51 protein-coding genes and 1 pseudogene (2 of these 52 running past the window's edge) are annotated in these 57,362 nt (G+C 72.2%); 26 read left to right on the top strand and 26 right to left on the bottom strand.

All coding sequences use genetic code 11. The features are described from left to right. The 9 genes from IF23_RS0112020 to IF23_RS32570 form a co-directional block, all read left to right on the top strand. On the top strand, positions 1-226 hold the 3' portion of the coding sequence (locus IF23_RS0112020; protein WP_030282740.1) for a hypothetical protein. The gene continues 131 nt to the left of window position 1, outside the view; only the last 226 of its 357 coding nucleotides appear in the window; its start codon lies beyond the left edge, outside the window; the stop codon is at positions 224-226. Next, positions 219-641, top strand: a complete 423-nt coding sequence (locus IF23_RS0112025; RefSeq protein WP_030282741.1) for a minor capsid protein — start codon at positions 219-221, stop codon at positions 639-641. Before IF23_RS0112020 ends, IF23_RS0112025 begins: the two co-directional genes overlap by 8 nt. A gap of 9 nt (positions 642-650) precedes the next feature. Then, positions 651-1,367 carry a phage tail tube protein gene (locus IF23_RS35585; RefSeq protein ID WP_425423831.1) on the top strand — a complete coding sequence of 239 codons (717 nt, stop codon included), beginning with the start codon at positions 651-653 and terminating at the stop codon, positions 1,365-1,367. Next, positions 1,364-1,600: a hypothetical protein gene (locus IF23_RS0112040; protein WP_030282743.1), complete on the top strand. Its 237-nt coding sequence runs from the start codon at positions 1,364-1,366 to the stop codon at positions 1,598-1,600. Before IF23_RS35585 ends, IF23_RS0112040 begins: the two co-directional genes overlap by 4 nt. Beyond that, positions 1,597-1,938 (top strand): hypothetical protein, encoded by a 342-nt coding sequence (locus IF23_RS0112045; protein WP_030282745.1) that lies wholly within the window; start codon positions 1,597-1,599, stop codon positions 1,936-1,938. The genes IF23_RS0112040 and IF23_RS0112045 overlap by 4 nt, the downstream gene beginning before the upstream one ends. A 316-nt stretch (positions 1,939-2,254) precedes the next feature. Next, complete coding sequence (locus tag IF23_RS0112050) at positions 2,255-2,596, top strand: hypothetical protein (protein WP_030282747.1); 342 nt, start codon at positions 2,255-2,257, stop codon at positions 2,594-2,596. A 140-nt stretch (positions 2,597-2,736) separates the two neighbouring features. Continuing rightward, positions 2,737-2,898: a hypothetical protein gene (locus tag IF23_RS34015; protein WP_157848007.1), complete on the top strand. Its 162-nt coding sequence runs from the start codon at positions 2,737-2,739 to the stop codon at positions 2,896-2,898. 113 nt (positions 2,899-3,011) lie between these two features. Continuing rightward, positions 3,012-3,548, top strand: coding sequence for a glycine-rich domain-containing protein (locus tag IF23_RS0112060; protein WP_245654962.1), 537 nt, complete (start codon positions 3,012-3,014; stop codon positions 3,546-3,548). 368 nt (positions 3,549-3,916) lie between these two features. Then, on the top strand, positions 3,917-4,336 hold the full coding sequence (locus tag IF23_RS32570) for a GNAT family N-acetyltransferase (protein WP_281179964.1): 420 nt from the start codon (positions 3,917-3,919) through the stop codon (positions 4,334-4,336). A 56-nt stretch (positions 4,337-4,392) separates the two neighbouring features. On the opposite strand, the gene IF23_RS0112070 is transcribed toward IF23_RS32570, so the two are convergent. Together IF23_RS0112070 and IF23_RS0112075 are read right to left on the bottom strand one after the other, a co-directional pair. Further along, the gene (locus IF23_RS0112070; protein WP_078653926.1) at positions 4,393-4,851 is read right to left on the bottom strand and encodes a glutathione peroxidase; all 459 of its coding nucleotides are present in this window, start codon (positions 4,849-4,851) and stop codon (positions 4,393-4,395) included. A gap of 56 nt (positions 4,852-4,907) precedes the next feature. Then, positions 4,908-5,291 carry an STAS domain-containing protein gene (locus tag IF23_RS0112075; RefSeq protein ID WP_037677965.1) on the bottom strand — a complete coding sequence of 128 codons (384 nt, stop codon included), beginning with the start codon at positions 5,289-5,291 and terminating at the stop codon, positions 4,908-4,910. Between the two features lie 402 nt (positions 5,292-5,693). Between IF23_RS0112075 and IF23_RS0112080 the strand changes: the two genes are divergently transcribed. Continuing rightward, positions 5,694-7,607 carry an ABC transporter ATP-binding protein gene (locus IF23_RS0112080; RefSeq protein WP_030282760.1) on the top strand — a complete coding sequence of 638 codons (1,914 nt, stop codon included), beginning with the start codon at positions 5,694-5,696 and terminating at the stop codon, positions 7,605-7,607. A gap of 190 nt (positions 7,608-7,797) precedes the next feature. Beyond that, positions 7,798-9,357, top strand: coding sequence for an apolipoprotein N-acyltransferase (lnt, locus tag IF23_RS0112085; RefSeq protein WP_051739519.1), 1,560 nt, complete (start codon positions 7,798-7,800; stop codon positions 9,355-9,357). Here lnt and IF23_RS0112090 read toward each other — a convergent pair. Beyond that, positions 9,323-10,234: a Gfo/Idh/MocA family protein gene (locus tag IF23_RS0112090; protein WP_030282763.1), complete on the bottom strand. Its 912-nt coding sequence runs from the start codon at positions 10,232-10,234 to the stop codon at positions 9,323-9,325. The genes lnt and IF23_RS0112090 overlap by 35 nt on opposite strands. Positions 10,235-10,477: 243 nt before the next feature. Here IF23_RS0112090 and IF23_RS0112095 point away from each other — a divergent pair, with 243 nt between their 5' ends. Together IF23_RS0112095 and IF23_RS0112100 are read left to right on the top strand one after the other, a co-directional pair. Further along, positions 10,478-10,663 (top strand): hypothetical protein, encoded by a 186-nt coding sequence (locus IF23_RS0112095; protein ID WP_030282766.1) that lies wholly within the window; start codon positions 10,478-10,480, stop codon positions 10,661-10,663. A gap of 277 nt (positions 10,664-10,940) precedes the next feature. Beyond that, positions 10,941-11,399, top strand: a complete 459-nt coding sequence (locus IF23_RS0112100; RefSeq protein ID WP_157848008.1) for a hypothetical protein — start codon at positions 10,941-10,943, stop codon at positions 11,397-11,399. 83 nt (positions 11,400-11,482) lie between these two features. Here IF23_RS0112100 and IF23_RS35590 read toward each other — a convergent pair whose 3' ends face one another. The 14 genes and pseudogenes from IF23_RS35590 to IF23_RS0112170 all read right to left on the bottom strand — a co-directional run bounded on the left by IF23_RS35590 (position 11,483) and on the right by IF23_RS0112170 (position 32,122). After that, positions 11,483-12,004, bottom strand: coding sequence for a hypothetical protein (locus IF23_RS35590; RefSeq protein WP_425423834.1), 522 nt, complete (start codon positions 12,002-12,004; stop codon positions 11,483-11,485). After that, positions 11,987-12,169: pseudogene (locus tag IF23_RS32020) on the bottom strand (hypothetical protein); the annotation flags it as partial. The gene IF23_RS35590 and the pseudogene IF23_RS32020, both read right to left, overlap by 18 nt. A gap of 243 nt (positions 12,170-12,412) precedes the next feature. Beyond that, positions 12,413-13,093: a uracil-DNA glycosylase gene (locus IF23_RS0112110; protein ID WP_030282772.1), complete on the bottom strand. Its 681-nt coding sequence runs from the start codon at positions 13,091-13,093 to the stop codon at positions 12,413-12,415. Between the two features lie 212 nt (positions 13,094-13,305). After that, positions 13,306-14,076 carry an SDR family oxidoreductase gene (locus IF23_RS0112115; RefSeq protein WP_030282773.1) on the bottom strand — a complete coding sequence of 257 codons (771 nt, stop codon included), beginning with the start codon at positions 14,074-14,076 and terminating at the stop codon, positions 13,306-13,308. A gap of 29 nt (positions 14,077-14,105) precedes the next feature. Continuing rightward, on the bottom strand, positions 14,106-14,867 hold the full coding sequence (fabG, locus tag IF23_RS0112120) for a 3-oxoacyl-ACP reductase FabG (protein ID WP_030282775.1): 762 nt from the start codon (positions 14,865-14,867) through the stop codon (positions 14,106-14,108). Positions 14,868-15,102: 235 nt separating this feature from the next. Continuing rightward, positions 15,103-15,498, bottom strand: a complete 396-nt coding sequence (locus IF23_RS0112125) for a DUF3037 domain-containing protein (protein WP_030282777.1) — start codon at positions 15,496-15,498, stop codon at positions 15,103-15,105. Further along, positions 15,495-16,325, bottom strand: a complete 831-nt coding sequence (locus IF23_RS0112130; protein ID WP_030282779.1) for a HipA family kinase — start codon at positions 16,323-16,325, stop codon at positions 15,495-15,497. The genes IF23_RS0112125 and IF23_RS0112130 overlap by 4 nt, the downstream gene beginning before the upstream one ends. Positions 16,326-16,828: 503 nt before the next feature. Beyond that, positions 16,829-18,283, bottom strand: a complete 1,455-nt coding sequence (locus IF23_RS0112140; protein WP_030282782.1) for an NAD(P)/FAD-dependent oxidoreductase — start codon at positions 18,281-18,283, stop codon at positions 16,829-16,831. Beyond that, positions 18,280-19,665: an APC family permease gene (locus tag IF23_RS0112145; RefSeq protein WP_051739520.1), complete on the bottom strand. Its 1,386-nt coding sequence runs from the start codon at positions 19,663-19,665 to the stop codon at positions 18,280-18,282. The genes IF23_RS0112140 and IF23_RS0112145 overlap by 4 nt, the downstream gene beginning before the upstream one ends. Then, positions 19,662-20,726, bottom strand: coding sequence for a helix-turn-helix transcriptional regulator (locus IF23_RS32580; RefSeq protein ID WP_037677968.1), 1,065 nt, complete (start codon positions 20,724-20,726; stop codon positions 19,662-19,664). Before IF23_RS32580 ends, IF23_RS0112145 begins: the two co-directional genes overlap by 4 nt. A 227-nt stretch (positions 20,727-20,953) precedes the next feature. Then, a complete protein-coding gene (gene paaN / locus IF23_RS0112155) occupies positions 20,954-22,693 on the bottom strand; it encodes a phenylacetic acid degradation protein PaaN (RefSeq protein ID WP_030282786.1) in 1,740 nt (579 codons plus the stop codon). 126 nt (positions 22,694-22,819) lie between these two features. Beyond that, positions 22,820-23,701 (bottom strand): SDR family oxidoreductase, encoded by an 882-nt coding sequence (locus IF23_RS0112160; protein WP_030282788.1) that lies wholly within the window; start codon positions 23,699-23,701, stop codon positions 22,820-22,822. A 19-nt stretch (positions 23,702-23,720) separates the two neighbouring features. Then, a complete protein-coding gene (locus IF23_RS0112165) occupies positions 23,721-24,911 on the bottom strand; it encodes an FAD-dependent monooxygenase (RefSeq protein WP_051739533.1) in 1,191 nt (396 codons plus the stop codon). Positions 24,912-24,916: 5 nt separating this feature from the next. After that, positions 24,917-32,122, bottom strand: a complete 7,206-nt coding sequence (locus IF23_RS0112170) for an amino acid adenylation domain-containing protein (RefSeq protein ID WP_030282790.1) — start codon at positions 32,120-32,122, stop codon at positions 24,917-24,919. A gap of 191 nt (positions 32,123-32,313) precedes the next feature. Here IF23_RS0112170 and IF23_RS0112175 point away from each other — a divergent pair, with 191 nt between their 5' ends. Continuing rightward, the gene (locus IF23_RS0112175) at positions 32,314-33,105 is read left to right on the top strand and encodes an alpha/beta fold hydrolase (protein WP_030282791.1); all 792 of its coding nucleotides are present in this window, start codon (positions 32,314-32,316) and stop codon (positions 33,103-33,105) included. A gap of 82 nt (positions 33,106-33,187) precedes the next feature. Here IF23_RS0112175 and IF23_RS0112180 read toward each other — a convergent pair whose 3' ends face one another. Beyond that, a complete protein-coding gene (locus IF23_RS0112180) occupies positions 33,188-34,393 on the bottom strand; it encodes an MFS transporter (RefSeq protein WP_211266153.1) in 1,206 nt (401 codons plus the stop codon). Positions 34,394-34,512: 119 nt separating this feature from the next. Between IF23_RS0112180 and IF23_RS0112185 the strand changes: the two genes are divergently transcribed. The 8 genes from IF23_RS0112185 (at position 34,513) to IF23_RS0112220 (ending at position 44,683) form a co-directional block, all read left to right on the top strand. Next, positions 34,513-35,424, top strand: coding sequence for a LysR family transcriptional regulator (locus tag IF23_RS0112185; RefSeq protein WP_030282793.1), 912 nt, complete (start codon positions 34,513-34,515; stop codon positions 35,422-35,424). 1,067 nt (positions 35,425-36,491) lie between these two features. After that, complete coding sequence (locus IF23_RS0112190) at positions 36,492-37,694, top strand: NAD(P)/FAD-dependent oxidoreductase (RefSeq protein ID WP_245654963.1); 1,203 nt, start codon at positions 36,492-36,494, stop codon at positions 37,692-37,694. 28 nt (positions 37,695-37,722) lie between these two features. Beyond that, positions 37,723-38,070 carry a (2Fe-2S)-binding protein gene (locus IF23_RS0112195; RefSeq protein ID WP_051739523.1) on the top strand — a complete coding sequence of 116 codons (348 nt, stop codon included), beginning with the start codon at positions 37,723-37,725 and terminating at the stop codon, positions 38,068-38,070. After that, positions 38,051-39,565, top strand: coding sequence for an NAD(P)/FAD-dependent oxidoreductase (locus IF23_RS0112200; RefSeq protein WP_078653936.1), 1,515 nt, complete (start codon positions 38,051-38,053; stop codon positions 39,563-39,565). Before IF23_RS0112195 ends, IF23_RS0112200 begins: the two co-directional genes overlap by 20 nt. Positions 39,566-39,638: 73 nt before the next feature. Further along, entirely contained in the window at positions 39,639-40,550 is a 912-nt protein-coding gene (locus IF23_RS0112205) for a dihydrodipicolinate synthase family protein (RefSeq protein ID WP_030282798.1), read from the top strand. Positions 40,551-40,586: 36 nt separating this feature from the next. Further along, positions 40,587-41,591 carry a proline racemase family protein gene (locus IF23_RS0112210; protein ID WP_030282800.1) on the top strand — a complete coding sequence of 335 codons (1,005 nt, stop codon included), beginning with the start codon at positions 40,587-40,589 and terminating at the stop codon, positions 41,589-41,591. Between the two features lie 100 nt (positions 41,592-41,691). Beyond that, positions 41,692-42,411, top strand: a complete 720-nt coding sequence (locus tag IF23_RS0112215) for a GntR family transcriptional regulator (RefSeq protein ID WP_037677971.1) — start codon at positions 41,692-41,694, stop codon at positions 42,409-42,411. A gap of 364 nt (positions 42,412-42,775) precedes the next feature. Then, positions 42,776-44,683 (top strand): collagenase, encoded by a 1,908-nt coding sequence (locus tag IF23_RS0112220; RefSeq protein WP_030282804.1) that lies wholly within the window; start codon positions 42,776-42,778, stop codon positions 44,681-44,683. A gap of 112 nt (positions 44,684-44,795) precedes the next feature. Here IF23_RS0112220 and IF23_RS0112225 read toward each other — a convergent pair whose 3' ends face one another. The 4 genes from IF23_RS0112225 to IF23_RS0112240 all read right to left on the bottom strand — a co-directional run bounded on the left by IF23_RS0112225 (position 44,796) and on the right by IF23_RS0112240 (position 48,263). Then, positions 44,796-45,122: a peptidase inhibitor family I36 protein gene (locus tag IF23_RS0112225; RefSeq protein WP_030282806.1), complete on the bottom strand. Its 327-nt coding sequence runs from the start codon at positions 45,120-45,122 to the stop codon at positions 44,796-44,798. A 275-nt stretch (positions 45,123-45,397) separates the two neighbouring features. After that, positions 45,398-46,099 carry a DUF4232 domain-containing protein gene (locus IF23_RS0112230; protein ID WP_030282807.1) on the bottom strand — a complete coding sequence of 234 codons (702 nt, stop codon included), beginning with the start codon at positions 46,097-46,099 and terminating at the stop codon, positions 45,398-45,400. 169 nt (positions 46,100-46,268) lie between these two features. Then, a complete protein-coding gene (locus tag IF23_RS0112235; protein WP_030282810.1) occupies positions 46,269-47,171 on the bottom strand; it encodes a serine hydrolase in 903 nt (300 codons plus the stop codon). Between the two features lie 186 nt (positions 47,172-47,357). Then, positions 47,358-48,263: a LysR family transcriptional regulator gene (locus tag IF23_RS0112240; RefSeq protein ID WP_051739524.1), complete on the bottom strand. Its 906-nt coding sequence runs from the start codon at positions 48,261-48,263 to the stop codon at positions 47,358-47,360. Between the two features lie 157 nt (positions 48,264-48,420). Between IF23_RS0112240 and bla the strand changes: the two genes are divergently transcribed. After that, positions 48,421-49,344 (top strand): class A beta-lactamase, encoded by a 924-nt coding sequence (gene bla / locus IF23_RS0112245; RefSeq protein WP_030282814.1) that lies wholly within the window; start codon positions 48,421-48,423, stop codon positions 49,342-49,344. A 137-nt stretch (positions 49,345-49,481) separates the two neighbouring features. Here the strand turns inward: bla and IF23_RS0112250 are convergent, their stop codons facing one another. Beyond that, on the bottom strand, positions 49,482-50,078 hold the full coding sequence (locus tag IF23_RS0112250; protein WP_245654964.1) for a restriction endonuclease: 597 nt from the start codon (positions 50,076-50,078) through the stop codon (positions 49,482-49,484). 461 nt (positions 50,079-50,539) lie between these two features. Continuing rightward, positions 50,540-51,193 (bottom strand): isochorismatase family protein, encoded by a 654-nt coding sequence (locus IF23_RS0112255; RefSeq protein WP_030282818.1) that lies wholly within the window; start codon positions 51,191-51,193, stop codon positions 50,540-50,542. A 242-nt stretch (positions 51,194-51,435) separates the two neighbouring features. On the opposite strand from IF23_RS0112255, the gene IF23_RS0112260 reads away from it, so the two are divergent. Continuing rightward, entirely contained in the window at positions 51,436-51,927 is a 492-nt protein-coding gene (locus IF23_RS0112260) for a pyridoxamine 5'-phosphate oxidase family protein (RefSeq protein ID WP_030282820.1), read from the top strand. 370 nt (positions 51,928-52,297) lie between these two features. Next, positions 52,298-53,836, top strand: a complete 1,539-nt coding sequence (locus IF23_RS0112265; protein WP_030282822.1) for an acyl-CoA synthetase — start codon at positions 52,298-52,300, stop codon at positions 53,834-53,836. An 84-nt stretch (positions 53,837-53,920) separates the two neighbouring features. Here IF23_RS0112265 and IF23_RS0112270 read toward each other — a convergent pair whose 3' ends face one another. Continuing rightward, entirely contained in the window at positions 53,921-54,871 is a 951-nt protein-coding gene (locus tag IF23_RS0112270; protein ID WP_051739525.1) for a LysR family transcriptional regulator, read from the bottom strand. 74 nt (positions 54,872-54,945) lie between these two features. Between IF23_RS0112270 and IF23_RS0112275 the strand changes: the two genes are divergently transcribed. Beyond that, positions 54,946-56,067, top strand: coding sequence for an EamA family transporter (locus IF23_RS0112275; RefSeq protein WP_211266154.1), 1,122 nt, complete (start codon positions 54,946-54,948; stop codon positions 56,065-56,067). Between the two features lie 79 nt (positions 56,068-56,146). Here IF23_RS0112275 and IF23_RS0112280 read toward each other — a convergent pair whose 3' ends face one another. Continuing rightward, on the bottom strand, positions 56,147-57,362 hold the 3' portion of the coding sequence (locus tag IF23_RS0112280; protein WP_078653928.1) for an aminotransferase class I/II-fold pyridoxal phosphate-dependent enzyme. The gene runs 116 nt beyond the window's last position; 1,216 of the gene's 1,332 nt are visible here — the last part of the coding sequence; its start codon lies off the right edge, out of view; the stop codon is at positions 56,147-56,149.

The raw sequence follows: 57,362 nt of genomic DNA on the forward strand, positions 1-57,362 counted from the left end.
CGACGAGGGCACCCTCGAACGCTCCGGCACCGCGTCCGTGGACGAGGGCAACCTCGTGGCTGCCGTCTCCTACGACACCCCGTACGCCGTCCGCGTGCACGAGGACATGAGCGCCCGGCACTCCCCGGGCCGCAAGGCGAAGTACCTCGAAGAACCGGCCCGCCGGGAGTCCGGGCAGGTCGCCGCGATCATCGCCGCGCAGGTCCGGAGGGCGCTGCGTGGCTGATCTCCTCGACGGCCTCGCCCGCTACCTCGACGGGCTCGGCCTGGCCGACTACGACCCGACCGGCACCCGCGGCGACACCTTCGCCGAGACGCTGCCGCCCGGCCCCGACAGGGCGGTTGGCCTGTGGTTGTACGGCGGGGCCGAGCAGGACGCCCGCAACGGCTATGACGAGCGGGCGCTTCAAATCCGTGTGCGTGGCACCGCCGACCCGCGGGTTTCCCGCCGTCGCGCCGAGGCCCTGTACGCCGCCTTGCACGGCCTCGCCGGTATCGAACTGCCCGACGGCACATGGCTTGTGCTCTGCGTCGCGCAGCAGACTCCCGCCCCGCTCGACACTGACGAGCGCGGTCGGCATGAGCACGTCGTGAACCTCCGCCTCGACGTCGCCAACCCCACCACCCACCGACCCGACTAGGAGGTTCCCATGGCCGCGAACAGTCGGCCCATTGACGCCCGCCGCTGGCACTTTGAGGTGCAGGACGCCGACGCCAGCCCCGAGACGTGGCTGCCCATCGCCGGACTCACCAGCTTCACCCACAACCCCGGGGAGAACGGGGAGACCGCGGAGACGACCGCGTTCGACTCCGAGGGGTATTACGAGCAGGACGTCATGCAGCGCGGCGCCACGATCGAGATCGAGGGCCAGTACCGCATCGACCCCAAGAGCGGCGCCCAGGACCCCGGGCAGGCGTACATCGACACCGTGTGGTCGAACCGCCTCGGCATCGACTCCCGGAACACGGTGCGGTGGCGGCACGCGTCACAGCAGGCATGGGTCGTGTGGGAGGCGACCGTCACGCCGGGCGAGCAGGGCGGCGAGACCAACGACAAGACGAGTTGGTCGGCCACCATCACCCGGTGCGGCAAGCCCACCACGGCCCCGGTCACGGGCGGGGGACGTCGGCCAGTTCGCCGACCGGGCCGCGCTGCGGAAGTGGGCGGCCGGCATTTCCACAGCGCCGAGCAAGCCGACCCCGAAGCCGACCGGCACGTACACCGTGCGGGCGGGCGACACCCTGTCGGACATCGCGGCCCGGTACGGCACGACCGTGGCCAAGCTCGCCAAGGCGAACGGCATCTCGAACCCGAACCTGATCAAGGCCGGGCAGACCATCAAGATCGTGAAGTGAGCACTCCATGACCCCCGCCGCCAAGCACACCGCCCGCACCATCGTGCAGACCGCCCTCGGCATCGCCGTGATGCTCCCGGCGATCGTTGACGCCTCCGGCATCCCCGCCTCCCTGCCGTGGGTCGCGGGATCGCTCGCCGTCGCCGGTGGCCTCGCGCGCGTGATGGCGCTGCCCGGCATCCAGGCGCTCATGCCCTCATGGCTGCGCACGGACCCGCCCGGCGCCGAGGGCCCCGCCGAGTGACGACCAGCCCCTCGCCGAGCGACCCGGCCGCCGTCACCCTCGAACTCGAACGCATCCGTCGGACGATCGAGGTCGGGCACGCCCGCATCGACGGCGCCCTCGCGCTCCTGGTCCAGCGGCACGACCAGACCGAGCAGCACCTCGCCGAGCAGGGGATCCGCCTCGACGACCACGCCGCCCGGCTCGACGCCCTCGAACGAGGGGAAACCGAACGGCAGCGACGTACCGAGCAACGCCTCGACGCCCTCGAAAGCGCCCGCTGGCCGCTCCCCTCCCTCGCCGCCCTCACTGCCGTGTGCGGCCTCGCCCTGTCCGTCTGGCAGCTCGCCGCCCGATGAAGCAACGCGCCCCCGCCTGCGGCATGGTGCCGCGGGCGGGGGCGCATTCTGCATTCTCTGTCCGCCCTCTATTTCGAGCAGACGAGCAGCCCTCCGAGCGCGTTGATCTCGAACGCCCCGTGCCGCTCGATATGGCGTTCGACGAGCGTCTTCGCGCGACTTAGCGTGGCGTCGAACGGAACATCGTGCTGAGCGGCCCACGCCCGGTACGAAGCCAGCGTGATGCCCTCGCCTCTCCTCGCCTGCCTGCCTGCCCCACCTGCGCCAAGGAAGCTCCCCGATGGTCCCCCAACTCCTTGAAGCCCTGGCTCGTGCCGTGACCGAACCCGGCCTCCCCGACGAACCGCGATGCGGACGCACGCCCGTCGTACCGCCGGAGATGGCCGAAACCGTCAGGACCATCCTCGGCAGCGAAGGCGGCACCGCCTCCTCCGACACCTCGTGCCTGCGCCACCCCGACCACCCCGACCACGCCGACAACCCGCACTACTCCCTCCTCGCCGACCTCGGCGCCAAGGACGGAGGCGCCTGGACCCTGTGGAGGGGACCCAACCTCCTGCTGGTCCTGCTCCCCTGGTGCACCACCCTGGAAGACGAGCCGTGCCTCCTCTTCCACGGGCACCCCGGACCCTGCCCTTCCTCCCAGCCCTCCGGCTGACCGCACACCTCCGCCGCGCGACACCCCATGACGCGGCGGGCCCCGCGGGCCGCACCCTCCTCCGCAGCCCGCACGCCGTCCCGGTCGGCAAGGGAAACCGACCGGGACGGCGCTCCCTCACACCCACCAAGGAGCAGCGCATGTCCGTCTTCTACAACGACCGTAGTAGTGACCTCGACGGATGGTGGATGCACGGCAGCGGCGACCACTACGTGACCAACCCCGCTGAGCCGACCGCCCAGCCCGAAGAATCCGCCAAATCCACTGACTTCAGCGAGGCCGAAAGGCCCGCTGGTACCTGATTCCGCCCCCACGGCTCCTGTCCGTCCAAGACCAGCCGTGGGAGCGGGCCACCAGCACACCCGTGAAGAAGGGAAATGCAGTGACCGTCGCACAGGACCACGCGCGCCTGTAGGTGTCCAGCGCCAGGGCCCTCCTCACCGCCGAGGAGTTCGCCGCCGTCGCCGGGACTGTCCAGCGCAACAACCCCGGCATGGCGTTCGATGTCGCGGAGGCCATCACCGAGGAGGCGCTGAAGTTCGAGGCCGCTTGTGCCCACCGCCCGCAGGCACGGCTGAAGCCGTCCCGTGTGGTCGATGAGGGGTGGCACGCCCTGATCCTCCACACCAAGGTGAAGGCTCGGCTGGCAGAACGACTCGGCGTCTTCGTCCACCACGTTCCGGAGCCGCCCTACACCTCCCGCCACGACGCCGACGCGCTGCTGCGCACGCAGAACGCAATCAAGCAGGCAGGGTTCCCCGTCGACCCGCTGATGTGGACCGGGCCGTCGGACAACACCATCCCGGTCGCCGCGGACTGTGAGCACTCCCCGCCCGGCCCGTTCGGATCGGGCAACGGCGAATGCTCGAGCACGGGGGCCGAACTAGCACTCACGAACTGGGCACGCCCCGCACCCAGCGGGGCGTGCCCGTACGGTAAGGAACATGCCTGAGTGGATCAACCCGAAGTACCAGGAAGCGGTGGACACTTACCGGCGCTCTGCGCAGGCAGCCCCACCGCGACGGCGGCAAGGCCGGAGCCAGCGACCCTACGGGCTGCCCTTCGTGGTCACGGTCGACCCGACGACCAAAGCCCCCTTGGTGGTACCGGCAGGAAGCCCCGGAACCACGCACACAACTGGGCTCCGACGGGCCATTCGCCGACTCAAATTCGGAGGTGAGCTGGACGGGATGTTGGATACGATCCCCCGATGAGCGATGACCGTGAGCCGTACCTGGTATTGACCGAGCGCCTGGAACTGCGAGTCATCGGCCCCGAGGACCAAGACGCCCTGTACACCCTCAATTCCTACCCAGCTGTCTGGCGCCACCACCCCGAGGGCCGCCACGCTGGCCCGACGTCACCGAGGCATGGATCGGACGTTGCACCGACCGCTGGGAGTCGGACGGCGTCAGCTACTGGATGGCCCGACACCGGGATACCGGCGAGCTGATCGGTGTGGGTGGCGCCCAGCGTCAGCACCCGGGCTTCTGGAACCTCTACTACCGCCTGGTCCCCACCCATTTGGGCAAGGGTTACGCCACGGAGATCTCCCGCGCCGCCATCCGCACAGCGGGACAGCACGACCCCGAACTGCCGGTGATCGCCTGGATCCACGCGCGCAACACCGGCTCCCGAGCAGTTGCCGAACGGCTCGGCCTCCACGACTACGGCCTCCGGCCGGAGCCAGGGAAGCGCGAGCCGATGCACGCCTACGCAGACCGCGAACTGACATTCTGACAACCGTCTAAGTGTCAACTCCTCAGAGTGCCGTTACTCTGTCCGGTCGGACACCTTCAGGCAGACGGCCTGCGCCAATCGTGTTCCCCCGCGGGACGGCGCGGCTTCCGCAACGCACAGCGCCCCCGGCCTGAACCGGGGGCGCTGCACTTCCCTCCAAGGCCGCCAGGCTCCTTGCCCCGGCTGGCCCCGCGGGTGTACAGGGCGTGCCGGGCGGCGCCGTTGACGTCGATCTTCTCGGTCATCGGGAAGGTGACGCCGTACGTCGCGGAGCGGAACTGCGCGATCTCGTCGGCGGTGCCGGGCTCCTGGCCCATGAACTGGTTGCAGGGCACGCCGAGGACGGTGAAGCCGCGCGGCGCGTACTGCGCGTGCAGCCGCTCCAGCGCGGCGTACTGCGGGGTGAGGCCGCACCGGGAGGCGACGTTGACGAGGAGGACGGCCTTGCCGCGGTACTGGGCCAGATCGGCGGGACCGCCCTGGAGGGCATCGATTTCCACTGTGTGAACGGACATGGCAAGGGAGCGTAGCCCGCCGCGCCCCGGTGGCGGCGGCCCGGCGCGGACCGCGCTCACCGTCGGCCCACCGGCGTGTCGTGTCCGGGTGCCGCGTCCGGCTCCAGGCGCTCGAAGGCGTCGGCGAGCCGGGTCAGTTCGAGGAGTCGGCTCACCGCGTCGCCGGGGGTGATCCCGGCCAGCCGCAGCCGGCCGGAGGCGGCGCGTACCCGGTGGCGGGCGCGGCACAGCAGGGACAGCCCGGAGCAGTCGATGAAGGTCACCGCCCGCAGGTTCAGCACCAGGTCGGGGCGGCGGGTGCCGGTCAGGTCGTCCAGGGTGGCGGCGAGGGCGCGGGCCGCGAGGAGGTCCAGTTCGCCGTGGAGCGCGACGACGGTGACGCCGTCGGTGGTGTCGGTCCGGCCGAGGTACGGCCGGACGGGGGTGTGGTCGTCTCTCATCGCCCGTCCCTCTTCCGTGCCGGGGCGCGCGTTTTCGCCACCCGCAGGCGGCGAAGGCGTGCGGAGGATGTGGGGGTGTCACCGCGGACCGGACGCTTCCGGCCGCCGGTGGCGTTCGCCGTTCGCCGCGGCGCCGGGCGCCGGAGTGAACCGTGCGCCGCGTGTGCCGGGTGTACGGATGTGCCGCGGGTGTCTACGGACTACCCGTTGGACGCGGTGTCAAGTCCCGGCCCGAGCCTTGGCGGACGAGGTTGGCGCGATCCGGGCGCACCGGGGAGGACGGGCCGCCGGACGGCGTGTCCCGCCCCACCCCTTGACCTCAACAACGCTTGAGGTTCTAGGTTTCCGTTCTGCCACCGCCATGCCGCGGCGGCCTTGACGTACCGATGACGGGAGACCGCGATGGACATGGAAGTGACCGCCTGGCACGCGCTGCACGGCACGGTCTACGCACAGCAGGGCACCCGGCGGCTGTCGCGCGCCACGCTGCGCCGGATCGCCGCGTTCGCCCGACCGCACCGCCGCCGTCTGGTGTGGTTCCTCGTGCTGAGCACCGTCACCGCGGCGGGGGCGGTGGTGACGCCGCTGCTCGCCGGGCGGGTCGTCGACGCGATCGTCCACCGCGGGTCCACCGGCCTCGTCCTCGGCATCGCGGCGGTCATCGCGGTGATCGCGCTCGCCGAGGCGGGGCTGGGGCTGCTCACCCGGTGGCTGTCGGCGGGCATCGGCGAGGGGCTGATCCTGGACCTGCGCACCACCGTGTACGACCACGTCCAGCGGATGCCGGTCGCCTTCTTCACCCGGACCCGCACCGGCGCCCTCGTCAGCCGCCTCAACAACGATGTGATCGGCGCGCAGCGGGCGTTCAGCGACACCCTCTCCGGCGTGGTGAGCAATCTGGTGACGCTGCTGCTGACGCTCGTGGTGATGCTCGGCCTGTCCTGGCAGATCACGCTGATCGCGCTGGTGCTGCTGCCGTTGTTCGTGCTGCCCGCCCGCCGGGTGGGGCGGCGGCTGGCCGCGCTGCGGCGGGAGGGCGCCGACCACAACGCCGCGATGGGCACCCGGATGACGGAGCGGTTCTCCGCGCCCGGCGCCACCCTCGTCAAACTGCTGGGGCGGCCGTCCCGGGAGTCCGCGGAGTTCGCCGCGCGGGCCGCCCGGGTCCGGGACATCGGTGTGCGCACCGCGATGGTGCAGACGTCCTTCGTCACCGCCCTCACCCTCGTCTCCGCGCTGGCGCTGGCCGTCGTCTACGGGCTCGGCGGCTACCTGGCGCTGCACGGCAGCCTGGAGCCCGGTGCGGTCGTCTCCCTCGCGCTGCTGCTGACCCGCCTCTACGCGCCGCTGACCGCGCTCTCCGGTGCGCACATCGAGGTGATGAGCGCGCTGGTCAGCTTCGAGCGGGTCTTCGAGGTGCTCGACCTGAAGCCGCTGATCACCCAGCACCCGGACGCCCGCGCGGTCCCCGAGGGCCCGGTCTCCGTCGAGTTCGACGCCGTACGCTTCGCCTACCCGGCCGCCGACAAGGTGTCGCTGGCCTCCCTGGAGGAGGTCGCCACCCTCGACACCCGCGGCGGCGAACGCGTTCTGCACGACATCTCCTTCCGCGCCGAACCGGGCCGCATGGTCGCCCTCGTCGGCTCCTCGGGCGCCGGGAAGTCGACCATCGCGCAGCTCCTGCCGCGGCTGTACGACACGGACGCCGGGACGGTACGGATCGGCGGGGTCGACGTGCGGGAGCTGACCGCGGACTCGCTGCGCGACACGCTCGGCATGGTCACCCAGGACGGCCACCTCTTCCACGACACGATCCGGGAGAACCTGCTGCTGGCCCGGGACGGCGCCACCGAGGACGATCTGTGGGACGCGCTGGGCCGGGCCCGGCTGGCGGAGCTGGTCCGGTCGCTGCCGGACGGTCTGGACACCGTCGTCGGCGAACGCGGCTACCGCCTCTCCGGCGGCGAACGCCAGCGTCTGACCATCGCCCGGCTGCTGCTCGCCCGGCCCCGGGTGGTGATCCTGGACGAGGCCACCGCCCATCTGGACAACAGCTCGGAGGCGGCGGTGCAGGAAGCCCTCACCGAGGCGCTGGCCGGACGTACCTCCGTGGTCATCGCGCACCGCCTCTCCACGGTCCGCGCCGCCGACGAGATCCTGGTGGTCGAGGGCGGCCGCATCGTCGAGCGGGGCACGCACGAGACGCTGCTCGCCGCGGACGGGCGGTACGCCGAGCTGTACCGCACCCAGTTCGCGGACGGCGCCGACGGGCCGCAGGCCACCGGCGCCGCCGGGGCGTCCTCCCTGGTCGGCTGAGCGGACCGGCCGGACCGGAACGCCGCGCTCCCGCCCGCGGGGTGCGGCGTTCGGCCGCTCAGCCGTCCCCGGGCCCCCGGAACGGTGGGGATCGCCGCCGCCCCCTGTCCGTGCCGGGCCGGAGCGCGCAGACTGGCCGCGTCGCCCGCGAGCGGAACGGGCCCGGACGGCACCGCCGGAGGGGAAACGCATGGCCACACCGAGTGCCACCACCACCGCGCCGGCCGACGCGGCCACCGCGCGCCGCCCCCGGTCCCGGTGGCTGCGGGCCGCCGCCGCGCTGCTGTGCGGCGCGCTCCCGGCGCTCGCCTTCCCCGCCCCGTCCCTGTGGTGGACCGCGTACGTCTCCCTCGTCCCGTGGCTGTTGCTGCTGCGGACGGCGCCGACGAACCGGCGGGCGGCGCTGGAGGGGTGGCTGGGCGGCATCGGGTTCATGGTGGCGGTGCACCACTGGCTGCTGCCGAGCCTCCATGTGTTCCTGGTGGTGCTGGCGGCGCTGCTGGGGGCGTTGTGGGCGCCGTGGGGACCGCTGGTACGGACGCTGCTGGGCGGCTCCCCCGGGACGCGGCGGTCCCTGGCCGCCCTGGCGCTGGTGCCGTCCGGCTGGCTGATGGTCGAGGTGATCCGGTCCTGGGAGCAGTTGGGCGGCCCGTGGGGGCTGCTCGGCGCCGGGCAGTGGCAGGTGCCGCCCGCCCTGCGGCTCGCCTCCCTGGGCGGGGTCTGGCTGGTCAGCCTGGTGATCGTCGGGGTGAACACCGCACTGGCCCAGCTGATCGCACTCCGCCCGGCCCGCCCGGTCGCCGTCGCCGCGCTGCTGGTCTCCGCGCTGACCGTGACCGCCGTCTGGTACGCCGCGCCGGTGCCACGGCCCGGCGGCAGCGCGCGGATCGCGATCGTCCAGCCCGGTACGGACGGCGGCCCCGGCGCGCGGCTGGCCCGCAGCGAGACGCTGACCCGGCAGCTGGCGGGCCGGGGCGTACGCCTGGTCGTCTGGGGCGAGAGCAGTCTGACCCGCGATCCGGCGGACGATCCGGCGCTGGCCGGGCGGCTCGCCGCGCTGTCGCGGAGCACCGGCGCCGATCTGCTGGTCGGGGTGGACGCGCCGCGCGCCGGACGGCCCGGCGTCTACAAGAGCGCGGTGCTGGTGGGGCCGGACGGGCCGACCGGTGACCGGTACGCCAAGATGCGGCTGGTGCCGTTCGGCGAGGCGGTCCCGGCCCGGCCGCTGCTGGGCTGGGTCACCCATGTGGGCAAGGCGGCGGCCACCGACCGGATGCGCGGCACCCACCAGGTGGTGATGGACCTGCCCGCCGCACACGGGCTGCCGATCGGCCCGCTGGTCTGCTTCGAGACGGCGTTCCCGGACATGAGCCGGAGCCTGGCGGCCGACGGGGCGCGGATGCTGGTGGCGCAGTCGTCGACCTCGTCGTTCCAGGACAGCTGGGCGCCCGCCCAGCACGCCTCGCTCGGCGCGCTGCGGGCCGCCGAGACCTGGCGCCCCATGGTGCACGCCACGCTCACCGGCATCAGCGCGGTCTACGGCCCCCGGGGCGAACCGGTCGGCGAACGGCTGTCCACCGACCGCAGCGCCGCCGCCGTCTACGACGTCCCGCTCGCCCACGGCACCAGCCCGTACACCCGGCTGGGCGACTGGCCGGTGTACGCGGCGGTGGCGGCGCTGGTCCTGGCGGGCGCGCCGGTGGCGGTGCGGCGGGTCAGGCTCCGGTGGACTGCGCGAGCGCGTCGGTGACGATCCGTTCGCACAGCTCATGGGTGCGCAGCGCGTCCCGCGCCGACGGCCGCTCCCCGGCCTGTACGGCGTCGAGGAAGGCCAGCACCGCCTGCTCGATGCCGCGCTGCCGGGCGACCGGCACCCAGTCGCCACGGCGGCGCACCGTCGGGGCGCCGTCGTGGTCGATGACATCGCCGAGGTTGACGACCTGACGGCGGGCGTCGCCGCCCGAGACGTCCAGGACCTCTTCGGCCGCACCGCTGCGCCGGTTCATGGTGCCGAGGGCGGTGAACCCGTCGCCGGAGAGCTGGAGGACGACATGGTCCATCAGCCCGTCGCGGACCCGGGCGCGGACATCGATGTGCTCGACCTCGCCCGGCACCAGGAACCGCAGGCTGTCCACGACATGGATGAAATCGTCGAACACCATCGTCCGCGGGTCCTCGGGCATCCCGGTGCGGTTCTTCTGGAGCAGGATCAGCTCGCGGGGGTGGGCGAGGCAGTCGGCGTACCCGGGGGCGTGGCGGCGGTTGAAGCCGACGGCGAGGCCGACGCCGCGCTCCTCGGCGAGGGCGACGAGCCGACGGGCGTCGGCCAGTTCGTAGGCGAGCGGTTTGTCGACATAGGTCGGCACCCCGGCGTCCAGCAGCCGGGCGACGATCTCCGGGTGCGCGGCGGTCGGGGCGTGCACGAACGCGGCGTCGGGGCGCGCGGCGAGGAGCGCGTCCAGGTTGGCGTGGCACTGCGCGGCGGGGATCCGGTGGGCGTCGGCGACCTGCCGGAGGGTGGCCGGTGTACGGGTCTGCAGATGCAGCTCCACCCCGGGCAGGGCGGCGAGGACCGGCAGATATGCCTTCCGGGCGATGTCGCCGAGCCCTATGCAGCCGATCTTCATACGCTCTCCCGATGCCGGTCGGCCGCCCGGTGGCGGGCCGTCCGGGTGGGGAGTTTACGGGCCGGAGGCCAGCACGCGGCACGGCAGGGCTACCGTCCGGCGGCGTCGTCACGGTGCCGGAAAGCCGTGGATCCGCGCGGCCCGTGCCCCGAAGGGCAGGCATCCCGGGGCGACGGAACCCGCACCGCCCCGCACGTCTCTGTCAGGACACGTACACCCGGCACAACCCCAGGAGTGCATGTCATGTCCCTCGTACGTAAGTTGAGCGCGGCCGGTCTGCTCGCCGCCGTACTGGCCGGTGGTCTGCTGGCCACCGCGGGTCCGGCCGCCGCCCGGACGGTCCCCGGTGCACAGGCCGGTGCACAGGCCGCGGGCGGCCCCCTCGCGGCGGCGCCGACCTGCGAGTGCGGCTGGCCGTCGACCGACTAGGAGGTGTCCGCGGAGCCCCGTCGTCCGGGCGGACGACGGGGCTCCGCGGTGTCCGGTACCTGCCCTCGCACGGCGGGGGCAGGGGTGAGGGACCTTGCCCGGACCCGGCGGAGCGTGGTCGACGGCGAGACTCCCGGATGAGAGCGGGAGGGCCTTTCGGTCCGTGGCGCCGATGCGGCAGACCGTCGCCCCGGCGTCGCCCGGGCACCCTCGCGATCACCCCTGCGGGGACTTCCCACGCCCGTACGGACCGGGAAAAGCTGCAAGGATGCACCGTTTGTCCGCTCTCGTGGTCCTCTCGGTGATGGTCGCGGCGACCACCACCGGCTGCGTGACGCTCCCCTCCCGACCGGTCCCGACGGGCCACCATCCGACGCCTCCCGCCCCCACCGGCCGCCCCGGTCCGGCCGCGCCGTTGCCCCCGCAGGGCCGGATCGGGCCGGTGACCCCGCAACCGGCGCCCCGGCGGCCCGACGGCGGCCGGGCCACGCCGCCGCCCGGCAGGTTCCCGCACCACTACGGCGGGTCCCACGGCGGTGCGGGCGGCGGCACCCGGCCGCTACCGCCGCCCTCGTCCCACCGGGAGCACGCGCCCGCGCCACCCGCGCCCTCCCGGGTGCCGCGCCTCGGCGACGGCCTGTCGGCCGGAGCGGAACTGTGCGCCCTGGGGCGGAAGTACGGACGCTGGCAGGGCGACGGCGCGGCCCTGCGGATCTGCCGTCAGACGTACGGCTGACGCGACGGCCGGGCCCCTACGGCGGCCCGGCGCCCCCCGACGCCCTACGGACCGGGAGCCGGTCCGGCTGGACGGCGGCCCGGTCAGACCCGGCCCGGGCCGCCGTCCAACCGTGCCCCGAGGCGGTCGATGTCGGCGTACAGGGTCTGCCGGTGGGCGCCGTCGGGCAGGGCGGCGGCCCAGGTCCGGGCCCGCGACAGATGCGTCCGGACCTCCTCGGGGCGGCCCAGCGCGGCGTAGTCGGCGACCAGGCTCAGATGCAACGCGGGGAAGAGCGCCCGGAGCGCGGCCAACGCCCGGTCGGTGATGACGGCGGCCCGGGGCTCATGGCCGTCGCCCGGGGCTGCGTCGTGGCGCGGGACGGCGTCGCGGTCCGGGACGGCGTCGCGGTCCGGGGCGTTGTCGTGGCCCGAGGCGTTGTCGTGGCGCGGGACGGCATCGTGCCCCAAAGCGTCGGCCTTCCCCGTGGCTCCGGCCTCGCCCGGTGCGCCCGCCCCCGCCGCTCCCCCGCCGTCCTCGTGCAGTGCGGGGCGCGGGTCTCCGTCTCCAGGCTGCGGCGTCCGGTGGGTCCGTCCGGCCGTGACGCAGCCCTCCGCCGCCTCCAGGGCCGTGAGGTCCCAGGTCAGGCGGGCCTGCGGGGTGTCCTGGGTGGCGGCGAGGTAGTGGGCGAGAGTGCAGCGGTGGAGGGGGTCGGCGGACGGGCCGAGTTCGTGCCAGAGGGCGGCGAGACGGTTACGGGCCTCTTCGCGGTCCCCGGCGCGGTGCAGCATGACCGCCTGGCCGATCCGGGTCGGGACGCCGACCTCGGCCGTCCGCTGCTGCTGCCGCTCCGTCACGCTCGCTCCCACATCGGTCCGCCGCGGCCTCGCCACCCGCCGCTGCTTCCCGACGCTAACCGCCGCGCGCCGCCCCCGCGCGGTGTGGGCGCCACGCCCGGACTCCCGCGCAAGCCGCTCGGGGGACACCGCGCCCCGGCTCCCGCCCGCCGACGCGCCGGGCGGGAGCCGAACCGGTCAGCCCAGGTCGGGGATGCGCCAGTCGATCGGGGCGTGACCCTGGGCCGCGACCGCCTCGTTGATCTGGGTGAACGGGCGGGAGCCGAAGAACTTCTTGGCGGACAGCGGCGAGGGGTGCGCGCCCTGCACCACCGCATGGCGGTCCTGGTCGATCAGCGGGAGCTTCTTCTTCGCGTAATTGCCCCACAGGACGAAGACCGCCGGGTCGGGGCGGGCGTCGACGGCGCGGATGACGGCGTCGGTGATCTTCTCCCAGCCCTTGCCCTTGTGGGAGTTGGCCTCGCCCTCCCGGACGGTGAGCACGGCGTTGAGCAGCAGGACGCCCTGGCGGGCCCACGGCATCAGATAGCCGTTGTCCGGCACCGGGTGGCCCAGCTCCTCCTTCATCTCCTTGTAGATGTTCCGCAGCGACGGCGGGGTCTTGACGCCGGGCTGCACCGAGAAGCACAGACCGTGCCCCTGACCCGCGCCGTGGTACGGGTCCTGGCCGAGGACGAGGACCTTCACCTGGTCGTACGGCGTGGCCTCCAGCGCCGCGAAGACCTCGTCGCGCGGCGGGTAGACCGGCCCCTGGGCCCGCTCCTGCGCCACAAAGTCGGCCAGCTCCTTGACGTAGGGCTTCGCCAGCTCTTCGCCGAGGGCGCCGCGCCAGGACTCGGGCAGCGTGTCGGTGACCACGTGAACAACCTCCGGTGTGCGTTCCGTATCTCGCACTCCAGAACCTACCGGCGACCACTGACAACGCCGCAACGCGCGGCGACCGGCCGGAGCCGGACGGCGGCCAGAAACCCTCGCCTCACCCGTCTGACCAGGGAAAAGGCGCGGGACGCCGGCCCGCAGTGACCGGCGTCCCGCCGCTGAGGTGACCGGGCGCCCCGGCCCTCGGCCCGCTACGCCCCGGAGTTGAGGAGGAGCCCGCCGTCGACGACGAGGGTCTGGCCGGTGATCCAGCCCGCCGCGTCGGAGAGCAGGAACGCGGCGGCGCCCCCGATGTCCTCCGGCACGCCCAGCCGCCCCATGGGGTAGGAGGCCACGACCTCCTCCTCACGGTTCTCGTAGAGCGCCGCGGCGAACTTCGTCTTGACCACCGCGGGAGCGATGGAGTTGACCCGGACCACGGGCGCGAACTCGTGCGCGAGCTGCAGCGAGAGGTTGACCATCGCCGCTTTGCTCATGCCGTACGCGCCGATGAACGGCGAGGCGCCGATCCCGGCCATGGAGGCGATGTTGACGATCGCGCCGCCGTTCTCCTTCTGCCAGGCGTGCCAGGTGCGCTGGGCGAAGCCGAGGGCGGAGAGCACGTTGGTCTCGAAGACCTTGCGGGCGACGCCGAGGTCGAGGTCGGCGATCGGGCCGAAGACCGGGTTGGTCCCGGCGTTGTTGACGAGGTGGTCGATGCGGCCGAAGGTCTCCATCGCCCGCTCGACGGCGACGGCCTGGTGGGCCTCGTCGTGCGCCTTGCCCGCGACGCCGATCGCGCGCTCCGCGCCGAGCCGCTCGACGGCCTCCTTGAGGGCGTCCTCGTTGCGGCCGGTGATGACCACCCGGTCCCCGCGGGCCACCAGCGCCTCGGCGATGCCGTAGCCGATGCCGCGGCTGGCGCCGGTGACCAGCGCCACCTTGCCGGAGAGGGCGGGGAGCGCGTTGTGCTGCTCGGTCATGAGTCGTTTCTCCCGGTGGGGTGGTGCGGTCAGTTGAGCGGTCCGCCGGCGACGTACATGACCTGGCCGGAGACGAAGCCGGCCGCGTCGCCGGTGAAGAAGGCGATGGCGTTGGCGATGTCCGCCGGTTCGCCGACGCGCCGCACCGGGATCTGGGTGGCCGCCGCCGCCTGGAAGTCCTCGAAGCCCATGCCGACGCGCTCGGCGGTGGCGGCGGTCATGTCGGTGGCGATGAAGCCGGGGGCGACGGCGTTGGCGGTGATGCCGAACTTGCCCAGCTCGATGGCGAGGGTCTTGGTGAAGCCCTGGAGACCGGCCTTGGCGGCGGAGTAGTTGACCTGGCCGCGGTTGCCGAGCGCGGAGCTGGAGGAGAGATTGACGACCCGGCCGAACCCGGCGTCCACCATGTGCTTCTGGCAGGCGCGCGCCATCAGGAACGCGCCCCGCAGATGCACGTTCATGACGGTGTCCCAGTCGCTGTCGCTCATCTTGAACAGCAGGTTGTCGCGGAGGACACCGGCGTTGTTGACGAGGACGGTGGGCGCGCCGAGTTCAGCGGCGACCCGCTCCACGGCCGCCTCGACCTGTGCGGCGTCCGAGACGTCGCAGCCCACGGCGAGGGCCCGGCCACCGGCCGCGGTGATGGTGTCGACGGTGTCCTTGCAGGCCGCCTCGTCGAGGTCGAGGACGGCGACGGCGCGGCCCTCGGCGGCCAGCCGGACCGCGGTGGCGGCGCCGATGCCGCGGGCCGCGCCCGTCACGATGGCGACGCGCTGCTCGGTGGTGGACATGCGGGTTCTCCCTAGCCTCGGATCCTGCCTCGACAAGCGGTGTGCCGCACCGTGCCCGGAGTGAGCAACCGCTTAGTATCTCCAGCACCGGTGACGCTAGAAGCCCGGCCACCCCCTGTCAACGCCCATCGCCGCACCGTTACGCAGCTCACCCGCGCACGGGCGCCCGCATACGAGAGGAGCCGGAGCGCGGCCCGTGGCCCCGCTCCGGCTCCCCTCGCCGACACCCCGTGGCTCAGCGCACCAGCAGCTCCAGCAACCGCCCGGCCTCGCCGGTGGGGTCGCAGGTCAGGCCGGTGTGCACCGGGCCCGGCTGGACGACGGTGCTACGCGGCGCGATCAGCCAGCGGAAGCGGCGCCCGGCGTCGTCCCCCGCCGCCTGCCCCGCCAGCGCGCCGCCGTGGCAGACGCCTTCGACGGCGCTGAGGGCGGCGCGTACGCCCTCCACGTCGGCGGCCGGATCGAGGGCGAGCAGCCGCGCCTCGTCCAGGTGGGTACGGGCCTCGACGAAACGGCGGGCGTGGCAGTAGACGACCACCCCGGCGTTGATCATCTCGCCGCGTTCGACGCGGGGCACCACCTTGAGGAGCGCGTACTCGAAGACGTCGCGCCCGTTGTGCAGTCCGGTCACTTCACTGCCCTCCGCGGGGGGGGGAGCTTGCCGGTCAGCCACTCCGGCGCCCGGGACGGTCCGTCCGGGGTGCGTTCCCCCAGGGTGATGTGGTCGCCGATCACCTCGGCGCGGGCCAGCAGCGCCCGGACGTACGCGGCGCGCACCTCGTCCGGGGAGGCGAAGCCGGGCTCGTCGGCCAGCCACTCGTCGGGGACGTCCGCGGTGACCTCGGTGAGCAGCTCCTCGGTGATCTGCGGGGCGAACTCCGCGGCGGCCGAGGCGAGATCGGGCGCGAAACCGGCCAGGACGTGGTCGGTCGCGTCGTACGGCTTGACCGCGGCCTTCTCCGCGCCCGGCCAGTTGTGGTGCCAGATCATCGTGGCGCCGTGGTCGATCAGCCACACCTTGCCGTGCCAGACCAGGAGGTTCGGATTCCGCCAGGACCGGTCGACGTTGTTGATCAGCGCGTCGAACCACACCACCCGGCCGGCCTCCCGCGCGCCCACCTCGAACGCGAGCGGGTCGAAACCGAGGGAGCCCGGGAGGTAGTCCATCCCGAGGTTGAGCCCGCCGCTCGCCTTGAGCAGCTCCTGGACCTCCTGGTCCGGCTCGCCCAGGCCGATCACCGGGTCGAGCTGCATCCGCACCAGCTCCGGCACCCGCAGCCCCAGCCGCCGCCCCAACTGCCCGCAGACGATCTCGGCGATCAGGGTCTTCCGCCCCTGCCCCGCACCGGTGAATTTCATGACGTACGTGCCGAGGTCGTCGGCTTCGACGATCCCCGGCAGCGACCCACCTTCACGCAACGGCGTGACGTAGCGGGTCGCGATGACTTCGGTCAACATTTCCCCAGGCTATACGGCCTTCTGACCTTAGGAATCACGACGGATCGACAAGACCCTCCGACCCGGCGGACCGACCTGAATCCCCCTGGGGAGAATCTGGGAAGTTTCGGCTGGCGAGCCGGTTTCCCTGCTCCCCGAGCAGACCGTCGAGGGCGCCGCGCCCTTGCGGACGGCTTCCTGCATGCTCGAAGCATAGGTGTGCCCAAGCGCATGGAAACCGTCCTTCGGGGCCGCCGCCCACTGTCAGGCTTTCGCTCCCTCGGTACGTGGTGGGATGACGCCGGCCTTGGCCAAGGCCGGCTTCCAGGTACAGGTGTTCCATGTGTTCACCGCGACAGCGTTACCGAAGCACGTGGTGAGCAGCAGGGAGCACTTCTCCCTCTCCCCCTCTGGCGTCCACCACGGCAGCTCCACCTCTACCGACGGGAACGCTTCGATGTGCCGCTTCAGAGGGGTGGCCGACGGAGGGGCCCGCCTTCCCAGCTGTGTGGCGGGCCGCATCCTCAGCGTCTGAACGCCGATGGGTCGAGGGAGACCAGCCGCTTCACCGCGCCGGGGACCTGCCTGCCGCGGTCCTCGTGCCGCTCCGCAGCGCGCAGCGCGGGCAGAAGGAGCCGTGATCCGGAGGACCGCAGCGGCTCCGGCGGAATCCAGCCGTCCGGGGTCCGGGCAAGGGCGCACCCGGACCACTCGTCCTCGGTCCCGAGGGCGAGAGAGGCCAGCACCTTGGCCATCAGGCGTGAGGGGCCCACGCCGTCGCCGGAGTAGCCGGTGACGTAGCACGTGTGGGGAACCGAGCGCAGCCAGCCGGCGAACGGCAATGAGGTGACGGAATACTCGACCGGGGCCGTCCACATCGCGTCCACGGGCACGTGGCCCAGGGAGGGGAACAGGCGCGCCAGTTGCTGACGCAACTCGCGTGTGCGTATGGGGCGACCCCACATGGTGCTGGGCCCGGCAGTTCCGTAGGTCGTCCCTGCCCCACCCTTGCCGAACAACAGGCGCCCGTCCGGGGTCTTGCGGTAGTAGTTCAGGCGGCGCCGGGAGTCGCAGACCGAGGTGTCGTCGTGCCAGCCGAGCGCGGCGAGCTCCCCCGGGACCGGTTCGGTCAGCAGGGTGTCGCTGGCTATGGTCACCATGCGCCGGCCGAGGTCCTCCAACTGCCCCGCCCAGGCGTTGATCGCGAGGACGACCCGCTCGGCCGTGACCTTCCCGTACGGTGTCACCGCCGTCGTTCTCCGCGACGGGGTCGCCGTGCCGGACCGCAGGGCGAGCAGCGGGGTGCGCTCGTGGATGCGGACGCCGGAGTCGAGGGCGACACGGCGCAGACCGCGGGTGAGTTTCGCGGGCTGCAGGGTGGCGCAGCCCGGGTCGATGACCCCTCCGTGGTGCCGGTCGGTGCCCACGACCCGGTTGGCCTCGGCGGCGGAGATCTGGCGCAGCGGTTCGATCCCGGCGCGGTGGAGTTCCTCCAGGGTGTCCTGCCACGCGCCGCGCTGCGCGGGGGAGGAAGCGGCCAGCATCCAGGGGCCACGGCGGTACTCGGCGTCGATGCCGTGCTTGTCGACGAAGTCCAGGATCTCGTCCACCACGGCGGCGGACGCCTCACCCAACCACCGTGCCTCCTCGTAGTTGCTGAGCGCCACCAGGCTGCGGAACCTCGCCCACATGGGCATCAGGAATCCCGCGTTCGCCCCGCTGGCACCGCCTCCGCAGACGTCGGCCTCGATGAGGACCACGTCCGTGCCCGGCGCGCGCTGCTTGATCTCGATCGCCGTCCACAGGCCGGTGAAGCCACCGCCCACGATGCAGACGTCGCAGGCCACCTCGTCCTGAAGCGCGGGGCTGCGGCCGTCGTCGGGTTCGGCGGCGAAAGCGTCCCGCAGCCACGCGGAGCGCCTGGCCGGGGCCGGGGTGTCGTGGTGGGGCCAGTTTCTGGGCAGGACGAGTTGGGTCACGGGGTTACCTCCACGCGGTCCAGGGGGGTGAGTACCGGGGACATACGACGCCTGCGGTGTGCCAGAACGAGCAGCAGGAACCCCACGGCGATCGCTGCGGGGCACAGCCACAGCATGGCCTTCTCGGGGTAGGGCGGCGGCTCCAGGAACGCGCCTGCGTAGAGCCAGATGAAGCTGAGCGCGCCGAGGGTCGCGGTGAGGGCCGTCACCGCCGTGAGGCACCGTTCGCGGCGCAGCAGGACGACCGCGCCCGCGCAGATCAGCACGTAGGGGATGACCCACATGTAGCTGAAGAGCACCGAGACACAGCGGTAGACGACGAAGGGGCCGCCTCCGGCGAGGAAGCCGAGGAGAGTCAGCGCGGCGGCCGACACACCACTCATGGCGACGATGCCGGCGGTGGGCGTACCGAGGCGGGGGTGGCGGGCGCCGATGCGGGCAGGGAGCACGCCGTCCTCACCCATGGCCTGCCACACCCTCGACCCGTAGTTGGCCAGGCCGACCAGGGCGGCGAGGGCCGAGACGGCGAGCGCCGCGTCGGCCACCCCGGCGAGCCACGGCAGCCCCGCCGCCCCGGCCAGCGCGGCGAGCGGTGAGGTGCCCTCGGCGAGCTGCGCCCGTACCCCTTGTACGGCCCGCACGGTCAGCACCGTCGCCAGGAGGTTGGCGGCACCGACGACGAGGGGCACCGCCATGATGATCCGAGGCACGGTGCGTACCGGATCCCGGGTCTCCGCCCCGGTGGCGGCGCTCGTCTCGAACAGCACGAGGAAGGTGACACCCGCCGCCATGCCCTGGGAGAATCCGCCGAACGAGAAGCCTTCCAGGGTGAGTTGGGCGTCCAGGTGCAGCCCGTCGCGGGCCGCCGCGGCCCCCAGCACCACCAGGACGACCGGGAGGGTCGGCGCGAAGAGGGCCAGGCTGACGCGGGCCGAGGTGTCGAGGCCGCGGTGGGCCAACAGACCGGCGAGCCCCGCCGCCCCGCAGTACAGCACCGCCTGGGCGGTCGGGCGGCCCGCGCCGTTGATGCCCAGACCGGCCAGCCAGCTGCCGGCGTACAGGCCGAAAGCGCCGAGCAAGGCCATCATGCCGACCACGTAGCCAAGGCTCAGCGCCGCAGCGGTCAGCAGGCGCGCCCAGTCTCCGAACACGTGCCTGATGTACGTGTACAGCGCCCCGCCCGCGACGTACCGCCGGGCGAACGGGACGACGGCGAGAGCGACGCAGCACACCCCGACAGCGCCGACGAGGACCGAGAGCCAGGCGGCCTGACCGGCATGGGCGGAGACCAGAGCTCCGACCGACGCCATGGACAGCGCGGGTGAGAAGACGACGACGGCGAGCCCGAAAGCGCTCCAGGCACCGATCTTCCGCACGGTCATGTGTCCTGCCCCGAGGGCGACGCACAGGCGTGTTCGAGACGTTCGGCCGCGCCGGCAAGGCCCGCCCGGGTGCGCACTCCGAAGACTCTGAACAGCTTGCGCAGGTGGTAGTTGACGGTGTGCGTGGACAGCCGCAGCTGTTCGGCGATCTGCTGGTTCGTCAGCCCCTCGGCCACGAGCCGGAGCAGGGTCCACTGCCGTTCGCCGAGGATGTCGCAGACGGCAGCGCCTGGTTGCTCCGGGTGAGGAGTGTCGCCGCCGGGCAGGACGGCGTCCGGAGCCGCAGGGGGGCCGGGCCGGGGCACCGGCGACGCGACCGCGTGGCGCAGCGCCGTGCACAGCGTCGCAGGCATCACGTCGGCCACGAGCCTACGGGCGAGCGCGCCCAGGGTGGGGTGTGCGGGGTCGCTGCCCATCAGGCCCGTCGCGTACATCTCCTCCAGTGCGGGCAGTGCGGAGCGGGGCGAGGCGCCGAGGAGACGGCACAACTCCCCTTCGTCCAGGACGGCCAGGGCGTACAGCAGCTGTCGGCAGAAGCCGGAGGACTGGTCCAGGACGGCGCCCACGTAGGCTCGGGCCCGTTCGGGCAGCACGTCCTCGACCAGGTGGGCGGTGCTGTCCGTAATCCGGAGGGCACCCTCCTCACGCAGGCCCCTGACGAATTCGATCAGCAGCCGCGGATGGCCCTCGGCCTGGTGCAGCAGTTCCCGCAGCGGCGGCGAGAGCCGCGCCGCCAGGACGTCGGCCACCAGATCCAGCGCCGCTTCCTCGGGCAGCGGCCCCAGCGTCAGGCGCGCCCTGCGGTGGCGGGGGTCGTCGAGCACCGCGGGCGGGATTCCGGGCGCGGTGCCGGTCCGGTGGGCGGCCAGCCACACGATGTGGTCGTGGCGGAGGCCGGTGCGCTCGGTGGACGGCGGGAGAGGCGTGTCGGCGTCGGCGCGCCGGAGCCCGTCGAGCACGACGAGGGTGGGCACGGCGCGCCGGTCGGTCGGCAGTTGGCGCTCGGGGGGGCCGGGCCGGCCGTACAGCAGGCGGAAGCCGAGCCGCCCCGCGGCGCCCACCGCCTCGTCCAGGAGCCGGGTCCTACCGATTCCTCGCGGGCCGACGACGGATATCACGGCGCTGCCGCCCGTGCGGGCGTGTTCCAGGGCGGCATGGATGTGCCGTATTTCGTGGTCCCTGTCGCGCAGGGGTAACGGGGAGAGGGGGGTGGGCGAGGTACATGGCGTGTTCACAGGTGCTCCGGCTGCGGGTGACGGCGACGGCTGCGGATGGGCTGCGCGGCCGGTCAGCCGGGCCTTCCGTAGCGCCGTACGCCCACGGTGCGGAAGCGGGGGGCCACGTACGCGGCGTCGCAGTACACGGAGTTGCCAGAGGGGTTGACGCCCGTGCTGTGCAGATCGGAGTAGACGGCGGACTGGGTGATGTACCAGTTGCCGACCAGGTTCACCGAGAGCATGACGCCCGCCTGCGCGCAGGCCTCCTCGGCAGCGGCCTCCACCTCCGGCGCGGTGGTGTGGACCCCGGCGGACAGTGCGCCCCGCTCCTCGGCGAGCCGGCGCAGCAGGGCGACGCCGTCGGCCGCGGAGTCCACCGCCACGGCGAAGGACACCGGCCCCGGCCACTCCGCCGCAAGGGTCGCCCGGTCCTGCGGGCTCGTGGCGTCCAGCACGACCAGGACGGGAGTGCGGAGGACGGCTTCGGGGAACGCGGGATCGCGCACCGCCCGGGGTGCCGCGGCAACCGGGCCGAGCGCGCCCGAGGCCGCGTGTTCCACCCGCGCGAGCACGTCCGCGCCGAGCAGCGCGCCGAGCACGGCGGTGGCCCCGGCGTCGTCGGCCAGGAGGCCGGTCAGGGCTTCGGACAGATCCGCGACGACCCGCCGGAAGGACTTGTGCCCCTCGTCCGTGGCGATGCCGGTGCGAGGGATCAGCAGATTCTGCGGACTGGTGCACAGCTGCCCGCTGTACAGCGCCAGCGAGAAGGCCAGGTTGTCCAGCATGTCGCGGTAGTGCGCCGTGGAGTGGACGAGCAGGGTGTTCACCGCGGACTTCGCGGTGAACACCTGCGCCTGACGGGCATGGTCCTCCAGCCAGGTGCCGAACTCGGTGGTGCCCGCGTAGTCGACGATCCGTACCTCCGGGCGGGTGGCCAGTGTCCTGGCCAGTTCCTCGCCCGGGTGCTCGGCGGCCAGACACACCAGGTTCGGGTCGAAACCGGCCTCCTGCAGAACCCGGCGCGCGGTCTCGACCGTCAGGGCCAGCGGCAATACCGCCTGGGGGTGCGGATTGACCAGGACGGCGTTGCCGGTCGCCAGGGAGGCGAAGAGCCCCGGATAACCGTTCCAGGCCGGGAAGACCCGGTTGGCGATCAGCAGGGCGATCCCGCGCGGCACCGTGCGGAACGTCTTGTTCAGCGTGAAGTCGGACCCGTCCGGCATGGGCTTGCTCCACACCGCGGTGGCGGGCATCCGGGCCTGCTCGAAGAGCGCGTACGCCACCGCCTCCAGCCCCCGGTCCTGGGCGTGTACCGCTCCCGCGTGGAAGGCCATGAGGTGGTTGTGGCCGCTGGTGTGCATGGCCGCTTGGGCCATCTCGTGCGAGCGGGTGTTGATCCGGGCCAGGATCTCCGCGCACACCGCGGCACGCTCCCACGGGTCGGCCGCCCCCCAGCGGGGCAGCGCCGCCTCCATGGCGGGCAGCAGCGCCGCGATGTCGTGGTGGGGGTAGGAGATGCCCAGTTCGAAGCCGTACGGCGACCGTTCGCCGCCCGCCGCCGGGTCCGGGCCCACGGTGCCGTCGCGGCCGGGCTGGTCCAGTTCCAGGGGCCGGCCCAGCAGCGCCGTGAACGCTGCCTCGCCGGCCTCCCGGGCGCTGTCGCCGTAGGCCTCCTCCTCCTCGGGGAACGGCGACCAGTGCTCCCGGGTCCGGATGACCTCCAACGCGCGTTCCAAGGTGCCGCGGTGGCTCCTCACGAACTGGCTCGGCAGTGCGGGTGAAGCGAGGTTCTCAGGTGTGGCCGTCCCCATCGGGGAGCCCCCGTTCTCTCGTGTCTCGTCGTTCGGCGCGGCGGATCCCGCGGGGTCGCGCCGGGCGACGGGAGCGCGTATGGCGCGCTCGCGTCGCCCGGCCTCTCTTGGGTCATCCCAGGGGGTTCACTCGGTGATCGGCCGCAGATGACGGTCGAGGGCCCGGTCGGGCAGGACCCGCTTGAGCACGCTCACCGTGCGGGCGTCCTTGCCGACCCGGTACCGCGTCCTGGGGGACTCCGCGGTGAGGGCCCGCACGACGGTCCGCGCGAAGTCCTCCGGGCTCGTGGGACTGTTCCTCGCCTGCTGCTCGTTGTGGTGCAGGAAGCGGTTGAACGGGACGCGGTACAGGTCGACCACGCGCTCGGGCAGCTCGTCGAGCGCCGCGCGGGCCCCGTGCGAGAGCTTGCCCCAGATGGGTGTCATGATCGCTCCGGGCTGTACTACGGACACATCGATCCCGAACGGCCGCAGTTCGCGCCGGAGCACGTCCGACATGGCCTCCTTGGCGAACTGCGCCGCCGCGTAGGCACCGAGGAACGGGACCGCGACGCTGCCCAGGCCGGAGGTGACATTGACGATACGGCCGCGGGTGCGCCGCAGGAGCGGCAGGCAGGCTCGGGTCACCGTCAGCTGCCCGACCACATTGGTGTCGAGCTGATGGCGCATCCGCTCCGGCGTGACGCATTCCAGCGGTGCCGACACGGCGATGCCCGCGTTGTTGACCAGGGCCCACAGGCCGTCGTCGCCCGTGGCCACGGCCACTTCCTTCAGTGCGCCGGTGACCGACGCCTCGTCGGTCACGTCGAGGCGGACCGGGGTGAGGGAGCCCGCGCCCGCCTCCGCGGCCAACTCCTCGCCGTCGGAGGGCTTGCGCACCCCGGCGAAGACGTGGAAGCCGGTGCGCGCCAGGTACAGCGCGCAGCTTCGGCCCAGGCCCGAGGAGGCCCCGGTCACAAGGACGTGCTTGCCCCGTGGGGAAAGGACTCCGGTGGTGCTGAGAGGCATGGTGTTCTCCTGGCAGGGCTCAGGCGGACAGGGCGGGGAAGGTGAGCGCGTCCTCCAACGTGCGGGTCAGCTTGCGCCGCGGCATGAACTTGAAGTACGCGTCTCGGACCGGGCGGCGAACGGGGTTCTCCGACTGCTCGAAGGTGCTGATGGCGCGGGACGCCGCCACCAGGGCCCGGGTGCGCTCCCGGCGTTCGTCCTCGTAGCGGCGGAGCGCGGCCGGCACGTCGGTGGCGCCGGCCAGGTGCCGACCGAGCACCACAGCGTCCTCGATGGCCATGCCCGAGCCCTGCCCCAGGCTGGTGAGCATCGGGTGGGCCGCGTCCCCGAGCAGGGTCACCGGTCCCCTCCCCCACCGCTCCAGGAAGACCCGGTCCCGGGACGGCACCGCAAGGATGGCTTCCTCGGGGGTGACCCGCACGGCCTCCTGGACGACATCGGCCCAGCCGGCGTAGGCCGCCTGGACATCCGCCTTGTTCCCCTGCCAGTTGTGCGACTCGGCTGTGGGCATGTTCTTGGTGCCCCACCAGTAGAGCCGGTCGTCCCCCATGTCCACCATGCCGAAGCGCCGGCCGCTGCCCCAGTAGTGGGTGACGGAGCCCGGTGCGAACCGCGGGTGGGTGAAGGGGATGACGGCGAGCCAGCAGATGTAGCCGCTGTCCCTCGACTCCTCGCCGTTGCCGACCAGTTGGCGGCGGACCACGGAGTGGAAACCGTCGGCGCCGATGAGCACATCGCCCCGGGCCTCACTGCCGTCCTCGAAGGTGACCCGCACCTCGCCGGAGGGTTCGCCCGGCTCGTGGGTGAATCCGGTGGCACTCTTGCCCAGGGTGATCGGGATACCGGCGGCCGCGTCGAGCAGCAGATGTTGCAGATCGGACCGGGTGATCAGGACGCTGGGCACGCCGAGTCTCGCGATGATGTCGGGGAAGGGGAACTCTCTGATGAGCCGTCCTCTGGCCGTTCTGACGTGGTACGACTCCAGTGCCCGGCCGCGCTTCTCCAGGTCGATGCCGAGGTCGAGCGACTGCAGGGCGTCAATGGCGTTGCTCATCACGGACAGCCCCGAGCCCGCGGCCGTGAGCTCACCGGCCCGCTCGTGAATCTCGACGTCCAGACCGGCCTTGCGCAGGGCGATCGCCGCGGTCAGACCGCCGATGCCCGCGCCGATCACGAGTGCCTTCCTGGGCGTACGTGCCGTTTTCCGCATCATCTTCACTCCCCGATCAGTTCAGTGATCTTCCGGACCATGTGGGCGATATGGGGCTCTTCCATGATCGTGAGGTGATCACCCGGCACGTCCAGCACGGTGAACTCGCCACTCGTACGCTCCCGCCACCCGTTGGTCGGATCCTTGTGCAGGCTTTCGATCGCGGTGTGCATCGAGTTGAGGACGTCCGGCAGCGGTTCCGAGGCGTGGATGAGGACCATGTCCTGCTCCACGACCTCCGGGCGGTAGGCGAAGGCCGCCCGCCAGTTCGCCTCGTACACGTGGAACAGTCTGCGGACCACGGCGCCGGTGCTGCCTGCCGGCAGCACGCCCTCGTCGATCGCGAGCTGGGCGATGAAGTCGAACTTCTCGTCCAGCGTGGTGAGTCCGGCGGGAATGACCTCCAACGGGGAGTCACCGCCGCGCTGCAGCCACAGCAGTTCCCAGAAGAACCAGCCGAGGAGGGCGTCGTCGCCGGTGGTCAGGCGGCGGCCCGGGTTCAGGGCTGTGGTGTCGAGGAGCACCAGACGGTGCAGCTCCTCGCCCGCCGCCCGCAACTGCCGGGCGATCTCGAAGGCCACGAATCCGCCGAAGGACCAGCCGCCGATCACGTACGGGCCGGACGGCTGCACCCGCCGGATGGCCGCTATGTAGCTCGCGGCGATCTCCTCGACGCTGCGCAGCGGCTCGGTGCCCGGGTCGACGCCGGCCGCCTGCAGTGCGAAGAAGGGCTGGTCGTCCGGTAGGTACTTGGCGAAGCGCACGTAGCACAGGACGTTGCCGCCCATCGGGTGCACGAAGAACATCGGCCGCCTGGTGCCGTTCGGGCGGATGGGAACCAGCGGGTCGAAGGTGGTCGTGGCACCGCCGGAGCGCAGTTTCTCGGCAAGGTCGGCCACGGTCGGGGCCGAGACGAACTCCGACAGGGGCACGTGGACGCCGTAGCGCTGCTCGATCACGACGACGAGCCGCATGGCGGTCAGCGAGGTACCGCCCAGGTCGAAGATGTTCTCGAAGACCCCCAGCGAGGGCAGTTGCAGCTGTCCGGCGACGATCTCCGCCAGCACCTGCTCGTACTCGTCGCGCGGGGCCGTGGTGTCGCGGGTGTCGCCCGCGGTGAGCGGCATCTCGCGCAGCGCCGCGTCATTCCGCTTGCCGCTCGGGGTCAGCGGCAGGGCGTCGAGCCACTCGTAGTGCGAGGGCACCATGTAGTCGGGCAGCACGGTACGCAGCTGCTTGTCCAGGACCTCGACGTCGGCCCGGTCCGGGTCGCCGACCAAGAACGCTGCCAGGAACGTGTCGTTGCCCTCCCGTCGGCGGGCCACCACCGCCGCCTCGGAAAGCCCCTGGGTCCGGGCCGCGAAACTGGTGATGGCGAGTTCCACCTCCGACGGCTCGATGCGGTAGCCACGGACCTTGACCTGCGAGTCGGCCCGTCCCAGGCACACGATGTCGCCGCCCGGCAGGGTGAAGCCGAGGTCACCGGTGCGGTAGAGCCGCTCGCCCGGGGCGCCGTGGGGATCGGGGACGAACCGCTCGTCGGTCAGTTCCGGCTGTCCCACGTACCCGTCGGCGAGGCAGGCGCCGCCCAGGTGGATCTCGCCCTTCACCCCGGGCGCCACCGGACGCATCCGGGAGTCCAGGACCAGGGCCCGCGAACCGTCGATCGCGGAACCGATCGGCGGCAGCGCGGGGAACGCCGCCGGGTCACCCGTCATGGTGAAGCTGGTGACGACATGCGACTCGGTCGGCCCGTACTGGTTCTCCAGGAGCACCCCGGGCACCGCGGCGCACAGCCGGCGGATCTCGTCGGTGACGCGGAGCTGCTCACCGGAGGAGATCAGCGCCTTGAGGTGCCGCGGTGCGAGGCCGAGGGCGGACGCGGTCTCGGCCAGCTGCTGGGCCGCGACGTAGGGCAGATAGAGCCGCTGGACACCTTCCGCGTCGAGGAGGCGCAGCAGAGCCGGCATGTCCCGCCGGTCCTCCTCGGAGAGCACCAGCAGCGTGCCGCCGCCGCAGAGGGTGGAGAAGATCTCCTGGAAGGAGACATCGAAGCTCATCGGCGCGTACTGCGCCGTGACGCCGCCGACCACCCCGCTGGGGATGCCGTTCTGCCAGGCGACCAGGTGCGCGAGGGTACGGTGCGACTGCGCCACCCCCTTGGGGCGGCCCGTGGAGCCGGAGGTGAAGAGGATGTAGGCAGTGTCTTCCAAGGCGATCCGCGGCAGGTCCACGCCGTCACCGTCGCCACCGGTGCCCTCCGTGGCCGCGGCGAGCAGTTCGTCGGCGAGGAGGGTCGGGGAGGCGCCGCGCAGCAGTGCGGCGTGCGGGCCCTGGGCGATGACCGTGAACGGGCGGGCCTGCTCCACCATGTCGGTGAGCCGCTCCACCGGGTACCCGGTGTCCAGCGGAACCGTCGCGGCGCCTGCCTTCAGCACACCCAGGAGGACGGCGATCGTCTCCAGGGAACGCTCCATGGCGATACCCACGCGGTCACCGGGCCGGACACCGAGCGCGATCAGTTTGCGGGCCACCCCGTCGGAGACCCGGCCGAGTTCGGCGTAGGTGCACCTGTGCTCACCGAAGCGCACCGCCGTCGCGTCCGGGGCACGGGCGGTCCGCTCCGCCACGGCGCGGATCACATCGACGGGCGGCCCGCCGGGAACGGCTCCGGCGGCGGGCCGGTCCACCGGCGCGGACAGGAACGCGAAGTCGGCCGCCTCGTCCGGGTACGCGGCCATACGGCGCAGGATCGCGGTGAAGCCCTCCGCGTACAGGTCCGCCTGCGCACCGGTGAAGGTCCGGCCGTGGCAGTCCATCCGCAGCCAGATCCGCTCGTCCGTGGGGTTGGTGACGGCGTTGACGAGGAGCTGGAAGTTGGTCTCCTCCCAGGTCCGGAAGGCCCGCATCGCCACACCCGGCAGCTGGAACACGGCGCTCAGCTGGCGGAAGTGGATGTAGTTGAAGGCGGTGTCGACAACGGTGACGCCGATGTCCTCCTGGACGGCGCTGAGCGGGTAGCGCCGGTGCGCGTGGGTCCGCTGCTCCTGCCCGAACGTCTCCTCGACCACGCCGGCCCAGGTGCGGTCCATGAGGTCGAGCCGTACCGGCATCGTGTTGAGGAAGAGACCGGCGATCCGCTCGGCCCCCTCGTGCTCGGGGCGGCCGTGGGTGACCAGACCCGTGGTGATGTCGCGTACGCCGGAGTAGAGGCTCAGCGTGAGGGCGTGGGCGGCGAGGAGTACCGACTTCATGGGCAGCGCGCGCTGCCGGGCGAAGCGGCGTACGTCCGCGGTGAGCTCGTCGGGCAGGTGCACGGTGCGCGTGATCAGTTCGTCCGTGCCCGGCGCCTCGTGCTGACGGAACGCTTCGAGCCGCAGCAGCGGGGCGTCCTCAAGATAGTCGCCCCAGAACGCCTTGCTCTCTGCCGACTCCAGCGCGGCACGCTCAGCGAACACGTGGTGCGCCGGCGACGGAAGTGCCTGGTCCGGTACAGGCTCGATGTCCTTGCCCAGCGTGTGCAGGTAGTCCTGGAGCAGTTCCCGTACGAGGTTGGCGACGCTGCCTCCGTCGAGGATCGCGTGGTGGAAGCTGAGCACCAGCTCGACGGTTTCCGCACAGACGTGGACGCGGAAGTGGTACAGCGGCGCCTGCTCGAAGTCGTAACGGTGGAAGCGGCGTTCGTCCACATGCCCGCGGATCTCGGCGCGGGCCTCCTCCTCGTCCCGCTCCCGCAGGTCGACGACCTCCAGCCCACCGCGGACCTCGAAGTCCACGATCTGCAGGGGCTCGGAGTAGGTGCCCAGGTCGAACGAAGACCGCAGCACCGGGTGGCGGGCCACGAGCCGGTCGAAGGCGTCCCGGAACCGCCGCTCGTCCCAGTCGAAGACGAAGGTGTACTGGAAGACGTCGTGGTACACCGCCGAGTCCTCCTGGGCCCGGCTGTGGTAAAGCAGCCCGAGCTGGAGGCGGCTGAGCGGATAGGCGTCCGCGCGGCCTTCGAGCCGGGCCCGGTCCACACCGGAGGCGAGCTCGAAGGGCTCCAGCTGCCGCGCGCTCTCGACCGTGCCGGTGGCCGCGCAGGCGGCGAGATCCGCCACCGTGGGGTGCTGCATCAGATCGGTGAGGGAGAAGTGGATTCCCTGTTTCTCGGCCATCGCCCGTACGCGCAGCATGGTGAGGGAATCACCGCCGAGCGCGAAGTAGTCGTCGTGGATGCCGACGTGTCCGCATTCGAGTACCGCCGACCAGATCCCGGCGAGGGTCTCCTCCGTGACGTTGCGGGGCAGCGTCCCCTCGCGGGAGAGCCCGCCCGCGGTGATCGGCGAGGGCAGCGCCCGGCGGTCGGCCTTGCCGTTCGGCGTCAGGGGGACCCGGTCGATGCGGAGGAAGTGGGACGGGATCATGAACTCCGGCAGCGAGGCCGCCAGTTCGGAGCGGAGCCGGGCGGGGTCGATCACGGCGTCCGCGACGTAGTACGCCGCGAGGTAGGTGCCCCGGGTGTCGGAGGTCTGGTCGACGACCACCGCGTCGCGTACGCCGGGAAGCGAGGCCAGCTGGTTCTGCACCTCGCCGAGTTCCACGCGGTTGCCGCGGATCTTGACCTGTCCGTCGATCCGGCCGAGGTACTCGATGGTGCCGTCGGCCAGCCATCGGGCCAGGTCACCGGTGCGGTACAGCCGGCCGCCGGGGGTGAACGGGTCGGCGGTGAATTTCTCCCGCGTCAGCTCCGGGCGCTCCAGGTAGCCGCGGGCGACACCGACACCGCCGATGCACAGCTCCCCGGGCACACCGGCGGGCTGCAGACCGCCGTAGGCGTCCATGACGTACAGCTGCGTGTTGTCGATCGGGCGGCCGATCGGTACGCGTCCGACGGGCTGCTCAGGGTCGGAGGGGCACTCGTGGTACGACACGTCGACGGTCGCCTCGGTCGGACCGTAGAGGTTGACCAGCTTCGGGGCGTGCTCCGGAACGCCGCCGAAGATCCGGTTGAACTGCTCGACGCGTGCGGCGGGCAGCGCCTCGCCGCTGCAGAACACCTGGCGCAGGGAGGCCGCCTCGGCGCGCAGTTCGGGCGACTCCTCCAGCAGGTCAAGGAACGGGCCGAGCATCGACGGCACGAAGTGCATGGTGGTGACGTGCTGTTCGGCCAGGGTGCGCAGGATGCCGCGCGGGTCCTTTTGGCCCCCCGCCGGCAGCAGTGCGAGGCAGGCGCCTTCGATCGCCCACCAGAACAGCTCCCACACCGAGACGTCGAACGAGATCGGCGTCTTCTGCAGCAGCACGTCACCGGAGCCGATGGGGAATCGATTCTGCATCCAGGCGAGGCGGTTGACCACGGAGTGGTGCTCGACCATCGCGCCCTTGGGCCTGCCGGTCGACCCCGAGGTGTAGATGACGTACGCGAGGCCGCGGGAGTCCGTCACAGCGTCGAGGGGCCCGCTCGGACCGCTCAGCAGCTCGCCGGTGCGCAGGACACGTACGCCCTCGCCCACCTCGGGCTCCGGGATCTCCGCGTCGATCAGGACGACCTTGGCGCGACTGTCCTGGAGGAGGAACGCGATGCGGTCGGCCGGGTAGCCCGGGTCCACCGGTACGTAGGCGCCGCCGGACTTGAGCACGGCGAGCAGCGCGACGAGCATCTGCGGGCTGCGCTCCATCATGACGGCGACCCGGTCCTCGGCCCGCACACCCTGCGTACGCAGCCGACGTGCGACCTGGTCGGCCTGTGCGTCGAGCGTGCCGTACGTGAGGGGGGCACCGCCGTCGGCGGGCCTGATCGCGATGCGGTCCGGGGTCCGCGCCGCCTGCTCGGCGATGAGGCCGTGCACCGTCCGGTCGCTCGCGTAGGGGGTGACCGGGCCGTGGCTGAGGCGGGTGAGTTCGTCACGCTCGGCCGTGCCGAGCACCGGCAACGTGACCGCCGGCCGCTCGGGCCGGGCGGCGCCGTTACGCATCAGGGTGAGCAGGTGACCGGCGACCGACTCGATCGGGAAGTCTCCGTCGAAGACGTCGCACGCGTAGTCGAGATCGATCCGCAGGGCCGCGTCGTCACCCGTGGTGCTGATCATGACCGATAGGGCGTCCTGCCGGTGGACCGGGGCCATGACGAGGGCCTCGGGCCGGGCGTCGGGCCGGGGTTGGCGCAGGTAGGAGAGGGTGATGTCGAAGAGCTGCCGGGGGTTGCCCTCGCTCGTGGGCAACTCCCGGAGCACGTCGCCCAGAGCGAGTCGCTCGTGCGGGCGCAGGGCCTCGGTGCTCGCGCGGACGCCGGCGGCCAGATCGTGGAGGGTCGCCTCCGGCCGCAGCCGGACGCGGACCGGAAGGCTGTTCGCCCGCTGGCCGACGATCTCGCGCTCGGCGCCGTCCCGCCGATTGAGGAACGGCACCCCGAGGACCAGCTCCTCGCTCCGGTGCACCCGCCCGAAGTACGTGGCGAAGGCGGCGGCCACGAACGCGAAGGGGGAGGTGCCGTCCCGGCGTACGCGCCGGACGAGTTCGGCCTCCACGGTGAAGGTGTGCCGGGCCCGACGGGGCCCGCCCGCCGGCAGGCGTGCGGGGTTGCGGGTGAACAGGGCGGGCACCACCCCGTCCAGAACCTCGCGGTGGAAGGCGCGGTCACGCTCGTGGTCGGCCGACTCCCGGTACGCGGCCTCAGCCTCGACGAGCACGGTGGCGGACGGGGCGGGGGCCTCTTCGGGGCGTCCGCCGGCCCGGGTGCGCTCGTAGTCAGCCCACGTCTGGAGGCTGACCTGGTTCAGCGCCCAGGCGTCGACGATGAGGTGATGGGCGTTCAGGTGGAGGTGGGCGACGGAGTCGCTCACGCGCAGGATCGCCGCCGAGAACATCCTCGACCGCCGCAGCGGGAACGGCCGTGCGAGAGCACGGGCCTGCCAGGCAGCGCAGACCGCGGCGGGGTCCGGCCGGCCGGAGAAGTCGAGGTACTCCACCCACGCGGCGTCCTCGCCGGCTCCACCCGCGGGTTCGGTCCACTGGAAGGGGACGCCGTCCTCGTCGTCGAAGCGCGCCGAGAAGGCGTCGTTACGGCGCAGGACGCGCGCCAGGGAGGTGCGGACGGCCGCCAGGTCGACGTCGGGGCCGAGGGGCTCCCTGAGCACCACATTGAATTGCGAGTCGGGATCACCCTGAGCTTCTGAAACCCAGATGTCGCGCTGATACGAGCTGAGCGGGGAACGCTGTAAGTAAGACACGGAACGCCTTTCTCTACAGAGTGAGGAATTGACCGCAGGCGACAAAGCGGCGTCTGCGGTCCCCGAGTTCGATTGAACTATCCACTAGTTCGAGTGGCGAAATCAAGCCTCATTGGCTTCTTTACGTGAGACCGCCGTCACAGTTTCCTGAAGTTGTTAAGTACGCATGAATCACCCACTAATATCGGGGCATGATTCCCTACACGGCTCTCGCCGAAGCCCCCCTGAAGGTGGGCAAAGGTCCAGGACTTCTCCTTGCACACGGCGCGGGAAGCGACATCCAGGACAGTTACGGACCGGTAATCGACCGGATAGCCGAGAGCAATACGGTCATCGGCCCCGACTACCCCGGATCAGGAAATACACGATTGCCGGAGGAAGCGCTGACGCTCGACGGGCTCGCGGATTATCTGGTCGCAAGCGCGGTACGGGCCGGCGTCGACTCTTTCGCACTGTCCGGCTTTTCCATGGGCACGGCCATCGCGGTACGCGCCGCGACCCGGCACCCCGAGCGGGTCACCGCACTCATCCTCTCCTCGGGTTTCGCATTCCCGAACCCCCGGCTTCGGCTCGTCATCGAAACCTGGCGTTCACTGGGAAAGCGCCCCGAGGAGGCGCGGATACTGGCGGCTTATCTGTCGCTCGTCGTGGGCGGCGCGGAATGGCTCGACGGACGCTCTCCGGACGAGGTCGAGGAACAGCTCGCCCTCTTCGCCGCCGGCATGCCGCCGGGGACCGATGAGCAGCTCGCCGTGTTCGACCACATCGACGTACGCGAAGATCTCGGCAGGATCGCCGTGCCCACGCTGGTCATCTCCCCCACGGGCGATCTGATCACCACGCCCGCGCACTCCCGTCAACTGGTGGACGGCATACCGGGCGCGGAACTCCTCACGCTGGACTGCGGACACGCCATTGCCACCGAACGGCCTGACGAATGGGCCGCCGCGATCACAGAATTCCTGGCCGGCGTGAACGCGTAGCGATCGGGATTCCCGGGTGGCGGACGGGGGATGTGCCGCCACCCGGGAGTTCTTCGTCGGTCGGGCGCCCGGACCGACGAGGTCAGAGCCGACCGCTGGCGGGGGCGCGGCCCACCGCGGTGGCGACCAGAGCGGCGAGCGCGAAGCCGCCGCCCACCCACATCGCCGACGTGATACCGGAGGCGTCGGCCGCCTGACCGCCGAGCAGCGCGCCCAGCGCGATGGCTCCATTGAACACGCCGACGAACAGGGAGGAAGCGCCCTCGCGGGCGTCGGGCGACGAGGCCAGGATCCAGGTCTGCGTGCTCACGGAGACTCCGCCGTAGGTGAGCCCCCAGACAGCCATCAACGCACCGGCCACCCACAGCGAGCCACCCACGAAGGGCAGCAGCAGGACCGTCACGGCCATGACAACTGTGATCACGAGAAGGGTCTTGCGCGGCGAACGGCCCGCGCCGGCACCCGAGATGAAGTTGCCCGCAACACCCGCGATGCCGTACACCAGCAGGAGCGTGCCGATCATCCCGGCACCGGCTCCGGAGACGTCCTCAAGGACGGGGCGGACGTAGGTGTACGCGGCGAAGTGCCCCGTGACCAGGCACGCCACGACGATCAGGCCGGTACGTACCTGCGGGTTGCCGAACAGCTTCATCACCCCGCCCAGCTGAACGGACCCCTCGGCGGGCAGCTTCGGCAGCAGCACCGCCATAGCAAGGATGACCAGGAGTGCAAGACCGCCGACGGCCACGAACGCCGCGCGCCACCCGGCCAGAGCGCCGATGTAGGCGCCCGCCGGAATACCGAGGACCGATGCCACCGCGATGCCACTGAAGACCAGACTGGTCGCCGGGCCGACCGACTTCGGCGGCACCAGACGCACCGCGATGCCCGCCGCGATCGCCCACACACCGCCCATGCCGATACCGACCAGCACGCGCGCGGCGATCATCACGCCGAAGTTCGGCGCCCACGCGGCGCCCAGATTGCCGATCAGCAAGACGGTCATCAGCGCGCACAGCACCACGCGCCGGTCGAACCTGCCCAGGGCGGAGGTCAGCAGGGGCGAGGAGACCGCCGCGACCAGCCCCGTAATCGTCAGCGTGAGCCCGGCCACGCCTTCGGAGACCTTGAGGGCGCCCCCCATCGGAGTCAGCAGCCCGACGGGCAGCATCTCCGAGGTGACCACCGTGAAAGTACCGATGGCCACGGCCACCACACCCGGCCATCCGCGCGACGCAGAGCTCTCCTTCGCTGCGGATCTGTCTTCGAATTCTTCAACTTGCACCATGCATTCATGGAATCCAAGGGTTCGTCGGGGAACAACGGCGATTTCCTCATCACTCCATGAGCGGGGCTCATGGACGGGTAAAGTGCCTGGTCACGAACAGGAAGAACACAGGGGGACACGTGGGAAGTCCGGAGATCCGCGAAGTGGAAGCGTTCCTTGCACTGGCCGAAGAGTTACATTTCAGGCGAGCCGGGGAGCGTCTGCACATATCGCAGAGCCGTATCAGCCAACTCCTGCGCACCATGGAGAGCAGGGTCGGCGCCCGCCTCGTCGAGCGCACCAGCCGCCGCGTCCGTCTGACGCCGCTGGGCGAGATGCTGTTCGCGGACCTCCGCCCGGCCTACAACTCCCTGCAGACCGCCCTCGATACGGCCCGCACCACGGCACGGGGCGTCGGCGGCCTGCTCCGCATCGGCTTCCAGGGCACGGTCAACGACCATGTCATGAAAGCCATCGCGCTCTTCCAGAACCGTCATCCGGAGTGCACCACCGAGATCGTGGAGATACCTTTCTCCGACCCCTTCGGGCCGCTCCAGCGCCATGAGGTCGACACGGCAGTCGTGCTGTTGCCCGTGGAGGAGGACGATCTCGTCCTCGGCCAGGTCTTCTCCAAGCAGCCACAGGCCCTCGCCGTCTCCGTCCATCACCGCTTCGCGTCCCACGCGAGCCTGACAGCCGAGGACCTTGCCGAGTGCCCCTTGATCAGCGTCCGTGGCGCGGCCCCCGAATACTGGCGCCGAGCTCAGGCCCCCAGCCTCACGCCAGGCGACCGCGTGATCCCGGCCGGACCCCTCGTAAGCACCTTGCAGGAGGGTCTGGCCCTGGTGGCGGCCGACCGCGGCGCCATGCTCCTGTGCCATCCCACGGCCGAGTACTACGGTCGCCGGGACATCATCTTCGTGCCCCTCACCGGTCTTGAGGATTCCTTCCTCGGCCTGGTCTGGCGCCGCAGCCACGAAACCGCCCGCGTCCGCGCCTTCTCCCAGGCCCTCGCCGCGGCGGGGGCCACCATCGACGGGCCGCCGCACTGATCGTTTCAGAAGGAATCCCGGTCTGACGTGTCGGCTGCCAGGGCGCTCAGTGGTGCGACGGAGCCGCTGCCATGGCCACTCTGTCCGCTCGGGTGGTGGAGAACTCGCTCCCGAAGAGCTGGCGCTCCAAGCCCGCGCTGCCGGACTCGACTTCACCGCGACGACGGAGTACAGAACCGCTGCGGAAACCGGTGCATGGAAGCATCCGGTTGCCGGTGACTTCTTGATCGTTCTCGGTGGGGAGGTGGCCATAGAGGTCAGGCGCCGGCCCGCACTTGGCTCAATCCAGGCTACGTTGTCGACTGGAACCACCGCGTCAGTGACGGGCTGACCGGTCAGCGCCTGGACCGGGCCCCATCGGGTGGGGCCTGTGCGCGGCCACGGTCCCGCATACGCCCTGCCCATCGGTCGGCTTCGGGTTCCCCTTCCGTGGCTTCGATATGGTGGAGGTGTGGAACGGACTGCGGGCTTCGGGCCAGCCCTGGAATGCCGACAACGAGTCCGCTCCGACTGAGAGGGCCAAGCGTCGCAATCAACATCAAGCGGGCTCGTAGCGGGTCGCGAGGACATCGGCCAACTTTTCCCGAGGCCATACGGCGTCCGTACCTGAGAATCGAGGGACCGGCATCCCGGCCGAAAGACCGCATTTCCCGGATCGCCCCCGAGGGGAATCCCGGGAGTTTCCCGGCAGCCCCCGTCCCACCCTTGAGCAGCCCGCCGGGGCGGCCGCGCGCTCACGGAGACCTCCAGGGCCGAGCCCCTCGCGTACCCGGGTACCGAACGCCTCCCCGTGGCGGATCCGAGGCCGGGCGTCGGGAGCGGCTGTCGGCGCGCTTCCCGGGCGAGCGGCTGATCATCCCGGCAGGGCGTCGGCGTGCCGATCGAGGACGATCCGGTGCTCACGACCGAAGGCACGCACCTCACGTACCCGGCCCTGCCCCGGGGTTCGGGCGCGAGAGGGGAGTGGAGCGGCGCGCCGGAGGAGGTGAGGGAGGGGTTCCACGCGCTGCCCGGAAGAGGGGTGCCGTTCTCTTGGCAGGGGTGGTGCCATGTGAAATATTACTGAGGTGGCCACGAGATTCTCGTCGCACTTTCCCCGCGCCTCCGGCAGTCCGGACGTGATCGTCGTCGGAGCCGGAGTGGTCGGCGCGGCCTGCGCCCACTACGCCGCCCGTGCGGGCCTCTCCGTCACCGTCCTGGACCGCGGTCCCGTCGCGGGCGGCACCACCGGAGCCGGTGAGGGAAACCTCCTGGTCTCCGACAAGGAACCGGGCCCCGAACTCGAACTCGCCCTGCACTCCTCGCGGTTGTGGCGCAAGCTGGCCGAGGAGCTGCCCGCGGCGATCGAGTACGAGACCAAGGGCGGCGTCGTGGTCGCCGACGACGCGACCCGTCTCGCGGCGCTGCGCAGCCTCGCCGCGGCGCAGAGCGACGCGGGGGTCGACGCCCGGGAGGTCTCCGGCGGGCAACTGCGGGAGCTGGAGCCGCACTTGGCCGACGGGATGCCCGGCGGGGTCCACTATCCCGAGGACGCGCAGGTCCACCCGGCCCTGGCCGCCGCCCATCTGCTGCGCGCCTCGGGCGCCGAGGTGCGCTGCGGGGAGGAGGTCACGGCCGTCCTCACCGCCGCCGACGGGGCGGTACGCGGCGTGGCCACCGCGTCCGGCGCCCGGCTGCTCGCGCCGTACGTGGTGAACGCGGCGGGGACGTGGAGCGGGGAGATCGCCCGGATGGCCGGGGTGCGGCTGCCCGTCCTCCCCCGGCGCGGCTTCGTCCTGGTCACCGAGCCGCTGCCGCGCGTCGTCCGCCACAAGGTGTACGCCGCCGACTACGTCGCCGACGTCGCCAGCGGTTCCGCGGCGCTCCAGACCTCCGCCGTGGTCGAAGGCACCGCGGCGGGGCCGGTGTTGATCGGCGCGAGCCGGGAGCGGGTCGGCTTCGACCGCACCCTCTCCGTGGAGGTGCTGCGCCGCCTCGCCGAGCGGGCGACCGCCCTGTTCCCGGTGCTCGGCGGGGTGCGGGTGATCCGCGCCTACGCGGGCTTCCGCCCCTATCTGCCCGACCATCTGCCGGCCATCGGGCCCGATCCCCGGGTGCCGGGCCTGGTGCACGCGTGCGGCCACGAGGGGGCGGGCATCGGGCTGGCGCCCGCCACCGGTGTGCTGACGGCCGCCGCGCTCACGGGTTCGGCGCCGCCCCTGGACCCGCGGCCCTTCCGGCCCGACCGCTTCCCCGACCCCTGCGCAGCGCCCGACCGACGCCCCCGTTGACCCGCACTCCCGTGGAAAGGCGGACCGTATGAAGCCGCGTCGCACGACGAGCCCCGCGCGCCCCCGTCCGACACCCCGTGACGTGGTGGGCGCCGACCCCGGTCCCGCCTTCGAGATCACCTTCGACGGCCGGTCCGTCGCCGCGCTGCCCGGTCAGTCCGTCGCCGCCGCGCTGTGGGCCGCGGGCATCCTGGCCTGGCGCACCACCCGCGGCGGCGGGCGGCCCCGCGGCGCCTTCTGCGGTATCGGCCAGTGCCACGACTGCCTCGCCACCGTCAACGGCATCCCGAACCGCCGCGCCTGCCTGCTCCCGGCCCGCCCCGGGGACGCCGTCACCACCCAGGAGGGTGCGGGCCGTGCCGACCTCGCCGTCTGACCCGCACCGCGACGCCTCCGGTGAGCACGCCGTACGGTCCGGCGCGGGCGTCTTCGACCTCGTGGTGATCGGCGCGGGGCCCGCGGGGCTCGCCGGAGCCGTCGCCGCGGGCGAACTCGGGCTGCGTACCGCCCTGGTGGACGCGGCGGAGCTGACCGGCGGGCAGTTCTACCGCGGCCCCTCCCCCGCGCTCGGCGCCCGCCGACCCGAGGCGCTGCACCACGCCTGGTCCGCCTACGCCGACCTGCGCGAACGCCTCCGCCACTGCCCCGCCGTCAGCCACCTCCCCGGGCACCACGTCTGGAGCGTGGTGCGCGATCCGGGGCACGCCGACCGGTGGACGGTCCACGCCCTCACCGGACCCGACGGCACCGACCGGGCCCCGGTGCGGTTGGCGGCCCGCGGGCTGCTCATCGCGGCGGGAGCCGTCGAACGCCACCTGCCCTTCCCCGGCTGGACGTTGCCCGGTGTGGTCGGTGCCGGGGGCGCGCAGGCGATGCTCAAGTCGGGGCTGGTGCTGCCCGGGCGGCGGATCGTCGTGGCGGGCAGCGGTCCGCTGCTGCTCGCCGCCGCGACCTCGCTCACCGCCGCGGGCGCCGACGTCCCGGCGCTCGTCGAGGCCACCGGATACCTCGGCTACGCCCGCCACCCCGGCGCCCTCGCCGCCAACCCGGGCAAGGCCGCCGAGGCCGTCACCCACGGCGGCGCCCTGCTGCGGCACCGGGTCCCGCTGTACGCCCGCAGCGCGGTCACCGCGGCGCACGGCAGGCAGCGCGTCGAGGCCGTCACGGTCGCCCGGCTGGACCGGCGGTGGCGGCCCGTTCCGGGCACCGCCCGCCGGATCGCCTGCGACGCGGTGGCCGTCGGTCACGGTCTGATCCCGCAGTTGGACCTCGTCACCACGCTCGGCTGCGCCGTACGCCCGACCGCCGACGGCACCCACGCCGTGGCCACCGACCGCTCGCTGGCCACCTCGGTCCCCACCGTCTGGGCGGCCGGTGAGACCCGCGGGATCGGCGGCGCGGCGGTGGCCCTGGCCGAGGGCGAACTCGCCGGGCTCGCGGCCGGGGCCCGGCTCCGCGGCGCGGCGGTCCCGCCCGCGCGCACCGCCCGGCTGCGCCGCCGGATCGCCCGGCTGCGGTCCTTCGCCGACGCGATGGCCGCGGTGCACGCCCCGGGCCCCGGCTGGCCGGAGTGGCTCACCGACGACACCGAGGTGTGCCGGTGTGAGGAGGTCACCGCGGACCGCGTCCGTGAGGCCGCCGCGGACCTCGGCGCCCGCGACACCCGTACGGTCAAGCTCCTCACCCGGGCCGGGATGGGCTGGTGTCAGGGCCGGATCTGCGCCACCGCCGTCGCCTGCCTGGCCACCCGCTACGGCGCGTCCGACGCGGGACCGGCCCCCGACCGCCGCCCGCTCGCCGCCCCCGTCCCGCTCGCCGCGCTGGCGGAACTCCCCGCGGAGAGCGGCCCCAAGACCGCCGAGCCGACATGACGTCCGGGCCCGCGGCTCCCGGACCGACCGCCGCCCGCCCCGCCCCGCGCACCCGCCTTCCGTAGGAGCCCCCATGGACACCCGTATCTCCTGGAGCGCCGCCCGTCCCTGGCGCGGCATCATGGTCGCCACCGCGCTCCCGCTGCGCGACGACCTCTCCGTCGACCACGACGCCTACGCCGACCATGTGCGCTTCCTCCTCGACCACGGCTGTGACGGCGTCGTCCCCAACGGGTCGCTCGGCGAGTACCAGACGCTGACGGACGAGGAGCGCGCCCAGGTGGTGGCGACGGCTGTCGCGGCGGCGGGCGACGGCGCCCGGGTCATGCCCGGTGTCGCCGCGTACGGTGCCGCCGAGTCGCGCCGCTGGGCCGAGCAGGCGGCGGAAGCGGGCTGCGGGAGCGTCCTGCTGCTGCCGCCGAACGCCTACCGTGCCGAACCCGCCGCCGTCCACGGCCACTACGCCGAGGTGGCCGCGGTGGGCCTGCCGGTGGTCGCGTACAACAACCCGATCGACACCAAGGTCGACCTCGTCCCCCCGCTCCTCGCCGAGCTGCACGCGGCCGGGCACATCGTGGCCGTCAAGGAGTTCAGCGGCGACGTCCGCCGGGCCTACGAACTCGCCGAGCTCGCCCCGGACCTCGACCTGCTCATCGGCGCCGACGACGTCCTGCTCGAACTGGCCCTGGCGGGCGCGGTCGGCTGGATCGCGGGGTACCCGAACGCCTTCCCGGTCTCCTGCGCGGAGCTGTTCCGCGCCGCGACGGCGGGCGACCTCGACCGGGCCCTGCCGCTGTACAAGTCCCTGCACGCGCTGCTGCGCTGGGACTCCAAACCCGAGTTCGTGCAGGCCATCAAGGTCTCCATGGACCTCGCGGGCCGTCGCGGCGGCCCGGCCCGCCCGCCGCGGCTGCCGCTGACGGAACCGGCCGACCGGGCGGTACGGTCCGCCACCGCACGGGCTCTCGCCGACGGACACCGCTGAACGCCACCGCCACCGGCCGTAACGGAGGGACCCACGATGCGAACCCGCCATGTCTTCCACGCCGTCGACTCCCACACCGAGGGCATGCCCACCCGGGTCGTCACCGGCGGCTTCGGGGTGATCCCCGGTGCCACGATGGCCGAGCGCCGACGCCATTTCCGCACCCACCTGGACCACCTCCGCACCCTGCTCATGTACGAGCCGCGCGGGCACTCCGCCATGAGCGGCGCCGTCCTCCAGCCGCCCACCCGCCCCGACGCCGACTACGGCGTCCTGTACATCGAGGTCTCCGGGCTGCTGCCCATGTGCGGCCACGGCACCATCGGAGTGGCCACCGTGCTCGTGGAGACCGGGATGGTGCCGGTGACCGAGCCGGTCACCCGGGTCACCCTGGACACCCCGGCGGGTCTCGTCCCCGTCGATGTACGGGTGGAGAACGGCGCCGCCGTCTCCGCCTCCTTCACCAATGTGCCCGCGTTCTGTGTCGCCCTGGACCGCACGGTGGAGGTGGCGGGCCTGGGGACGGTGACGTACGACCTCGCGTACGGCGGGAACTTCTACGCCTTCGTCGCACTCGACGCCCTGGGGCTGCCGTTCGACCGGGACCGCAAGGACGACCTGCTCGCCGCGGGCCTCGCGATCATGGAAGCCGTCAACACCTCCCCGGACCGGCCGGTCCACCCCGTGCACCCGGAGATCGCCGGGCTCAAGCACGTCCACCTCACGGCGCCCGGCTCCGACGCCCGGCACTCACGGCACGCGATGGCCATCCACCCGGGCTGGTTCGACCGCTCCCCGTGCGGCACCGGCACCTCCGCGCGCATGGCACAACTGCACGCCCGCGGTGAACTCCCCCTCCACCAGGACTTCGTCAACGAGTCCTTCATCGGTACGCGGTTCACCGGACGGCTGATCGAGGAGACGGCGGTGGGTGCCGTTCCGGCGGTGGTCCCCCGGGTCACGGGCCGCGCCTGGATCACCGGCACCGCCCAGTACTTCCTCGACCCCGACGACCCCTTCCCCGCGGGCTTCCTCCTGTGAACTCCGGGCCCCCGGCGGCAGGGAAACATGACACTGTACGTGGGCGCTCCGCTCGGCCGGGAAGGCGCGGGGGCAGGCACGAAGGGAACACACCACCGCCATGGGCCATTTGACACAGCACGGTCTCATCACCACGCGCGAGCGGCTGCGCGACCAGGTGGCCCACGCCCTGCGCGCGGCGCTGATCTCCGGCGAACTCCAGTCCGGCGAGGTCTACTCCGCACCGGCGCTCGCCGAGGACCTCGGGGTCTCGGCGACGCCGGTGCGCGAGGCGATGCTCGATCTCGCACGGGAGGGGATGGTCGAGCCGGTCCGCAACAAGGGTTTCCGGGTCACGGAGGTCGATGAGCGCGACCTCGACCAGTACACGGAGATCCGGACCCTGATCGAGGTGCCCATGATCGGCCGGATCGCCCGCAGCGCGGCGCCCGAGGATCTGGAGGCGCTGCGCCCGGTCGCCGAGGAGATCGTGTGCGCCGCCCGGGTGCACGACCTCATCGGCTATCTGGAGGCCGACCGCCGGTTCCATCTCTCGCTGCTCGCCCTGTCGGGCAACGACCGGCTGGTGGAGACCGTCGGCGACCTGCGCAAACGCTCGCGGCTGTACGGTCTGACCGCCCTGGACGAGCGCGGTGAGCTGCTCCCGTCGGCCGAGGAGCACCTGGAACTCCTCGACCTGATGCTGACCGGGGGCGCCAAGGCGGCCGAGAGGTGCATGACCCGCCACCTGGGGCACGTCCGCACCCTGTGGGCCGAGGGAGAGCAGGACCGGGCGGCGGCCAGGGGCACCGGGAGGCGGCGGCGCGGCACCCGGCGCTGATCCGCGGCGCCGGTCCCGCACCGTCCGGCCGCCCCCGGACGACGGCAGGCGACACCCGACGCCGCACCACGGCGGACGGGCACACGGGCCTGCCCGATTCGCCAACTCACCTGATATCAGAGGGAGTTGACGCCGTTCGACCCACGCGCCCGCTCGGGGTACGGGCGGGCGCAGCGGACTTCTCAGGCCATGTGAAGTGTGCAATGGTACATGTCACACATCGCCGTGAGCATGACAGTTCCGTCATGCCCGGCCGCGCCACCACGGTCCACCCCACAGCCGTGCACGGGCACGGCTTCCGACCGGCCCGGAGGCCCCGTTGACAGGCAGATCCCCCACCCGAAGAAGCCTCGCCCGCTTGGCGATGACGGCCCTGACGCTCTGTCTGGGGCTGGCCCTGCTCGCCGCCCACCCCGGCAGGGCGACCGCGGGCACCGGCACCGTACGCGCCGGAACACCCCAGCCGCGTTCGGCGCCGGGACCGCGTCCCGCCACCCCGACGACCGCCACCGCGCTGCACCGCGCCGACGCCGCGCACACGGCCGCGCCGACCAGGTCCCCGTCCGTACGGCCCCCGCTGAGCACCGCCCAGGCCGCGCCCCGCACGGCGCCGGGCCGCGGTGCCGAGGCGGCGTGCCACGTCTCCGACTTCACCTCGAAGACCGGTGACGCCCTCGTCCGGCAGATCAAGGGCGCGGCGACCGACTGCATCAACACGCTGTTCGGCGTGGCCGGTCAGGACGCCAAGGCCCTCTTCCGGGAGGCGCAGATGGTCACGGTGGCCGACGCGCTGCGCGCCGACTCCGCCACCTACCCGGGCGACAACAGCGGTTCCACGACCCAGGTGGTGCTCTACCTACGGGCCGGCTACTACGTGCAGTACGGCAACCCGGACGACGTCGGTCCCTACGGTCCCGCGCTGAAGAGCGCCGTCCAGGGCGCGCTGGACGCCTTCTTCGGCTCCTCCCACGCCTTCGACGTCAGCGAGGCCAACGGCGAGACCCTGGCCGAGACGGTCACCCTGATCGACAGCTCCGGCGAGAACGCCCGCTACCTGAAGACCGTCACCCGGCTCCTGACGGACTACGACGCGTCGTACGACGCCTTCTGGTGGATGGTCTCGGCGGTCAACAACTGCTACACCGTGCTCTTCCGCGGCCACTGGCTGCCGGAGTTCGTCTCCGCCGTGCAGGCGGACCCGGGCGTCCTGACCGTGCTGCGCGACTTCGCCGTCGCTCATGACGACCTGCTCGGCACCGACCGGGCGTACCTGGTCTCCAACGCCGGTCGCGAGCTGGGGCGTTTCCTCCAGCACCCCGAACTGCGCGAGAAGACCGGCCCGTTGGTCAAGGAGCTGCTCGACCGCAGTGATATCACCGGCCGCACCGCTCCGCTCTGGGTCGGTCTGGCCGAGATGACCGATGCGTACGACAAGGACAACTGCTCCCGCTACGGCACCTGCGACCTGCAGAACCGGGTGCGCGACGCCGTGCTGAAGGACAAGCACACCTGCGGCCCGACCCTGCGGATCGTCGCCCAGCAGATGACCGACGCCGACTTCACGGCCAGCTGCGACAGCCTGCTCCAGCAGGACGCGTACTTCCACAAGGTGGTCAAGGACAGCGGTCCGGTCGCCGACGACCACAACAGCACCATCGAAGTGGTGGTCTTCGACTCCAGTGCCGACTACCAGACCTACGCGGGCGTCATCTACGGCATCTCCACCGACAACGGCGGCATGTACCTGGAGGGCGACCCCGCCACGGAGGGCAACCTGCCGCGCTTCATCGCCTACGAGGCGGAGTGGCAGCGCCCCGATTTCGCGATCTGGAACCTCAACCACGAGTACACCCACTACCTCGACGGCCGTTTCGACATGTACGGCGACTTCGACGAGAACATGAAGACACCGACCGTGATGTGGGTGGAGGGCTTCGCGGAGTACATCTCGTACTCGTACCGCGGTCTCCCCTACGACGACGCCATCGCCGAGGCGGGCAAGAAGACCTACAAGCTCAGCACCCTCTTCGACACCTCCTACGAGAACGCCGACACCACCCGCACCTACCCGTGGGGCTATCTGGCCGTGCGCTACCTGCTCCAGTCCCACCCGCAGGACGTGGACACCCTGCTCGGCCACTACCGCGAGGGTGACTGGGCCGCCGCCCGCACCCTGCTCACGGAGACCATCGGCACCCGCTACGACGCCGACTTCGCCGACTGGCTGACCAGATGCGCCGCCGGTAACTGCGACGCCGCCACGCACGCGTAGCACCGCGGTACGACGGAGCACCGACCGACGGAGCCCTGCCGGATCGTCCCGGCGGGGCTCCGTCCTCGTGCTGCGGGTCCACCGCCGGGGGCGGCTGCGGGCCCGGGGGCCGTCAGTAGCTGACGCTGACGACCTTCCAGGGGGTCTTGGCCGAGTACGTGCCCGGCTTGAGCTTGAAGGTCGCGCCGTAGCAGCCCGAGCCGCGGTAGAAGGTCGTCACATACCTGCTCTGGTTGGAGACGGACCGGCCGGTGAAGGGGAAACAGCCGTGGTCACCGGCGGTGTTCTGCTTGTACCTCTTGCCTTTGAGGTGCGGCTGGGCCCAGCCGCAGACATCGTTCTTCGGGCACTTGCCGGCCGCCTGCGCGGCGGTGGGCACGGTGAGCGGCAGCAGGGTCAGGAGCGTGGCACAGGCCAGCGTCGAGAGGCGTTTCTTCACGGTGTTCCCCGTCCCGTCCGTGGTGTTTTTCCTCTTCCGCCCATGTGAGCACGGGGTGCGGGACGTACGGGGAGGCGGTTTCCGGCCCCCGGGCGGATCTGCGGGGCGCGTGGGGGCCCGGAGGAGGAGCGGGACAGGGCGCGAACGCGCTCGGCGCCGCCCCCGGACGGGGCTTCCGGGGACGGCGGCGGGCGTGGCAGGTGATCAGGCGTAGCGGGTGTACCAGGCAGGGCGGGTGTATCAGGCGGGGCGGGTCAGAACTCGTCGGAACGGATTCAGAACTCGTCGGCGCCGTTGCGGAGTTCCGTCGTCCAGTAGCCGGTCTTCGCGACCGCGTCGTCGACGGCGATACCGCCCCGGGGCGCCTTCACATCCTTGGAGCCCTCGGCGGGGCCCTCGGGGGCGAAGAGGTTGACGGTGAAGGAGGTGACCACGTGGTTGTCCTCGTGGACGCCGCCGTTGTTGATCCGCACGGCGGCGTAGGCGGGCTCCCCGGCGTTCAGGACCACGCGGACGGCGGGCTTGCTCTTGGCGACGGCCGGGACGTCCTTGGCGGTGTGGAGGTCCCCGAACGCGATCAGCGGGTACCGGAGCAGGGTGCAGGTGTGGCCCGAGGTGTTGGTGGCGGTCAGCGTGAGGTGCGTGGTGGGCGTGCCGTCCTGCTTCTCCGCGGTGATCTTCACATCCTCGAAGGTGCAGGCAGGCACCTTGCCGCCGGTCGCCTTCGTCCCCGCGGCGACCGGCTTCTCGGCCCGTACCGGAGCGGCCGGGGCGTGCGCTTCGGCGGCCGAGGCGGGGGATCCGGCGTCGGCCTTCTCCGCATGGGCACCGGTGGTGTTCTGCCCGGCCGGGGCGGACGCGGCGTCCGCCTTGTCCTTCGCTCCGTCACCGTCGCCACCGCAGGCGGTGAGGGTGAGACCGAGGGTGGCGACGGCGGCCACGGCGAGGACGGCGGGGCGGCGGATGGCGGTACGCATGGGGACTCCCGTTTCAAGGTCTGCATGCCGGGTGCGGGCACCTGGTCACCCTCAGCCTGAGGCCACGCCCTGGCGTTCCGCTGATGTGCCGCTGATGCTTTGCTGCTGCCGATCGGTGCAGCTCAGAGCGGGTGCGGCCGGTGCCGCCGGGCCGGTTTCCCCCGCGGTCTCAGAGCTGCCGCAGATGGTCCCGGAGGCGGCGGGCCACCTGACCCATGAGGGCTTCGGCGCCGGGCTGGGCGCTCGCCGGGACCAGCGACTCGGTGAGCACGGCGACCGCGAACATCTGCCCGTCGGCGTGCTCGACCACCCCCGCCTCGTGCCGGAGGTTGAGCAGCGTTCCGGTCTTGGACGACCAGGTCGTGGCGTCGGAGCTGAAGTCCGGCGCGAGACGGTGCCGGAGCAGATGGTGGCCCATCAGCTCCCGGACGCGCCCGGCGACCTCCGGCGCGATCGCCGACGGTGTCCACAGCGCCTGGAGCAGATCGACATAGGCGCGGGCGCTGCCGATGTTGGCGCGGGTGGTGTCGAGCTGCGGCACGCGGTGGCCGCGCCCGCTGGTGCCCGCGTCGATGGCGAGGGCATGCGCCAGATGGGCCTGCCCGGCGTCGAACCGCTCCTCGGGCGTCTCGGACAGCTCCCGCATCCCGTGCCGGACGGTGATCCCGACCAGGCCGAACTCCTGGAGAATCGCGGCGACCCGGGTGGGCGGGGTGAGGCCGAACAGCGCGTCGGCGGCCGTCCCGTCGCTCACACAGGTACTCAGGTAGAGCAGATCGTCGAGGGCTATCCGTACGGGGTGCCGGAAGCGGCTCAGCCCGGTGGGGCCGGGCGTGGTGATCCGGCCCGGTGCCACGTCCAGCAGCGTCGCGCCGTCGAGTTCGCCCCGCCGCATCCGCTCGATCGTCGCCAGCGCCAGCGGCACCTTGACCAGGGAGGCCACGGGCAGTTGGGCGTCCGGCTCGATCCCCAGCTCCTCCCCCGTGTGCAGGTCACGGACGAGGAGGCAGCCGTGCAACCCGCCGTCGTGCAGATCACGACGGAGCTCACGCAGCAACGCTTCGGTACTCATGGACGGCTCCGGGTGGTGGGGACAGGGGCGGGACGGTGGGGTGCTCCGGGCGGCGGCGGGCGCGGGCCCCTGGGGCGGGACGTCGGGCGGACCGCCGAGGAGAAGGTCAGGTACCGGTCGGCGTGGGACGGGTCGAGGGGCGCGCCCGGCCGGTCCGGGCGCCGCGGCCGTCCGCGGGGCCGGGCCTCATGCGTCCGGCCCGGTGCCGGTGCCGGTGCCTCTGATGCCGTCGGCGCCGAGGCAGCGGGCGAGGGCGTCGCCCAGACGGGCCTCCATGTGTCGTCCGGAACCTTCCGCGGCGGCGAGCGCATAGCCGCGGGCGAGCGTGATCCCGCCGAGCGGCCGCCAGTGCAGGGCCAGCTCCGTGGCCTGCGCCGGAGCGCAGAGCAGCAGGTCGCGGCTGGTCATGACCTCGGCTGCCGCCGTCGTCAGATCGCTCGCGGTGACCAGTTGGGTCGGCCGCAGCCCCACCGCGTCCCGCAGCCGGGTGAGCGGATCACGGATGTGCGGGACGTCGTCCTCCGGCTGGATCCAGACGCGCCGGGCCGGGCCGGTGGCGGCGCGGCCCACCCGCAGCGTTTCGAGGTGGACGCGGCGTGGGCCGACGTCGTCGGCGGCGGCGAGGCCGAGCGGCACCGTCCAGGGCGCGCCCTCCGGCGGCACGGCGAGCACTCCGGCGCGTACCTGGTGGGCGTGGAGGAGTTCCTGCCGCCGCGCCGGGCCCTCGGGGCGCAGGTCGAGGGTGATGCCGTGCCCGCGCGCCGCGGCGACGAGACGGGCCCGGTCGGCGGTCGGGCAGATGGCGGGGACCGCGAGCCGCCACGGTCGGCTGCGGGCCGCCTCCGCCTCGTGCAGCAGCACCTCGGCCGCCTGGACGAGCTGCCGGGCGACGGGGAGCATCTCGCGACCGAAGGCGGTCAGCACGGCGCGCCGCGCAGTGCGCTCGAACAGTTTCTCCCCGAAGTGCTCCTCCAGTGCGGCAACGCGTCGGCTCGCCACCGACTGGGACATCCGCGCGGCCGCCGCCCCCACGGTGAAGCTCCCACGCTCGCTGACGCTGACAAACGCACTGCACGCCCCCACCAGATCCACGGCGGGACTCTATGCCAGATCCGCATGGAACCGCGCGTCGGCGTATTGGACCGCATGACAACCGGGGGCGAGAGTGGCTGCGCAATCCCGATCACCCACCGGGACGGGCCGCCCGTCCCCGATGCGCCCTGCCCGCCAGGCGCCAGGAGGTCAGACCATGCAGCCGTCCCGTACCCGGGGTGCCGTGCGCGGTGCGTTCGCCGCGCTTCTCCTCGTCCCGCTCGTCGCCTGCGGCGCCGGCAGCGCCGAGGCGGAGACCTCCGCGCCGTCCCCGAAGGCGACGCCGTCCGCCACCCGGCCGTTCGCCCAGGACCTCAAGGAACTGGAGCGGAAGTTCTCCGCACGGCTGGGCGTCTACGCCATCGACACCGGCACCGGCCGCGAGGTCGCCTACCGCGACGGCGAGCGCTTCCCCTTCAACTCGACGTTCAAGGCGCTGGCCGCCGGGGAGGTCCTGAAGCAGCGCACGCTGAGCGGGATGGACGACGTGGTCCACTACTCCCAGGACGACCTGGTCCCCAACTCCCCCGTCACCGAGAAGCACGTCAAGACCGGTATGACGCTCGGGGCACTGTGCGACGCCGCCGTCCGCTACAGCGACAACACCGCCGCGAATCTGCTGTTCGACAAGCTCGGCGGCCCCAAGGGCCTCAACGCGGCGCTGAAGAAGCTGGGCGATGACGTGACGCGGATGGAACGCCCCGAACCGCTGCTCAGCACCTGGGACCCGAAGTCCACCCGCGATACGACCACGCCCCGGGCCCTGGCCAAGGATCTGCGTGCCTACGTCCTCGGCAAGGCGCTGCGCCCGGCGGAGCGCGCCCAGCTCACCACCTGGCTGCGGACCAACACCACGGGCGACACCCTCATCCGGGCGGGCGTCCCCAAGGGCTGGGTGGTCGGCGACAAGACCGGCATGGGCAGCAACTACGGCACCCGCAACGACATCGCCGTCCTGTGGCCCGAGCACTCCTCCCCCATCGTCGTGTCGATCCTGTCCAGCCGCGAGGCGGAGGACGCCACCCCCGAGGACAAGGTCATCGCCGAAGCCGCGTCGGTGGTCGCCCGCACCCTGAAGTGACCGAAGGCGGCCGATGGCTGCCCTCAGGAGGGATCACCAGGAGGGACCGCGCCCTGCACGGGGCCGCACCGGGAACGAGGTGCGGCCCCGCCCCGGGACTTCCGGTGACCAGCCCGGAAGCGGCCGCCCCGCTCGCCCTACGGGTACCAGGGCGGGCGTCCACCAGTGACCCACCGGCCCAGCGCCCGGCCGTCGACGAGGCGCAGCGGATGGTCGAGTTCAGCGTTGGCCCGCCGCGCGTCCTGCGTGAAGTCGCTGGTCGTGACGATGAGCGCGACATCGCAGCGGTGGTAGGCCCGGTAGGTCCCGTTCACCTCGTACACGACGGGCGCACCCACTCGGTTACCCGCCGCGAACCGCTTGCACTGGACCGCGATCCGGCGGCCGTCGGTGAGCTGTACGAGGACATCGAGCGCCCGGTCGTTGGCGCCCCCGGACACGGTCGCCGCACGGACCCCCGGATCCCGCCGCGCGAGATCCGCGATGGCATGCTCGAATTGGCTACCGCTCATGTGCTGATACGCCGCGATGCTGTGCGTGACATCCGTACGGGCGTCGGCACGGCCCCTCGCCCCCGGGAAGCTGCCCCCGCGTACCCGGTGGACGGTCACGATCACCCCGAGCACCAGGACCGCGAGAAGCGCGCAGAGGACGGGGTACGCCCGGATCACCGCGCTCACGACGAGGAGCACCACCACGGCACCGGCGAGGCGCGCCGGGGTGACCTTCCGCATCTGCCGCCGCACGGTACGCCGCCGGGCCCGCGCCACCGGCCGACGACGGGTGGCGGACGGCCGTCGCGCACCACCGGTCCGACGGCTACGGGTCGAGGTATGTCGTCGTGCCGGTGCAGCCATCGATCTCCCCGTTTCGACGGAGGCAGGCCACATCCGGTCGAGCGCCTGCCGGGCAATCCCTGCAGTGTGCTGGGCCCACTCGTCCGACCGGCACGAAGCCCTTCACGTTGGCTGGTTGTCGTGCCCGACCGACCTGGTTGCCGCCCTTTCCTCCGCTGCGCCTCCCGCCGCGCTGCACTGTCGGGCCGAACTGCCCTGCGCCTGGCGGGAATGGCAGAGCTTCACGGCACCGGTAGCCCTGGGTGCCTGGGCGGAGCGGGTCGCTTGCTTCCGCGGAGCCGCCGCGCCTCCTCTCCTCTCCGGCCATTTCCGCTCTACACAGGGTTACTCCTGTGCTCTCACTTGCCCTCCGTGGGCCGTTGCGGTCCTTCCCAGCACGCCACCACGTCATCGGTCCGGGTCACCGTGGCCACCAGGGCCAGGGAGTGACGGACTACCTCGGGGACGTATGCGGCGGGCACACCCGCGATCGCGTCCTCTGGCACCACTGCCACATATCCGGCGTTGACCGCGTCGAAGACGGCATTGGGGATCGCCACGTTCGCCGACACCCCGGTGATCACCACCGTGCGGCAGCCGAGGTTGCGCAGCAGGGCGTCGACATCCGTCCCGGCCAGCGGCGACAGGCCGTGCAGCCGTTGCACCACCAGGTCGCCCTCCGACACCGCGATCGGCGCGGCGACCCGGGCCGCGGAGGTGCCCATGACCTGCTGTACCGGCAACCGCTCGGCGGCCCGGAACAATCTGGCGTTACGGCTGGCCCCCCGGCCGTCCGGGCGCCGTACCGCGAGCGCGTGCACCACCTGCACGCCGGACCCGTGCGCCGCGTCGACCAGCCGCGCCACATTGCCCAACGCCCCCGACTCCCGTGCCACCGCGGCGAGTTCCGGCAGTGCGCTGTCCGTCCCCACCACGCCCTGCTGGCACTCCACCGTGAGCAGCACCGTTGTCGCCGGATCCACCTGCGCCATCAGCCGCGCGTCCGCCACCATCTCCACCCCGCCCTTCGTGTGCTCAACGGTCTCCGGGCCGAAGCCCCCGGCGGCCCAGGCCCGTCCCCGACCCGCCCGACCCCACCGGAGACCTCACCGCACCCTTGCGTCCGGTCTCGCGCGCCCGCATCATTCCTGACGCTGCATCAGTTTTCAATTGAGAAGGTTCGAAGGATCAACGGCGCAAGGAACGCCGCGCCCCTGTGTGGAGTCGACGGCCGAGAGACGAAGGCGATTCATCGATGACGGAGACCACGAACGGCGGCGCCGCCGACACCCAGCGGCGCGGGCGCCGGATCATGATGACGGCGGGAGAGCGCGACGCCTTTCTCACCATGCAGCGGACCTGCCGCGTCGCCACCGTGAGCGGGGACGGTGCTCCGCACGTCGGCGCGCTGTGGTTCGTCTGGGACGGCACCGCGCTCTGGCTGTATTCGCTCACCCGCAGCAAACGCTGGCGGCATCTGCGGAACGACCCTCGGATCTCGGTGGTGATCGACGACGGCGAGGGGTACGGCGAGCTGCGCGGAGCCGAGCTGTCCGGCCGGGCCGTGTTCGTCGGGGAGGCGCCGTGTACCGGTCAGCCGTGCCCGGAACTCGACGCCCCCGAGCGGCTCTTCGCATCGAAGTACTTCGGCATGGAGAGCATGCCGCACGACGGCCGACATGCCTGGCTGCGTCTCGTCCCGGACTCCGCCGTCTCCTGGGACTTCCGGAAAATGCCGACCGGCTGACCGCGTTCGTACCGCCTCGTCTTCCGGTCCGTATAAGCGTGTTACTCGTCGCATCTCGGTTCTCCTCATGTCTTGCATCCCGGTTTTCCTCATGCCTTCAAGCTAGGTTCTGGCGCTGGCGCCGTTCATCAGGGAGATCCCCGATCCTGCTCGAGGATCTCCCTGACACGTCCCTGAGTCGCCCCGGTACGCCCTCGGCACATGGCAGAGCCGACAGGGTTCCGTTGTCGCCTCGTGCATGCGATGTCAGTGGTCTCTGCGACAGTTGAGGGATCAGCTCGACAGGACCGGTCCGCGCCATCTCGGCCGCGGGTCGCCCGGCAGCTGCGGCCCTCTGCGGTCGGGCGCCGACGAGGATGGAGGAGTTGCGGTGAACGTGTTCTTCCCCGCGCTGCGTGACGGTTCTTCCGCACCGGCGCTGCGCTTCGGCGAGCGGCGGCTCAGTTATCGGCAACTCGGCGCCGCCGCCGTTCCGCTCGCCGAGCGTCTCGGCGGCCGGACGCGCGTCACGGTGTGGGCGACCCCGACCCTGGAGACTTCGGTGGCCGTGGTCGCGGCGCTGCTGGCCGGGGTTCCGGCCATTCCGGTGAACCCCAAGATCGGTGCGAGCGAGCTGGCGCACATCGTGGCGGACAGCTCCCCCGACCTCGTCCTCGCCGAACCGGGCGCGGCACTGCCCGAGGCACTCGCCGCGCTCCCCCGTCTCGACATCAGGATCGGCGCCGCCGAGCAGACATCGGCGCAGGAGACGGACCAGGACCTCGTGGGCAGCGGGGCGGCGGGCGAGCCGGATCCGAGTCGGGAATCGGATGCCTCGGCACCGCACAAGGTGCCGGTGCTCCCGCACGAACCAGGGGAAGAAGCTCCGGCCCTGATCGTCTACACCTCCGGCACCACCGGGCCGCCCAAGGGCGTGGTGCTGCCCCGCCGCGCCCTCGCGCACACCCTCGACGCGCTGGAGGATGCCTGGCAGTGGACGGCCGATGATGTGCTCGTCCACGCCCTTCCGCTCTTCCACGTCCACGGCCTCATCCTCGGCGTGCTGGGACCGCTTCGGCGCGGCGGCAGCCTGCACCACCTGGGCCGCTTCACCTCGGATGGCGTGTCCCGGGGCCTGTCCGACGGCGGGACGATGTTCTTCGGCGTGCCGACGATGTACCACCGTCTCGCCGTGGAGGTCGGTGCCGATCCGGCGCTCGCCAGGGCCTTGGGCGCCGCACGGTTGTTGGTCTCCGGTTCGGCGGCGCTGCCCCTCACCGACCACGCACGCCTCACCGCGGCGTGCGGCCGCCGGGTGATCGAGCGGTACGGCATGTCGGAAACGCTGATGAACACGAGCGTGCGGGCGGACGGCCCGCCGGCCACCGGTTCGGTCGGGGTGCCGCTCCCCGGTGTCTACCTCCGCCTGGTCGACGAGACGGGCGAGGTCATCGAGGGCGACGACGGCGAAACGGTGGGCGAGATCCAGGTACGCGGCCCGAACCTCTTCGTCGAGTACCTCAACCGCCCGGACGCCACCGCCGAAGCGTTCGACGGCGGATGGTTCCGTACCGGCGACATGGCGGTACGGGACGCCGACGGCAATTACCGCATCGTCGGCCGGAAGGCGACCGACCTCATCAAGAGTGGCGGATACAAGATCGGCGCCGGTGAGATCGAGAATGCCCTGCTGGCACATCCCGCGGTGACCGAGGCGGCCGTCACCGGTGAGCCGGATGACGACCTCGGCGAACGGATCGTCGCCTGGGTGGTCCTGACGCCCGATGCCGCGCGGCCCTCCGCCGATGAGCTGTCCGACCACGTCGCGCGCCAACTGGCCCCGCACAAAAGGCCGCGCACCGTGCACTTCCTGGACTCGCTCCCGCGCAACGACATGGGGAAGATCCTCAAGCGTCAACTGGGCAGGTGACAGCCCGGTCCGAAGCTCCCCGGCACCGCTCGGTGCCGGGGCCACACACCTCCGGGGCGCGCGCTGCCCGCGGCACCCCGCCGTTCACCGGCTCCCGCCGTCCGGGCGCTCGGCCGTGGAAAGATCCGCCGCTCCTTCCACCTCCTTGCCCGCCGTCTGCAGAGCGTTGACGGCCGCACGGATGGAGGGGCGGCGGTCCGCGTCCGCGCGCCAGATCGCGTAGACATGGCGGCGCATGGCGTGACCCACCGGCACCACGCTCACCCCTTCCGGCACCGGACCACGCCCCAGCCGCGGTGCGACCGCTACCCCGAGACCGGCGGCGATCAGGGCGAGTTGGGTGTGGTGCTCCTCCGCCATGTGCGCGATACGCGGCTCGATGCCCTTGCTGCGCAGGGTGAACATCAGCCAGTCGTGGCAGAACTCCCCCTGCGGCCAGGAGATCCAGGCGTCGTCGGAGAAATCCTCCAGCTCGACGGTGCGGCGGCGGGCCAACGCATGGTTCGAGGGCATGGCCACGTCCGCCGGATCGTCCAGCAGCGGAGCCTTGGCGAGACCGTCGGGCAGGGAGAGCGGGCGGTTGTACCAGTCCAGTACGACCGCGAGGTCGATGTCTCCGCGCACCACGCCCCGCACCGACTCGTCCGGCTCCATCTCCGTCAGGCGCGAGCGGAGCTGCGGGTGGGCTCGGCTCAGCCTCACGAGCGCGGGCGGGAAGAGTCCTCGGGCGGCGGTCGGAAAGGCACCGAGCCGAAGCTCCCCGACAGCTTGGCCGCGACGCGCCTCCAGCTCCGCCTCCGCCAACTCGACCTGGGAGAGGATCCGCGCCGCATGATCAGCGAGGAGACGGCCCGCGTCGGTCAGCCGGACACCGCGACCGTTCTTCGCCAGTAGTTGCTGCCCGGTCTCCCGCTCCAGCTTGGCGATCTGCTGGGAGACGGCCGATGTCGTCACATGCAGCCCTTCGGCCGCCGCGCTCACCGATCCGTGCCGCGCGACCGCGTTCAGCGTCCGGAGGCGATCAAGGTTCAACATGTAAGCAATGCTAAGCGATACCTCCCATACATTCTCGCTTGTGCTACGACGTTGGACGGCTCATCGTGGTGCGCATGAGCACCACCGCCTCCCGCGCGACGCGCACCGTCGCCCCTGCCTCCCCAGCTGCGCCCTCGCCCACCGGCTGGCGGCTGCGCTTCGCCGTTCTGGCCTTGGTCTGGGGCTTCAGCTTTCTCTTCATCAAGGTCGGTACGGAGGGCTTCGCGCCGCTCCAGGTGACGCTGGGCAGGGTGGCGAGCGGCGCCGCGGTACTGCTGGCCGTGCTCGTCGTGAAGCGCCAGCGGCTACCGCGTTCGGTCCGCACCTGGGCGCATCTGGCGGTGGCGGCGCTCTTTCTGAACGCGCTCCCCTTCTCGCTCTTCGCCTTCGCGGAGCTGACCATCCCCTCCACACTGGCGGGGATCTGCAACGCCACCTCACCGCTGTGGGGCATGGCCCTGTCGGTGGTCGCACTGTCCGAGGACCGCCCGACGCGCCGCCGGGTGGCCGGTCTGGGCGTGGGGTTCCTGGGCGTCCTAACCGTGCTGGGCGCCTGGCAGGGCTTCACGGGCACGGATCTGACGGGCACCGCGATGGCCCTCGGCGCCTCTCTGTGCTACCCGATCGGCTGGATCTATGTGCGTCGCACGCTGGGCGGATCCCAGGATTCCCACCTCTCCGTCTCCAGCGCACAGCTGTTGCTGGCGACCGCACAGCTGGCGGTGGTCACACCGCTCTTCACCGGCGCGCCGACCTCCTTCCCCCTCTGGCCCGTGGTCTCCGTGATCGCGCTCGGCACGCTGGGCACCGGCTTCGCGTTCCTGCTGCAGTACGGTCTGGTCGCCGAGATCGGCCCCACCACCGCGCAGATGGTCACCTACTTCATTCCCGTGATCGCCACGGCCGCGGGGGTGGCGCTGTTGGGCGAGCAGCTCAGCTGGAACACGCCGGTCGGCGCCCTGATCGTGCTCGCCGGTGCCGCGCTCACCCAGAGCAAGCCGCGCCGCTCCGCCCCTTCCTCCGCCGTGGCTTCGGGCCCGGGCCCGTCCTCAACTCCTGCGCACGCCACGGAACGGGCCGACGCTGCCGTACAGGCCGACGTCCCCTCCGTCGATCTGCCCGTCGCACCACAATCCGGAGCGCCCGTCCCCCTTCCCGATGCGGCTCTGGCGGGTCGGACGCCGGAAGAGCACTGACCGGTGACCCGACGGCCGGACCGCGTCCGTCCGGCCGCCTCGCCCACATCCGAGGGGCCGCCTTCGTGCGACCCCTCGGTCATTCGTAGCGCCGCGCCTCTCCGAAGCCGACGGCAGCCACGACCGCCTCGGCCAACGGCTCGATGTCGACCGAGGTCAGACCCGAGATCGTGATGCGGATCGCGGGTGGCGACTGCAGACGGAAGCGCGCACCGGGCGCCACCGCCCATCCGGCGTGCAAGAGGCGGGCGACCGCCCCCGTCTCATCGGGCACCGGAACCCACACGTTCATGCCGCTCCGGCCGCAGGCGGGCACCCCGCGCACCGCCAGCGCGCGTATCAGAGCGTTCCGTCGCTCGGCGTACGCCGCGGCCACCACCGCAGGATCGACGGCGGAACTCCGCCACAGATGGGCCACGGTGTCCTGGAGAAGGTGGCTCACCCACCCCGGTCCGAGACGCTGTCTGCCGCGGACCCGGTCCACGGTCGTCGGATCGCCGGTCATGACCGCCAGGCGCAGGTCCGGGCCGTACGCCTTGGCCGTCGAGCGCACCAGCATCCAGTGGTCGGTGACGCCCGCGAGCGGGTGGAGGGGGAGGTCGACGATGCCGTGGCCGTGGTCGTCCTCGATCAGCAGGATTCCGGGGTGTGCCGCCAGCAGGCTCCGCAACTCGGCGGAGCGCGCCCGGCTCACGGCCGCTCCGGTGGGGTTCTGCGCCCGGTCGGTGACGACGACGGCCCGGGCTCCCTGGTCGAGTGCCCGCGCCAACTCCGCGGCCAGCGGCCCCTCGTCGTCGACGGCAACCGGGACGGACCGGAGACCGAGCGCCGGTATGAGGTCCAGCAGGCTGCCCCAGCCCGGGTCCTCCACCGCCACCGTGTCGCCCGGCCGGAGGTGCACGGCGAGCGTGCGCTCGATGGCGTCGAGCGCACCGCTGGTCAGCGCTATCGGCCCGGCCGGAACGCCGTCCTCGGCCAGCGCAGCGAGGGCCATTTCCTCAAGGGCACCGTCCACCGGCGGCGCACCGTAGAGCACCGGCCGCCCCGCACTGCGCGCCGCGGCAGCCGCCACTGCCTCACCCCAGGGCGGCAGAAGCGCCGTGTCGGGGTTTCCGGCGGAGGCGTCCCGGACGCCCGGCGGCACCTCGACCCGGATCGCATCGCGCGCCGTGCTCGCGGGCCGCGGGCGCACCCGACTGCCGCGCCGCCCGGCCGTCTCGATCACTCCACGGTCCCGCAGCGTGCGGTACGCGGCGGCGACCGTATTCGGATTCACCTCCAGATAGACGGCCAAC

The organism is Streptomyces catenulae (assembly GCF_000718015.1).
GTDB lineage: Bacteria > Actinomycetota > Actinomycetes > Streptomycetales > Streptomycetaceae > Streptomyces > Streptomyces catenulae.

What these genes read in the sequence shown, in the direction of transcription:
- IF23_RS35585 (WP_425423831.1), top strand. Translation starts at nt 651, where the DNA reads ATGGCCGCGAACAGTCGGCCCATTGACGCCCGCCGCTGGCACTTTGAG.
- IF23_RS0112040 (WP_030282743.1), top strand. Translation starts at nt 1,364, where the DNA reads ATGACCCCCGCCGCCAAGCACACCGCCCGCACCATCGTGCAGACCGCC.
- IF23_RS34015 (WP_157848007.1), top strand. Translation starts at nt 2,737, where the DNA reads ATGTCCGTCTTCTACAACGACCGTAGTAGTGACCTCGACGGATGGTGG.
- IF23_RS0112070 (WP_078653926.1), bottom strand. Translation starts at nt 4,851, where the DNA reads ATGTCCGTTCACACAGTGGAAATCGATGCCCTCCAGGGCGGTCCCGCC.
- IF23_RS0112075 (WP_037677965.1), bottom strand. Translation starts at nt 5,291, where the DNA reads ATGAGAGACGACCACACCCCCGTCCGGCCGTACCTCGGCCGGACCGAC.
- IF23_RS0112080 (WP_030282760.1), top strand. Translation starts at nt 5,694, where the DNA reads ATGGACATGGAAGTGACCGCCTGGCACGCGCTGCACGGCACGGTCTAC.
- lnt (WP_051739519.1), top strand. Translation starts at nt 7,798, where the DNA reads ATGGCCACACCGAGTGCCACCACCACCGCGCCGGCCGACGCGGCCACC.
- IF23_RS0112090 (WP_030282763.1), bottom strand. Translation starts at nt 10,234, where the DNA reads ATGAAGATCGGCTGCATAGGGCTCGGCGACATCGCCCGGAAGGCATAT.
- IF23_RS0112095 (WP_030282766.1), top strand. Translation starts at nt 10,478, where the DNA reads ATGTCCCTCGTACGTAAGTTGAGCGCGGCCGGTCTGCTCGCCGCCGTA.
- IF23_RS0112115 (WP_030282773.1), bottom strand. Translation starts at nt 14,076, where the DNA reads ATGACCGAGCAGCACAACGCGCTCCCCGCCCTCTCCGGCAAGGTGGCG.
- fabG (WP_030282775.1), bottom strand. Translation starts at nt 14,867, where the DNA reads ATGTCCACCACCGAGCAGCGCGTCGCCATCGTGACGGGCGCGGCCCGC.
- IF23_RS0112130 (WP_030282779.1), bottom strand. Translation starts at nt 16,325, where the DNA reads ATGTTGACCGAAGTCATCGCGACCCGCTACGTCACGCCGTTGCGTGAA.
- IF23_RS0112145 (WP_051739520.1), bottom strand. Translation starts at nt 19,665, where the DNA reads ATGACCGTGCGGAAGATCGGTGCCTGGAGCGCTTTCGGGCTCGCCGTC.
- paaN (WP_030282786.1), bottom strand. Translation starts at nt 22,693, where the DNA reads ATGGGGACGGCCACACCTGAGAACCTCGCTTCACCCGCACTGCCGAGC.
- IF23_RS0112160 (WP_030282788.1), bottom strand. Translation starts at nt 23,701, where the DNA reads ATGCCTCTCAGCACCACCGGAGTCCTTTCCCCACGGGGCAAGCACGTC.
- IF23_RS0112165 (WP_051739533.1), bottom strand. Translation starts at nt 24,911, where the DNA reads ATGCGGAAAACGGCACGTACGCCCAGGAAGGCACTCGTGATCGGCGCG.
- IF23_RS0112175 (WP_030282791.1), top strand. Translation starts at nt 32,314, where the DNA reads ATGATTCCCTACACGGCTCTCGCCGAAGCCCCCCTGAAGGTGGGCAAA.
- IF23_RS0112180 (WP_211266153.1), bottom strand. Translation starts at nt 34,393, where the DNA reads ATGGTGCAAGTTGAAGAATTCGAAGACAGATCCGCAGCGAAGGAGAGC.
- IF23_RS0112195 (WP_051739523.1), top strand. Translation starts at nt 37,723, where the DNA reads ATGAAGCCGCGTCGCACGACGAGCCCCGCGCGCCCCCGTCCGACACCC.
- IF23_RS0112205 (WP_030282798.1), top strand. Translation starts at nt 39,639, where the DNA reads ATGGACACCCGTATCTCCTGGAGCGCCGCCCGTCCCTGGCGCGGCATC.
- IF23_RS0112210 (WP_030282800.1), top strand. Translation starts at nt 40,587, where the DNA reads ATGCGAACCCGCCATGTCTTCCACGCCGTCGACTCCCACACCGAGGGC.
- IF23_RS0112215 (WP_037677971.1), top strand. Translation starts at nt 41,692, where the DNA reads ATGGGCCATTTGACACAGCACGGTCTCATCACCACGCGCGAGCGGCTG.
- IF23_RS0112220 (WP_030282804.1), top strand. Translation starts at nt 42,776, where the DNA reads ATGACGGCCCTGACGCTCTGTCTGGGGCTGGCCCTGCTCGCCGCCCAC.
- IF23_RS0112230 (WP_030282807.1), bottom strand. Translation starts at nt 46,099, where the DNA reads ATGCGTACCGCCATCCGCCGCCCCGCCGTCCTCGCCGTGGCCGCCGTC.
- IF23_RS0112235 (WP_030282810.1), bottom strand. Translation starts at nt 47,171, where the DNA reads ATGAGTACCGAAGCGTTGCTGCGTGAGCTCCGTCGTGATCTGCACGAC.
- bla (WP_030282814.1), top strand. Translation starts at nt 48,421, where the DNA reads ATGCAGCCGTCCCGTACCCGGGGTGCCGTGCGCGGTGCGTTCGCCGCG.
- IF23_RS0112250 (WP_245654964.1), bottom strand. Translation starts at nt 50,078, where the DNA reads ATGCGGAAGGTCACCCCGGCGCGCCTCGCCGGTGCCGTGGTGGTGCTC.
- IF23_RS0112255 (WP_030282818.1), bottom strand. Translation starts at nt 51,193, where the DNA reads ATGGTGGCGGACGCGCGGCTGATGGCGCAGGTGGATCCGGCGACAACG.
- IF23_RS0112260 (WP_030282820.1), top strand. Translation starts at nt 51,436, where the DNA reads ATGACGGAGACCACGAACGGCGGCGCCGCCGACACCCAGCGGCGCGGG.
- IF23_RS0112270 (WP_051739525.1), bottom strand. Translation starts at nt 54,871, where the DNA reads ATGTTGAACCTTGATCGCCTCCGGACGCTGAACGCGGTCGCGCGGCAC.
- IF23_RS0112275 (WP_211266154.1), top strand. Translation starts at nt 54,946, where the DNA reads ATGAGCACCACCGCCTCCCGCGCGACGCGCACCGTCGCCCCTGCCTCC.